Raw genomic sequence first — 55,521 nt, 5'->3', positions numbered from 1 at the left:
GGCGGAACTGCTCGGTCGAGATTTCGGTGCTGCCGATCTTGGCGAGGGTCGAGCGGCCGAAACCGCGGAACACGTCGGCGATGCCCCAGACTCCGAAGCTGACGATCAGGACGCCCATCACGATGGTCATGATGGTCTTGCCAATCCAGTTGGATGAGGCTTTGCGCATTCCTCGGAGCATGGAGTCACTTTTTGTCAGGAGGGAACCGGTCGCGCTCGCTGGGCGCGGGTGCGCAAATTAGCGTCGTCGGCTTGAAAATCCATCCTAAAGTGGCGCCTTGGGCGTCGCAACCGCAGCCGATGTCGCGGCAGGCGCAGATGCCATCCCGTTGCAGGCGGGCGGTGCTGCGGATCGCCGCAGCGGTGGTGTTCACGTCTCCTTGAGTCTCGCAATCGGCTCTGCTAGCGGAACGCCTCAACCCATTATTGCGAGAGTGCTCATGCCGGTCCCCGCCGTTCGTCCTCTGATTGCTGGAAACTGGAAGATGAACGGCCTGAAGGACTCGGTCGCCGAGCTCGACGCCATGATCGCGGGTGCCGGGCAATTGCCGCAGGGCATCGATCTGCTGGTGTGTCCGCCGGCGACCTTGGTGGCCAGCTTCGCCGCGCGGGTCGCGGACGCGGCGGCCGGCAAGGGGCTGCCGTTTGCGATCGGCGGCCAGGATTGCCACGCCAACGCGTCGGGCGCCCATACCGGTGACATCGCGGCCGAGATGCTTGCCGATGCCGGAGCTGCGGCGATCATCGTCGGCCATTCCGAGCGCCGCGCCGATCATGCCGAGACCGATGCGATCGTCCGCGCCAAGGCGCAGGCGGTGTGGCGTGCCGGGCTGGTGGCGATCGTCTGCGTCGGCGAGACTCAGGGGGAGCGCGACGCCGGCCATACGCTCGACGTCGTGGCCGGGATGCTGGCCGGCTCGCTGCCGGACGGCGCCACCGCGGCGAATCTGGTGGTGGCCTATGAGCCGGTCTGGGCGATCGGGACCGGCCGCACCCCGACGACGGCCGATGTCGAGGAAGTTCATGGCGTTATCCGCAAGACTTTGAGCGATCGGTTCGGTGCGGCGGGCGAGGCGATGCGGATCCTGTACGGCGGCTCGGTGAAACCCTCGAATGCCCGTGAATTGCTGGCGGTGCCGCACGTCAACGGCGCATTGATCGGCGGGGCCAGCCTGAAGGCATCCGATTTCCTTGCGATTGCGGCGGGCTGCCCCTAACTAAACCGCGCCGAGCGGCGTTGCTGCGGCGTTTCCGGCGCCGCGCGGGGGTGACAAATCCCCGCGCGATCGTGTAGACACCGCGCGACTTCATTTATCCCGCAAGCCTGTCGAGCAGCCGCCCGCCGGCGCCTATCGGCCGTTTGGCGGCATTGGCTTGCGATGGAAGGGTACGATGCAGACTGTCATTATCGTCATTCACCTGATGTTCGTGCTGGGCCTGATCGGCGTGGTGCTTCTGCAGAAGTCCGAAGGCGGCGGCCTGGGCGTCGGCGGTGGTGGCGGTTTCATGTCGAGTCGCGGCACCGCCAACCTGCTGACCCGCACCACCGCGATTCTCGCGGTCGGGTTCTTCGCCACCAGCCTGCTGCTCACCTGGCTGGCGAGCTACAACCGTAAGCCGACGACGATCCTGCCGACTGCCGCGCCTGTTGAACAGCAGGCACCGGGCCAGCCGGCGCCCCCGCTGTCGCAGGGTGGCGGTCTGCTCGACACGCTAAAGCAGGCCGATCAGAAGCAGAACCAGCAGCCGGCGGCACCGGCCGCGCCTGCAGCGCCGACCCCGCCGCAGTCGCAATAAGCATTGCCGATATGCGCCGAAGGGGCCTCGCGTCGTGCTTGAGGCCCCTTCAGCAATTCTCTGAAATAGCTGAGTTTTCAGCGTCACCCACAGGCATTCGTCAAACTGCCCGAGGGGTTGCGAATCGCTTTGGCGAATCGGACCGACGGCATTAAAGGTAAAGTCCCATGGCGCGGTATATCTTCATCACCGGCGGCGTGGTCTCCTCGCTCGGCAAGGGTCTGGCATCAGCGGCACTCGGTGCGCTGCTGCAGGCGCGTGGCTACAAAGTCCGCCTTCGCAAGCTCGATCCCTATCTCAACCTCGATCCCGGAACGATGTCGCCGTATCAGCACGGCGAAGTGTTCGTGACCGACGACGGTGCCGAGACCGACCTCGATCTCGGCCATTACGAGCGGTTCACCGGGCGGCCTGCGACCAAGCAGGACAACATCACGACGGGGCGGATCTATCAGGACATCCTGACCAAGGAGCGCCGCGGCGACTATCTCGGCGCCACCATCCAGGTGGTCCCGCACGTCACCAACGCGATCAAGGACTTCATCGTCAGCGACAATGACGGTTACGACTTCGTGCTGGTGGAGATCGGCGGCACCGTCGGCGATATCGAGGGCCTGCCGTTCTTCGAGGCGATCCGCCAGATCAAGAACGATCTGCCGCGCGGCGACGTGATCTACATCCACCTGACGCTGCTGCCTTACATCCCGAGCGCGGGCGAGCTGAAGACCAAGCCGACCCAGCATTCGGTCAAGGAGCTGCGCTCGATCGGCATCCAGCCGGACATCCTGCTGTGCCGCACCGACCGGCCGATTCCGAAGGAGGAGCGGCGCAAGCTCGGGCTGTTCTGCAACGTCCGCGAAAGCGCGGTGATCGAGGCGCGCGACGCCGACAGCATCTACGCGGTGCCGGAGGCGTATCACGCCGCCGGGCTCGACGACGAAGTGCTGGCGGCGTTCGCGATCGCCGCCAAGGAGCCGCCGCAGCTGGCGCGCTGGCACGAGATCAACGAGCGTATCCGCAATCCCGAAGGCGCGGTGACGATCGCGATCGTCGGCAAGTACACCGGCATGAAGGATGCCTATAAGTCGCTGATCGAGGCGCTTTCTCACGGCGGCATTGCCAACAAGGTCCAGGTCAAGCTCGACTGGATCGAGAGCGAGGTGTTCGAGAACGAAGACCCGGCGCCGTTCCTCGAGCACGTCAACGGCATCCTGGTGCCCGGCGGCTTCGGCCAGCGCGGCGCCGAGGGCAAGATCGAGGCGGCGCGTTTCGCCCGCGAGCGCAACGTGCCGTATTTCGGCATCTGCTTCGGCATGCAGATGGCGGTGATCGAGGCGGCGCGGAATCTCGCCGGCATCGAGCAGGCCAACTCGACCGAATTCGGTCCGACGCCGGAGCCGCTGGTCGGCCTGATGACCGAATGGGTCCGCGGCAACGAGCTGGAGAAGCGCAGCCAGGCCGGCGATCTCGGCGGCACGATGCGGCTCGGCGCGTATCCGGCGGCGCTCAAGCGCGGCAGCCGGGTCAGCCAGGTCTATGGCGGCGCCACCGAGATCTCGGAGCGCCACCGCCACCGCTACGAGGTCAACACCGCCTACAAGGACCGGCTCGAACAGCATGGCCTGAAGTTCTCCGGCATGTCGCCGGACGGCGTGCTGCCGGAGATCGTCGAATACGAGGATCACCCGTGGTTCATCGGCGTCCAGTTCCACCCCGAACTGAAGTCGCGCCCGTTCGACCCGCACCCGCTGTTCGCCTCGTTCGTCGAAGCGGCACTGGTACAGAGCCGGCTAGTTTAGCCCCGGACGCGATCATGAAGCGGCCCGGCTCGCGTTTCGACTTGCCGGTTTGGTTCTACGCTTTCGTCATGGCCGGGCTTGTCCCGGCCATCCACGCCGTTTCAGCGTCTCCGTCCGCAAGGCGTGGATGCCCGGCACAAGGCCGGCCATGACGGTGTTTGTGGGGCTGGCACCAACCCCCACGCCTGATCAGTTCTCGAACAGCACGAACGCCGCCCAGACCGACGGATCTTCGGCGGCCTTGATCTTGCCGTGGATCGCCTCGATGCGGACTTTGCGCAGTGCCGAGGCGTAGTCGAGGTTGTCGTCGGCGAGCACCTGATACAGCCGGGCCATGAAATTGGCAGTGCCGGCGTCGCTGACTTCCCACAGCGTCAGCAACGAGCGCCGTGCGCCGGCGATAGCGAGCGCGGTCGGCAGGCCGCGGACGCTGCCGATCCGGCTCGGATCGCCGAGCGCAGTCTGACAGGCCGACAGCACGACGAGCTCGGCGGCCGACAGATTCCAGTCCATCAATTCGCGGGCGTAGATCACGCCATCGTCGCCGTCGCGCCGCGGCGGGCGGTCGAGCAGGGGGCGGGCGGCGACGATGCCGCTCCGCCACAGCGCATCGGTGCGATCGGTCGCCGCCTTGTAGAAGCCGTGGGTGGCGAGATGGAGCAGCGCCGCGCCCTCGGCCTTATCGTGGATCGCGGTCTCGCCGCTGTCGCCGGTCAACATCACGCGCGCGATATCCCGACGCTGCAGATCGGGCGCGATGCGATCGATCTCAGTCTTGGTCGAAGGGAGCTGGCTGGCCGCGCCGGCATAGTCCAGCCCGCCGACCAGCACCGCCTTGCTGCCCGCGATCAGCCTGTCGTCCTGCTCGGCGAACACGATCGCGTCGGCGCGGGTCAGGATGCGGGTGTCGTAGATCTCGTCGAGGTAGCGGCCGTTGCCGTCCTGCAGCATCGCAAACGGCAGGCTGTAAAGGTCGGCGTCCGGCACCAGAAACAGCCGCGTGACGCCCGCGAGCTGTGGCTTCAGCGGGCCGATCAGCGTGGCGTACAACCGGCGGAACGGCTGCGCACGATCGGCCTCGACGACGCTCGGCGCAGTGAAGCCGTCGAGCGGGCCGAGATCGATCACCTGCGGCGGCTTGCCGTGGCGCCGCACCACCGCCTGCAGCCGCGCCGCCGGCTTCGGCTCGGTCGGCTTGACGCGGCTGCCGCGGTCGCTGACGAAGAAGTCGATCAGGGCATCGGTTTCAGTGAGCTTGTCCTCGACCGAGGGCAGTTGGACGTCGGCCGGCGGCTTCGCGCCGACGCGCGCAGCAAGCTGCTGCCGCGCCTCCTGCAATCGCTTCAGCACGTCGCGCGCATCGTCGTCGAGCTTGCCTGAAGACAGCATTTCCTGCTGCTGGCCGGACAGCCGCAGCACCGTGCGGGCCAGTTCGCGCGTCGGCTCGTCGGGCAGCCGGTCGAGCGTCAGCCGCAGCAGCGTGCGCTCGCCGTCCTCCATGGTCTTCCAGCGCGACACCGCGTCCGCATAGGCGACCGCCGCTGCCGGATCGATCAGCGCATAGCGGCCGTATTCGTACAGGATGTCGTCGGCGAGCTTGCGCATCGTCTCGGCGACGTAGCGGTTACCAGCCGTGCCGACCTCGCGCAGCATCCAGCGGAACGATTGCTGCTCGACGTCCTTGAATGTCGCCAGCGCGTCGGCATCGCCGCGCTTCATCCGCGTTACGGCGACGCCGAGGAGGGCATCGAAGGTGATCGGATGCTGGCGCGCGATCGTCTCCTGCGCGCGGTGATACGCATCGATCCGCAGTGCCAGGGCGCGCTCCGTGTCGCCGCGGCGCTCGTACTGATCGGCGGCAAGCTGCGCCGATTTGATCCGCAGCAGGTCCGGCGCGCCGTTCCAGTCCTTGACCCGCGCCATTGCCTCCAGCTCGGGCGCGGGGAGCGTGCGCTCGGGATGAAAATACGCCTTGGCGTAAGCGATCCAGGTGTCGGCCTGGGCGACGTGTTCGGAGGTGGGATCGGCGAGTTCGGTGGCGCAGCGCTTCTGCAGCGCGAGCGCCTGCATGGTCTCGGCCTCGTTGCCCATCGCCAGATGATCGAGCGCGAGGTTGCTGGCGCTGACCAGCGCCTGAATGCTGCCGACACCGTAATGCGCGATCCGCTTCTTCAGGAGCGGTGCATCGATCTTGGCGGCGAGGTCCGGATGGCCGACCATGCGCAGCGCTTCGGCGTAGTTGTTTTCGGTGCGCCAGGTCAGCGGCTCCTTGTCGCCGAGCGCCTTGCGCGCGCCGAGATAGGTCTCTTCCGACAGGTTGAGTCCGGCCGCCACCGCGCCGTTGTCGGTGAGCAGCGTCGCGAGGATGTCGCGGCCGGCGATGTCCTGCGCGCTGTTCGGTCCATAGACCGCACGCATCCGTTTGCTGGCCTCGACCGCGACCGGAATGCCGCGCTCGTACTGGACGGTGCGTTCCAGGAAGCGGGCGTATTCGAACCACAACGTCGTTGCGTCAGGGCTGCTGTCGCGTGCGGCGCGGGTGTTCGCTGCCTCCGCGAACAGTTCCGATGCGGTCGTGGTATCGCGTCGGCGCTCGAAGAAAGTGACGGCGCTGAGATAAGCCCGGATCGTGAGCGCATCGTAGTTGCTGTCGCGCACGGCGCGCAGCGCGTCGGTGAGCCGCAGGCGACCTCCATCGCGATCGCCGGCCTGCAGCGAGCGAAAGGCGTCGTTGATCTTCGCCACCAGCTCGCGTTCCGTCGGCGCCCGGCGCTGCTGTGCTCGCGCTTCGGTGGTGAGGGTCGGCAGCAGCGGCGGAATGGCGAGCGCGGCGAGCAACAGACGTGCGGCGAAACGGGCGCCGACGGCTTGCCGCGGCGTTGACGGGACTGACATGTCGGACCGGGTGACCTTGTTACTTGCAGTTCGTGGTGGAGTCGCCCGTGCGTGCCACCGGTTTGCCGTTGATGAACACGCCCGAGCCGCTGCCGACCACCACGCCACCGCAGCCGGTGCGGCTGCCACCGATTGCGGCCGGCTTGCCGTTGATGAAGACGTTTTTGGACCCTTCCACGATTGCGCCGTCGGTTGTGACGTCACCGGCGCGGGCTGCCGGCCTGCCGCCCACCATCACATCCTGACTACCGCCGGTGACGACGCCCGGGGCGCCGCTGGCGGGGGCCTGGGCGAGCGCAGGTGCGCTTCCGAGCGCCAGAACGACGGCCAGCAGGCAGCGCGCCTGACATATGCGCCGCTCGGCATTGAAACGGTGAGCGGACGTCGTCGATGGCGGGAAGGTCATACTCAGCTCCTTTCGGGGATTGGCAAATTCCGTGAATGGCCGCGACTTGCGCGTGGACATTCTCAGGCCGGTAGATGATGCTCCCGGCACAACCGTAACGTGTCGCGAGACTTCTTCTTTTGGGGGAATGGATTGGGGGGAAATGGAAATGACACCTTCGGTCAGCCTCTATGCCTGGGCGGTTCCGGCCTGGTCGTCCGAGTCTCCGGTCGACCACACCTGGGTGACCAGCTACGACAATCAGGTTCATCCCTATAACGCGATTGCAGATGTCGTCGTTGCAGGCCAGTCGTTCTGGTTTTGCTGGGGCGCGTTTCATCCGCAAGGTGGAACCCCGGTCAATCCGACCGGCGCGCTTGGCCAGCAGGCCGGCAATCTCAAGCTGGCGCAATGTGTGGTGCAGCCGAACGCCGATTCCAACACCGCGCCCGGCGCTCGTGGCACGATCTACAGCTATGGCGTCGACGGCGTGTGCCACCAATTGGCCAATCAGGTGCTGTACGCGACGTCGGATGGCGGCCTGCCACCGCTGACGGTGAGTAAAGCGCGCGGCTATCCGTTATCGAGCTTCATCTACGGCACCTACGGGCTGCAGCAAACCGCCTGGGCCGCCAAGGTGTCGACCTGCAGCGGCGCACAACTGACGGCCCGGGCGCGGCCGGGCGGCCTGATGGTGTCGATCGGCGGTGAGGGCATTGCGATGGACGAATTCGAGAGGCGAGCGACCGAACTGCTGGTGACCGAGCCGGCGAAGCTCGCCAGCCTGCTGCGGCTGCGCGGTGAGGTGCAGCGGTTTGCAGCGCAGCCATGGCCGGGCACCGGCCAGCCCAGCGCCGAAGCGCTGAATGCACGTAACCAGCACCTGATCGACGAAGCTGCCAAGCTACTTGGGCCTGAGCATTTCCGGCGGTTGTTCGGTGCCGAGCCGGGCGCCAAGGTCACCCTGGTCGATCCGCAGATCGCAGCGGCTGCAGGCGAACTTCCGCCGAAGCCACGGTGACGCGGCCTCGGACGAAGATGGACGTGGTGCGGACCACCTAGCCAGTCTTCAGCTTCGCGGCCTTGCGTAGCGTATCGTCGATCCGCGACTGCCAGCCGGGCCCGGTCGCCTTGTAGTGCGCCACCACGTCGGCGCTGAGCCGGATCGACACCGGCACCTTGGTCGGCGCCTTCTGGGGACCACGGGTGTTCTTAAACTGGGCCAGAATTGCTGGCGGCAAGACTTCCTCCGGCGGTCGCGCCGTAGCAAAGTCCTCTTCAGTCCATTCCGGGTTGTCGTCGTCGAACACCGGTTCTTTCGATCTAGGTGACATGACGCCGGATCTCCTTCATGTGGGCACGACGGAGACTTATGGGTCGGACCTTTCCGTTGCGGTCGGCAAACACTAGGCAGTAGGGTAGGCCGTCGATGTAACCGTAGGCGCGATAGCGGTCTTCGCCATAGTCGCGGCGTTTATCCTTGAACGTGACCTGAATATCGATGTCCACCCAACGCGCCAGCGAAATGCCGTGCTTGGCGAGGTTGATCGCATCCTTGGCCGGGTCGAAGTCCGACATTGTATATACAATCTGTTCGGCGCATGCGCAACTCTGCTCCCTGCGCGTGACGCAAGACAACCCCCGTGGCTTACCGCTATAAGCTCGCCGAGCATGGGGAGAGCTGATGATCTACGAGACCCGAGTCTATCGCTGCGTGCCGGGCAAACTGCCGGCAGTGCTGAAGCGGTTCGAGACCATCACGCTCAAGCTGTTCGACAAGCACGGCATCCGCCAGGCCGGGTTCTTCACCACGCTGGTCGGCGCCTCCAATCAGGAACTGACCTATCTGCTGGCCTGGGAAAGCCTGGCCGACCGGGAGCAGAAATGGACCGCCTTCGCCACCGATCCGGAATGGCTGGCCGCCAAGGCCGAGACAGAGAAGGACGGCCAGATCGTCGAGCGCATCACCAATCAGTTGCTGGTGCCGACCTCGTTCTCGGCGCTCAAGTAATTCGGATGAGTATCAGTTTCGATCTTGATTGCGCGCGAAGCGCGGCAATCCAGCGCCGGGCACGAGGCTGGATGGCTTCGTCGCTGCGCTCCTGGCGATGACGGTCTTGCTCATGACCAACGGTCTCGACCATATCGTTCATGCGGTGCGCGATCTCGACGCGGCCGCGGATCTGTATCAGCGGCTCGGCTTCACCGTCGGCGCGCGCAATGTTCATCCCTGGGGGACGCACAACCGCATCGTCCAGTTCGATCGCTTCTTCATCGAGCTGCTGACGATCGGCGAACCCGACAAGATCCCGCCGCCGCGCGACGGTGTCGTGTCGTTCGGAGCGCTTCAGCGTGATTACTTGGCTGTGCGCGAAGGGCTGTCGATGCTGCTGCTCGCCAGTGACGACGCGGCCGCCGACCTGCGCCGGTTCACCGCCGCGGGCATCGCGGCTGGTGATCTGTTCAGCTTCGGCCGGGAGGGACGGCGCCCCGACGGCAGCGTCGTGAAGCTGCAATTCTCGCTGGCGTTCGCGCGCGATCCATTGTCGCCGCAGACCGGTTTCGCCGCTTGCCAGCACCATTATCCAGAGAACTTCTGGAATCCGGAGTTTCAGACCCACGTCAACGGCGCCCGCGCCGTGACCGCGGTGGTGATGGTCGCCGACAATCCGACCGATCATCACATCTTCCTTGGAGCCTTCACCGGATCGCGCGATCTGCGGTCGTCGTCGATCGGTGTCACTGCGGGCACTGGCCGCGGTGACATCGATATCGTCGAACCGGTGTCGTTGCGCGACCAATACGGCGTCACGGTTCCGTCGGTGGGCGAGGGTGCGAGCTTGGTCGGATTACGGATTGCCGCGGACGATCTCGCCGTGGTTGAACGGCGGCTGCGAGACCATAAGGTCCCGGCGGCGCGCCATGTCGGCCGCCTGATTGTGCCGGATGTCTGCGGCGCGACTCTGATCTTCGAACAAGGAACAGTGCGGTGAACAAGAGCATTGCGCCCGCGACCAGCGTCGTGGCGGGCAACGTCAAATTCGGCAATTCGTTGCCGCTGTCGGTGATCGCCGGCCCGTGCCAGCTCGAAAGCCGCGGTCACGCCCTCGAAGTCGCCTCGGCGCTGAAGGAGATCGCCACGCGCCTCGGCATCGGGCTGGTCTATAAGACCTCGTTCGACAAGGCTAACCGCACCAGCGCGGCCAGCGCCCGTGGTCTCGGCCTCGAGGCTGCGCTGCCGATCTTCGCCGAAATCCGCGAAAGCCTCGGCCTGCCGGTGCTGACCGACGTGCACGAGAGCGAGCAATGCGCGCGCGCCGCCGAAGCCGTGGACATTCTGCAGATTCCGGCGTTCCTGTGCCGGCAGACCGACCTGCTGCTGTCAGCGGCGGCGACCGGCAAGGTCGTCAACGTCAAGAAGGGCCAGTTCCTGGCGCCGTGGGACATGGGCAACGTCGTGTCCAAGATTACCCACGCCGGCAACTCGAAGGTGCTGGTGACTGAGCGCGGCGTGTCGTTCGGCTACAACACGCTGGTGTCGGACATGCGCGCGCTGTCGATCATGGCCAAGACCACCGGCGCGCCGGTGATCTTCGACGCCACCCATTCGGTGCAGCAGCCCGGCGGCAAGGGGACTTCGTCGGGCGGTGAGCGCGAGTATGTTCCGGTGCTGGCGCGCGCGGCGGTCGCGGTCGGAGTCGCCGGTGTGTTCATCGAGACCCATCCCGATCCGGACCACGCGCCCTCCGACGGGCCGAATATGGTGCCGCTGCGCGAATTCGAAGCGCTGATGAAGACGCTGATGGAATTCGACGCGCTGACCAAGAAGCGATCCGCGGTCGGGAGCGTTTGATGCCGCCAGCCGGCAGTGCCGCTTCGTCCTCGCGGCTGCCGCCGGCGCTTAATATCATCGCTCTATCGAGCTTCGCGGCCTCGCTGTCGACGCGCGCGCTCGATCCGGTTCTGCCGCGGATCGCCGACGATTTCTCCGTCACGATCACCACCGCGGCCGGGCTCGCGGCGGTCACCGCCTTCACCTTCGCGGTGGTGCAGCCTGCGATCGGCGCGCTCGGCGATCTGTTCGGCAAAGCGCGGTTGATGATCATCTGCCTGGCGCTGCTCGGCTTCGCCAATCTGCTCGGCGCGCTGTCGTCGTCATTCGCGGTGCTGTTCGTCTGCCGTATCCTCGCGGGCATCGGCGCCGGCGGCGTGTTTCCGGTGGCGCTCGGCCTTGCGGCCGATCTGGTCACGGTGGATCGGCGGCAGATCGCGATCGGTCGCGTGCTCGGCGGCTCGATGGCCGGCAATCTGCTCGGCGCTTCGGCGTCGGGCGTGATCGGCGATTTTCTCGGCTGGCGCGGCGTGCTGGCGATCCTCGGGCTGCTGGTGATCGCCGCGGCGATCGCGGTGGGGTTTGCCGCGCGCGGCGCGGACATGCCGCCGCGTCGTGCCGAGATGGACCTGCCGGCACTGCGACGCGGTTATCGCACCATCTTCTCAAATCCCAACGCGGCGATTTGCTTCAGCGCGGTGTTCATCGAAGGCACCTGCGTGATGGGGGTGTTTCCTTACGTCGCGGCGTTTCTGCACGAGCAGGGCGAACAGCGGCTGTCGATTGCCGGCGTCGTGATCGCGGGGTTTGCGATCGGCGGCCTGATCTACACGCTGACGGTCTCGCAGTTGCTGCCGCGGCTCGGCACCACCGGCATGATGATCGGCGGCGGTCTGTTGGTCGCGCTGCAGCTCGCCGCGATCATGCTCGGCCCGCACTGGCAGGCGCAGATGTTCGCCTTCATCCTGATGGGGATGGGGTTCTACATGCTGCACGGCTGCATCCAGGTGTTCGCCTCCGAGCTCACCGAAACCGCGCGCGGCACCGCGATGTCGCTGCACTCGTTCTTTTTCTTCATCGGCCAGACCACCGGCCCAATCGCCTACGGCTTCGGCCTGTCCCACCTCGGCAAGTCGGCGACGCTGATGCTGACCGCGCTGACGATGGCGATGCTCGGCTTGACACTGGCGCGCATCCTCAAGCCGCGCCCGCCGGCGGATGCGGTAATGCAGGTGGAAGTCGGAAACTAACCCCGTCCGCGATACGGCTGCACGCCCTGGTCGGGCACCCAGACGTCCTTCGGCAATTTGCCGGTCTGCCAGAACACGTCGATCGGGATGCCGCCGCGCGGATACCAATAGCCGCCGATGCGCAGCCATTTCGGTTTGATTTCGGTCGCGATCCGCTTGCCGATCGCCACGGTGCAGTCCTCGTGGAAGGCGCCGTGGTTGCGGAACGAGGCGAGGTACAGCTTCAGCGACTTCGACTCCAGGAGCCACGGGCCCGGAACATAATCGATCACCAGATGCGCGAAATCCGGCTGGCCGGTCACCGGGCACAGCGAGGTGAATTCCGGCGCGGTGAAGCGGGCCAGGAAATTGGTGTCCTTTTGCGGGTTCGGCACCCGGTCGAGCTTGGCGGCTTCCGGCCGGTCGGGCCATTCGACCGCCTGGCCGAGCTGCAGGGACGGGGAGGAGGCGGACTTGCGGGGTGTTTTCGACATGGCTTGAACTTGTGGTCTCCGTTACCGCCGTCCTAGAGCATTTTCCGGAGCAGGGGAATCCGTTGCAAAAACGGTGCGTTCGCCGTTCGTCTGGCCTCATGGAGCGGGCGAGCGGCCTTTTCGTGCCCGGAGCCATGCTGTAGAAGCGGCGCAACTCCATTCCCTCCATCCGATCAAGAGGCATTCATGACCGCCATCGTCGACATCATCGGCCGCGAAATTCTCGACAGCCGCGGCAATCCGACCGTCGAAGTCGACGTGGTGCTCGAGGACGGCTCGGTCGGCCGCGCCGCCGTTCCGTCGGGCGCCTCCACCGGCGCCCATGAGGCGGTCGAGCTGCGCGACGGCGATAAGGCTCGCTATCTCGGCAAGGGCGTGCAGAAGGCGGTCGAGGCGGTCAACGGCGAGCTGTTCGACGCGCTCGGCGGCATGGACGCCGAACAGCAGGTGCAGATCGATCAGACCATGATCGAGCTCGACGGCACCCCGAACAAGGGCCGGATCGGCGCCAACGCCATTCTCGGCGTCTCGCTGGCAGCAGCGAAGGCGGCGGCGGCGTCCTACGACATGCCGCTGTATCGCTATGTCGGCGGCACCTCGGCCCGCACCCTGCCGGTGCCGATGATGAACATCGTCAACGGCGGCGTGCACGCCGACAATCCGATCGACTTCCAGGAATTCATGATCATGCCGGTCGGCGCGCCGACCTTTGCCGACGCGCTGCGCTGCGGCTCGGAGATCTTCCACACCCTCAAGGGCGAACTGAAGAAGGCCGGCCACAACACCAATGTCGGCGACGAAGGCGGCTTCGCGCCGAACCTGCCGTCGGCCGATGCGGCGCTCGACTTCGTCATGGCTGCGATCGGCAAGGCCGGCTACAAGGCCGGCGACGACGTGATGCTGGCGCTGGACTGCGCCGCCACCGAGTTCTTCAAGGATGGCTCCTACGTTTATGGCGGCGAGAACAAGACCCGCTCGCGCTCGGAGCAGGCCAAGTACCTCGCCGATCTCGTCGCGCGCTATCCGATCGTGTCGATCGAAGACGGCATGAGCGAAGACGATATGGACGGCTGGAAGGAGCTGACCGATCTGATCGGCAGCAAGTGCCAGCTGGTTGGCGACGATCTGTTCGTCACGAACGTCACCCGGCTCGCGGACGGCATCAAGAACGGCCGCGCCAATTCGATCCTGATCAAGGTCAACCAGATCGGTACGCTGACCGAGACGCTCGCCGCCGTCGAGATGGCCCACAAGGCCGGCTACACCGCGGTGATGTCGCATCGCTCGGGCGAGACCGAGGACTCGACCATCGCCGACCTCGCCGTCGCCACCAATTGCGGGCAGATCAAGACCGGCTCGTTGGCGCGCGCCGACCGCACGTCGAAGTACAACCAGTTGCTGCGCATCGAGCAGGAGCTCGGCGCTCACGCGCACTACGCCGGCAAGGCGGCGCTGAAGGCGTTCCGCTGAACTCGAACCGCGTCATTGCGAGCGAAGCGAAGCAATTCAGAGGCAGGATGTCGGAACTGGATTGCTTCGTCGCTTCGCTCCTCGCAATGACGGATAGGTTATCAACGCGGTCTTGAACCCTGCGCGCGGCTGTCCCAAGGTGCGGCCGCGCTGACAACAAGCAGGGAGACGACGCGTGAGTGACACCACCGGACTGCAACTGCGCTCGCTGATCAAGGCGAGCGGCGATCTCGAAGTTTCGCTGGTGCCGGTGAGCATTCCCGAGCCCGGCCCCGACGAGGTCGTGGTCCGGGTCGAAGCCACCCCGATCAATCCCTCCGATCTCGGCCTGCTGTTCGGCGCCGCCGACATGTCGACGGCGAAAGCGTCCGGCACGCCCGATGCGCCGGTGATCACTGCCAAAGTGCCCGAAGCCGCCATGAAGGCGATGGCGGGCCGGCTCGACGAGTCGATGCCGGTCGGCAACGAGGGCGCCGGCACCGTGATCAAGGCCGGCAGTTCGGACGCGGCACAGGCGCTGCTCGGCAAGACCGTCGCGATGATCGGCGGCGCGATGTACGCGGAGTATCGCCTGATCAAGGCGGCCGATTGCCTGAAGCTGGCCGACGGCACCACCGCGGCCGAAGGCGCGTCATGCTTCGTCAATCCGCTGACGTCGCTCGGCATGACCGAGACGATGAAGCGGGAAGGTCACAAGGCGCTTGTGCACACGGCCGCCGCCTCAAACCTCGGCCAGATGCTGAACCGGATCTGTCTCAAGGACGGCATCGATCTGGTCAACATCGTCCGCAGCGAGGCGCAGGCCAAGATGCTGCGCGAGATCGGCGCCAAATACGTGGTCGACTCCACGGCGCCGACTTTCCTCGATGATCTCACCGAGGCACTGGTCAAGACGGGCGCCACCATTGCGTTCGACGCGATCGGCGGCGGCCGGCTCGCCGGCCAAATCCTGAGCTGCATGGAAGCCGCGATCGGCAAGACCGCCACTGGCCCCTACAGCCGCTACGGTTCGAACGTGATGAAGCAGGTGTACATCTACGGCAGCCTCGATACCAAGCCGACCGAGATCGTGCGCAATTTCGGCTTCGCCTGGGCGGCCGGCGGCTGGCTGCTGTTCCCGTTCCTGCAGAAGATCGGCGCCGCAGATGCCGCCAAGCTCCGCGCTCGTGTCGCCGCCGAGATCAAAACCACCTTCGCCAGCCACTACACGCGGACGGTGTCGCTGAAGGAGGCGCTGAGCCTCGATGCCGTCGCGGTCTACAACAAACGCGCGACCGGGGAGAAATTCCTGATCACCCCCAACGCATAGCTGCCATCGGGGGAACGAAATCCGCTGGTGCTGATCGTAGTTGCTAGCTAGTCTCAACAAGACGAAGCAGCCCAGCGGAGATTTCATGGATCAGATGGCCGAACGGCGTCCGTCGGAGTTGGCGGAAGCGACCGCAGCGTTGATCAACCACATCGTCGGGGCGATCGAGTCCGCCGCGGTGGTGATGGAGCCGTTCTATCACCTCGAATTCGTCGGGATCTTTCCCGCGCTGGTGTACGCGGCGATGCTTCAGGCGCTGCCGCGCAACACCGACTACCGACCGATGCACGGCCGCAGCAAGGGCAATGATCTTGCCGACGGCACCCACACCCGAGTCAAGATCGATCTGTTTCCGGAGTACATCCGACACCTGCCGCCGGAGAAGCGCTCGGTCTGGCGCATGGTCGGCGACGCGCTGTGCTCGGAGCCGGTGAAGGACGCGTTTCGCCGCAAGCTGGCGCCGGCGCTGGAGAAGCGATTTGGGCCGGACGCGCAGCATGTCGGGATGTTTCCGATTCCGATCCTGACGCGCGACGTTCCAGGCTACAAGATTACGCCGCACACCGACACGCATTGGAAGGGCATCACCGTGCAGCTCTATCTGCCGCGCGACGAAGCCCATACCGATATCGGTACGATCTTCCATGATGTCTTGCCGGACGGCTCGATGCCGAAGGCGCGGCAGATGAAGTTCGCGCCGAATTCCGGCTACGCGTTTGCTGTCGACAAGCAGAGCTGGCATTCGGCCGACACCGTCCCGGCGGGCGTCGAAACGCGTGACAGCATTCTGCTGACTTACTTCGTCGACCAGGGCCCGCTCAAGGTGCTGCGCAATCGCGGCAAGCGGCTCGGTAACTTCCTGCTCAACGAGATCCGCGCGCGGACCTGACTGACGCCCTTAATTAGCGAAGGTGATATCCTTCGTCATGGCCGGGACGAGCCCGGCCATGACGGCGGTGAGACGATCAGCTTAATAACAGGCGTCACCGCTCCGCCGTCGCCAGCTTGGCGCCGAGTGCTACGAAGGCGGCGGCGAAGCTGCGGCGGAGCCAGGTCATCACTTGCGGGCGGGTGATGACGTGGTCGCGCAGCCAGGCGGCGAACAGGCCGTAGATCACGAACACCACGAATGTCATCAGCATGAAGATGCCGCTGAGCTCGATCATGCGGCCGAGCGGATGGTCATCGTCGGTGGAGACGAATTGCGGCAGGAAGGCGAGGAAGAAGATCGACAGCTTCGGATTGAGGATGTTGATCAGGACGCCCGTCACCGTCATCTGCAGCGCCGAGGGAGCACCGACGTCGGTCTCGACGCTGAGTGGCCCGCGCTCACCGAGCGTCTTCCACGCCATGTAGAGCAGATACGCGACGCCGAGATACTTGAAGGTCTGGAACGCTATTGCGCTGGTGTGGAGCAGGGCGGCGAGACCGAGGATCGCGGCGGCCATATGCGGCACGATGCCGATGGTCGAGCCGAACGCCGCGATCGCGCTGGCGCGAGGCCCGCGCGACAGCCCGGTGGCCACGGTGTAGAGCACCCCGGTTCCGGGAGAGGCGACGACGATCAGCGAGGTAATGAGAAATTCGGCAGTCACCATTGTGTGCTCCGCTTCTGCTAGACACTTGCAATTTGCCTCGCGCCGCTGAAACAGTGCGCGCCAAGAAACCTAACACGAAATCGGAGACCGCAATGGGTGGACCGCTCGCCGGCATCAAAGTGATCGAGATCGCGCAGGCGATCGCCGGGCCGATGGCCGGGATGATCCTCGGCGACATGGGCGCCGAGGTGATCAAGATCGAAAAACACGACGGCGGCGACGATGCCCGGCATTGGGGCCCGCCCTTCGTCGACGGCGACTCGCTGCTGTTTCACACCTACAACCGCAACAAACGCTCGGTGACGCTCGATATCAAGACCCCCGACGACGTCGTGCGGCTGAAGGAGCTGGTCAAGGACGCCGATATCCTGATCCAGAACCTGCGCTCCGGTGTCGTCGCTTCGTGCGGGATCGGTCCGGAGGTGCTGTGTGCAGTCAACCCGCGGCTGATCTATTGCTCGGTGTGGGCGTTCGGCAAGACCGGTCCGCTGAGCAAGGAGCCGGGCTTCGATCCACTGCTGCAGGCCTATGGTGGTGTGATGTCGCTGACCGGTAGTCCCGAGCATCCGCCGATATTCTGTGCGCCGCCGATCAACGATCGCGCCACCGCGCAGTGGTGCGTGATCGGCGCGCTGGCGGCGCTGCAGCAGCGCCACGTCACCGGCAAAGGTTGCGTGATCGACACCTCGCTGTTCGACACCGCGGTCGGCTGGGTCGACATGTCGCTGAGCGGCTATCTGCTCGACGGCGAGGCGCCGGTGCGCCACGGCACCGCCAGCGGCACGCTGGCGCCGTATCAGGTGTTCGAGACCGCCGATCGTCCGATCGTGATCGCCGCCGGCAACGACCGGCTGTTCGCGCGCTGTGCCGACGTGCTGGGCCATCCGGAGTGGAGCAGCGACGAGCGCTTCGCGCGGGTGCGCGATCGCGCCGCGCATCGGGCCGAGCTGGTCATGATGATGCAGGAGGTGCTGAAGAGCCGTGGCGCCGCGGCTTGGCTCGCGGCCCTCAAGAGAGCCGGGGTGCCGGTGAGTCCGGTCAACGACATTCCCGAGCTTGCCGCCACCGAACAGCTCGCCGCGGTCGATCTGCTGCGCACGATGCCGGATACCGGCCTCAAGGTCGCCGGTCTGCCGATTGTGTTCGACGGCGAACGGCCGCATCCCGAGCTCGCCACGCCGAAGCTCGGCGCGCACAACCATGAGGTGCTGGGCAACCGCGCGGCGGCCGAATAGGGCGGCAGAGGCGAGCGGGGCTGCCGGCACAGTCGGATGCCGGCGCGGCCGGTCATCAAAACCGCGTCATCACGGTGACCTTATCGCGTCTGGCGCTTTCTCCGTCATCGCGGCGGGCTACGCTCGCCGCGAGCATGTTTCCATTTCTGCACTGGAGGAATTCTCTATGGCTCCACCCTATCGAGTCGCCGCCGTCGTCGGCAGTCTGCGCAAACAGGCATATTCGCTGCGCACCGCGCAGGCGCTCGCCAAGCTGGCGCCGGACTCATTGAAGCTCGACATCGTCACGTTGCACGGCTTGTCGATGTACAACCAGGACCTCGAGACCGACGCGCCGCCGGCCGATTGGACCGCGTTCCGGGACAGCATCAAGGTGTCCGATGCGGTGCTGTTCGTGACGCCGGAATACAACCGCTCGATTCCCGGCGTCCTGAAAAATGCGATCGACGTCGGCTCGCGCCCCTATGGCAAGAGCTGCTTCGACAAGAAGCCCGCTGGCGTGTTGTCGAATTCGCCGGGCGCGATCGGCGGCTTCGGCGCCAATCATCATCTGCGGCAGTGCCTGGTGTTCCTGAACATGCCGACGCTGCAACAGCCGGAGGCCTATGTCGGCGGCATCGCCGATGCGTTCGCCGAGGACGGCACGCTGGTGAAGGACTCGCTGCGCGAGTTCCTGCAGAAATACATCGACGCCTTCGCCGGCTTCGTCGCCCAGCAGCACAAGTAATGGCTGTTGCACAGCGTCCCGCCGGTTGCAAAGCGGGCGGGACGAGCGCGGCGTTAGCCGTGCGTTAACCGCGCTGTCCGATGGTGCGGCATGGTCACCCGCAGTCGTCTCAAATCGATCCTCGCCGGCATCGCGCTGTACGCGATCGCCGCCGCCGTGATCGGCTATTTCGGCGTCAACGCCTACACCGGTCGCTTCGGCCTGACGGCGCAGCAGGAGCTCGACCAGGAGATCACCGCGCTCACCGCCGAACTGGTGCAACTGCGCCAGCAGCGTACCGAGGCCGAACAGCGCGTCTCGTTGCTGCGTTCGGACCGGATCGATCCCGATATGCTCGACGAACGCGTGCGCTATCAGCTCGATTTCGCCAATCCGGCTGACCTGGTGCGGATGCTGCCCGAGCGCTGAGTGCGCAAATTCCAAAAATCTGGACGAACGATGTCGAAAGTTTCGCGTCGCTGCACTGCGGCATATTGATTTGCGCGCAGCGACATAGCGATCCTTTCAAGGCGCTATAAGTTACGATAGAGAGGCTCATCTCATCTCTCATCGGAATCGCCATGGCTGCACCCAAGAAGAGCGCCGCGAAGGAAATAGCACAGGACAAGGCTGGAGGAGCGTCACCGTCGAACGTGCCGCCTTTCACCAAGGAACAGGAGCTCGGCGCTTTTCGTGAGATGCTGCTGATCCGCCGCTTCGAAGAGAAGGCGGGGCAACTCTACGGCATGGGTGCGATCGGCGGCTTCTGCCATCTCTACATCGGCCAGGAGGCCGTCGTCGTCGGCATGCAGATGGCGCTGCGCGACGGCGATCAAGTGATCACCGGTTATCGCGATCACGGCCACATGCTCGCCTGCGGCATGGAGGCCAACGGCGTGATGGCGGAGCTGACGGGACGTCGCGGCGGCTACTCCAAGGGCAAGGGCGGCTCGATGCACATGTTCAGCCTGGAGAAGAATTTCTTCGGCGGACACGGCATCGTCGGCGCGCAGGTTTCGCTCGGCACCGGCATCGCCTTCGCCAACCGCTATCGTGGCGATGGCCGCGTGTGCCTGGCTTATTTCGGCGACGGCGCTTCCAACCAGGGCCAGGTGTACGAGAGCTTCAACATGGCGGAGCTGTGGAAGCTCCCCGTGATCTATGTGATCGAGAACAATCGCTACGCGATGGGAACTTCGGTGACCCGTTCATCGGCGCAGACCGATTTTTCGAAGCGGGGCGTGTCGTTCAACATTCCGGGCGAGCAGGTCGACGGCATGGACGTGCGTGCCGTGAAGGCTGCGGGCGACAAGGCGGTGGCGCATTGCCGTGCCGGCAACGGTCCCTTCATTCTCGAAATGCAGACCTACCGCTATCGCGGCCATTCGATGTCGGACCCGGCGAAGTATCGCTCACGCGAAGAAGTCGACAAGGTCCGCAACGACCAGGATCCGATCGAGCAGGTCCGCAAGCGGCTGCTCGCGCTCGACATGACCGAGGACGATCTCAAGTCGATCGATGCCGAGGTCCGCAAGATCGTCAACGAGTCCGCTGACTTCGCGCAGCACGATCCCGAGCCCGATCCGTCCGAGCTGTACACCGATGTGTATCGCTGATCCCCGCCTTGCCGTGTCGCGGCTGCGTCCCGCCTGATTGAATGACTGCGGAGCCCCAATGCCAATCCAAGTTCTGATGCCCGCGCTGTCGCCGACCATGGAGAAGGGCAACCTGTCGAAATGGCTGAAGAAGGAAGGCGACCAGGTCAAAAGCGGTGACGTCATCGCCGAGATCGAAACCGACAAGGCGACGATGGAAGTCGAAGCCGCCGACGAAGGCACGCTCGGCAAGATCCTGATCCCCGAAGGCACCAACGACGTCGCGGTGAATACCCCGATCGCCACCATCCTCGGCGACGGTGAAACTGCCGCCGATGCCGACAAGGCGGCCGAACCGGCGGCGCAGAACAAGAGTTCGCAATCGGCGCCACCGGCCGCAGCTCCGGAAGCCGCAGAGGCGAAGTCCGCACCTGCGCCGGCGCAGCATGCGCCCGAAGCGCCCACCGTTTCGGCCGCTGCCGACCCTGACATTCCGTCCGGCACCGAGATGGCGACCATCACGATCCGCGAAGCGCTGCGCGACGCGATGGCCGAGGAAATGCGCCGCGATCCGGACGTGTTCGTGATGGGCGAAGAGGTTGCCGAGTATCAAGGCGCCTACAAGGTCACCCAAGGGCTGCTGCAGGAATTCGGCGACCGCCGGGTGATCGATACGCCGATCACCGAGCACGGCTTTGCCGGCGTCGGCGTCGGTGCGGCGATGGCCGGACTGAAGCCGATCGTCGAGTTCATGACCTTCAACTTCGCCATGCAGGCAATCGATCAGATCATCAACTCGGCTGCGAAGACGCTGTACATGTCCGGCGGCCAGCTCGGCTGCTCGATCGTGTTCCGCGGCCCGAACGGTGCCGCCGCGCGCGTCGCCGCGCAGCACAGCCAGGACTACTCGGCGTGGTATTCTCAGATCCCCGGCCTCAAGGTCGTTGCGCCGTATTCGGCCGCCGACGCCAAGGGGCTGCTCAAGGCGGCGATCCGCGACCCCAATCCGGTGATCTTCCTCGAGCACGAAATGCTGTACGGGCAGTCCGGCGAAGTGCCGAAGCTCGACGACTACGTGATTCCGATCGGCAAGGCGCGGATCGTCCGCGAAGGCAGCGACGTCACCCTGATCTCGTGGTCGCACGGCATGACCTACACGCTGAAGGCCGCCGACGAACTGGCCAAGGACGGGATCAAGGCCGAAGTGATCGATCTGCGCACGCTGCGTCCGCTCGACACCGAAACCATCATCGCCTCGGTGAAGAAGACCGGCCGCGCGGTGACGGTCGAGGAGGGCTGGCAGCAGAACGGCGTCGGCGCCGAACTCTCCGCCCGGATCATGGAGCACGCGTTCGATTATCTGGATGCGCCGGTGACGCGGGTGTCGGGCAAGGACGTGCCGATGCCGTATGCCGCCAATCTCGAAAAGCTGGCGCTGCCCAGCGTCGCCGAGGTGGTCGAGGCCGCCAAGGCCGTCTGCTATCGGTGAGCCCATGACCGGACCCAAGCAACAGCCGCTGCCGCCCGACGTCGAAAACCGCGAAGACGCGATCGAGGTGCTGCGCGCCTTCGTGCTCGACGGCGGTCTGTCGATCGCCTTCATGCGCGCGTTCGAAGATCCGGAGATGTGGGGATTGCTGCTGGTCGACATCGCCCGCCACGCCGCGCGCGCCTATGCGCGGGAGAGCGAATACACCGAAGACGAGGCGCTTGAGCGCATCGTCGATATGTTCGACGCCGAGCTTTCGCGCCCGACCGACACCGGCGCGACCACCGAACGGACGCAGTAAGGTTCTGCCCTCATGCCGATCAATATTCTGATGCCCGCGCTGTCGCCGACCATGGAGAAGGGCAACCTTGCGAAGTGGCTGAAGAAGGAGGGCGACAAGGTCAAGAGCGGCGACGTCATCGCCGAGATCGAGACCGACAAGGCGACGATGGAAGTCGAGGCCGCCGACGAGGGCACGCTGGCGAAGATCCTGGTGCCCGAAGGCACCCAGGACGTTCCGGTCAACGACGTGATCGCGGTGCTCGCCGAGGACGGCGAGGACGTGAAAGCTGCGGGGGCAGGGGCCGGCAAGGCGGAGGCGTCGAAGGCAGACGCCAAGCCTGCTGATGCGAAGCCCGCATCATCCTTCGAGACGCCCGCTGCGCGGGCTCCTCAGGATGAGGGCAGTGCGGCCGGCAAGACAGCGGCTCCGACAAAGCCAACAACAAACCCAGCTCCTCGTCCTGAGGAGGGCGCGAAAGCGCCCGTCTCGAAGGACGCTGGCACGAGCAACGGCGCCCGCGTGTTCGCCTCGCCGTTGGCGCGGCGGCTGGCCAAGGATAGCGGCATCGATCTGTCGCGCGTCACCGGTACCGGCCCGCATGGCCGAGTCATTGCCCGCGACGTCGAGAAGGCCAAGTCTGGCGGTGGCCTGAAGGCGCCCGCTGCTGCAGCTGCGGCCGGTCCTGCGATCGCGCCGGCGATGTCCGATCAGCAGATCCGTGCGCTGTATCCGGAAGGCTCCTACGAAGTCGTGCCGCACGATGGCATGCGCCGCACGATTGCGCAGCGGCTGACTCAGTCGACCCAGACCATCCCGCATTTCTATCTGACGATCGACTGCAATCTCGATCGCCTGATGGCCGCGCGCGAGGACATCAATGCCGCCGCGCCGAAGGACAAGGACGGCAAGCCGGCCTACAAGCTGTCGGTCAACGACTTCATCATCAAGGCGATGGCGATTGCCCTGCAGCGGATTCCCGACGCCAACGTGTCGTGGACTGAGGCGGGGATGCTCAAGCACAAGCATTCCGACATCGGCGTTGCGGTGGCGATGCCGGGCGGGCTGATTACCCCGATCATCCGCAGCGCGGAGACGGCGTCGCTGTCGTCGATCTCGGCGCAGATGAAGGACTTCGCCGCGCGCGCGCGGGCCCGCAAGCTGAAGCCCGAAGAGTATCAGGGCGGCACCACGGCGGTGTCCAACCTTGGGATGTTCGGCATCAAGGACTTCACCGCGGTGATCAACCCGCCGCACGCGACCATCCTGGCGGTCGGCACCGGCGAGCAGCGCGCCGTCGTCAAGGACGGCAAGATCGAGATCGCCACCATGATGAGCGTGACGCTGTCTTGCGATCACCGCGCCGTCGACGGTGCGCTCGGCGCCGAACTGATCGGCGCCTTCAAGACGCTGATCGAAAATCCCGTGATGATGATGGTGTGACTTTCTTACCCTCTCCCCTTGTGGGAGAGGGTGCCCGAGCGAAGCGAGGGCGGGTGAGGGGGCATGATCCAGCGCGTACCGCATCAGCAGAGACAGTTCGCCAAGAGCCTTCGCGTTCACGCGACCGATGCCGAGCGTGCGCTTTGGCGGCTGCTGAGATCGCGGCGGCTTGCCCATTTCAAATTTCGTCGTCAGGTGCCGATCGGGCCTTGGATTGTCGACTTCGTCTGTTTCGAGCAACGTTTGATCGTGGAAGCGGACGGCAGCCAGCACGCCGACAGCGAACGAGACCAAGTTCGCGACCACGACCTTTTCGAGCGTGGATTCCGTGTTTTGCGGTTTTGGAACAACGACATTCTGATACGCTCGCAGTCGGTGATCGAAGTCATCGCAGCAGCCGCATCGCCGTCCCCCTCACCCGTCTGCGCGCCTGACGGCGCGCATCCACCCTCTCCCACAAGGGGAGAGGGGAAGAAGAGCGATTAGCATGGTTCAAAACTCCGACACCTCCTTCGACGTCATCATCATCGGCTCCGGACCCGGCGGCTATGTCGCGGCGATCCGGGCGGCGCAGCTCGGGTTCAAGACCGCGATCGTCGAGAAGTCGTATCTCGGCGGCATCTGTTTGAACTGGGGCTGCATTCCGACCAAGGCGCTGCTGCGCTCGGCGGAAATCTATCACTACATGCAGCACGCCAAGGATTACGGGCTGTCGGCGGACAACATCTCGTTCGATCCGAAGGCGATCGTGCAACGCTCGCGCGGGGTGTCGAAGCGGCTGAACGACGGCGTCGGCTTCCTGATGAAGAAGAACAAGATCTCGATCATTTGGGGCGCGGCGACGATCGATGCGCCGGGCAAGCTGACGGTCACTGCCTCCAAGACCGAGGCGCCGAAGGGGGCGCTGCCGCCGGGCAGCTATCAGGCCAAGCACATTATCGTCGCCACCGGGGCGCGGCCGCGGGTGCTGCCGGGGCTCGAGCCGGACAAGAAGCTGGTCTGGACCTATTTCGAGGCGATGGTGCCGGAAGTGATGCCGAAGTCGCTGCTGGTGGTCGGCTCCGGCGCGATCGGCATCGAGTTCGCCTCGTTCTTCCACACCATGGGCGCCAAGGTCACCGTGGTCGAGGTGCTGCCGCAGATCCTGCCGGTCGAGGATTCCGAGATCGCCGCGCTCGCCCGCAAGCGGTTCGAGAAGCAGGGCATCAAGATCCTGACCGGCGCCAAGGTCACCAAGCTCGACAAGAAGGCTGATAGCGTCGTTGCCACCATCGATCCGGGCACCGGCAAGACCGAGACGCAGGAATTCGACCGTGTCATCTCGGCGGTCGGCGTGGTCGGCAATGTCGAGAATCTCGGGCTGGAGAAGCTCGGGGTGAAGCTCGACCGCGGCACCATTGTCACCGACGGGCTCGGCAAGACCAGCGTGCCCGGCATCTACGCGATCGGCGACGTCGCCGGTCCGCCGATGCTGGCGCACAAGGCCGAGCACGAGGGGGTGATCTGTGTCGAGGCCATCAAGGGCCTGCATCCGCACTCGCTCGACAAGAGCCTGATTCCCGGCTGCACCTACTGCCAGCCCCAGATCGCCTCCGTGGGCCTCACAGAGGCCAAGGCGAAGGAGCAGGGACGGGAGATCCGGGTCGGCCGCTTCCCGTTCACCGCCAACGGCAAGGCGATTGCGCTCGGCGAGGACCAGGGCCTGGTCAAGGTGATCTTCGACAAGAAGACGGGACAGCTCCTCGGCGCGCATATGATCGGCGCCGAAGTGACCGAGCTGATCCAGGGCTACGTCGTGGCGATGAACCTCGAAACCACCGAGGAAGAGCTGATGCACACCGTCTTCCCGCATCCGACCCTGTCGGAAATGATGAAGGAAGCCGTGCTCGACGCCTACGGCAAGGTGCTCAACGCCTGACCTTCCCGGCAACTAAGCGAACCAGAAAGGGTGTCCGCCAGGACACTCTTGTTGCTATGCCGCAACAGTTCCGCATCATTTAACCGTCTTTGACGGTCGCTCTTGCACACGCCGCTTTTTGGCCACACCGGTCAATGAGATCATCTGACCTAAGCCGAGCGCAGGTCGATGGTCTTACCGGAAGGTCCGGGAGCCCGACGGCGAGGCGGCCGGAAAGACGAGTTCGCGATGTTCGCCACGACGCCGATCAGGTCGATGCCGACGAGCCGCCAGAGCACTGGCGGCATCGCGAGCCTGTCGGGTGTCGGCGCCCCCATCGATGTCTTCAAAAAGTCACCGTCTGCCGCGGATTTGCGGCGGCTCGGCCGTCATCTCGCCAAACAGCAAGGCGATGCTGACCATGCCCAGCTCCCGGCGACGATCTTGTGCAGTCACGACTATTCAAACCGCGAAAACCTGACCGTCGAACAGACGATGGCCGGTCGCGGCCGTGACAGAAATTTGACCGCCGCAGCGTCGGCCATCGACCCGTCCGAAACGGGTGTGGCCGCGACAGAGGAGAGGGCGGGAGTGTGTTGGATGGAGAGCCGGCCGGTCGTTGCGACCGCACCGGGGGTGACCCGCGAGATGTGCGATGCGGAATTTTAGGCGTAGCGTTTTTGCCGCGTTGGTGATCGGCGCTGGAGCGAGCGCCTTTCCGGCGGTCGCGTTCGAAGGCACCCCGGTCAGCCCGGAGGACACCGCGATCCCGGTCGCCAGCAATCAGCCGGCTACGGCGCCGGCGCTGAAGAAGGCGTTGCCGGCCGCGCCGACGACGACCTCGCTCACCGCCCTGCAATACGCCGCCGAGGGCGGCCACCCGATCGCGCAGTGGCGGCTCGGCCGGATGTATGCCGACGGCAACGGCGTGGCCCAGGACGATCTTCGCGCATTCGACTATTTCAGCAAGATCGCCAACGCTCACGCCGAAGACAGCCCGTCGGCGCCGCAGGCCGCGATCGTCGCCAACGCGTTCGTCGCGCTCGGCCGCTACTACCTCGACGGCATCCCGAATTCGAAGATCAAGCGCGACCCGGAGCGTGCGCGGGAGATGCTGTCCTACGCCGCCTCGTATTTCGGCAATGCCGACGCCCAATACGATCTGGCCCGGCTGTATATCGACGGCGTCGGCGTGCCGCGCGATTTCCGCTACGGCGCGCGCTGGCTCGGCCTCGCCGCCCAGAAGGGGCAGCATCAGGCCCAGGCCATGCTCGGTCAGCTTCTGTTCAATGGCGACAAGCTGCCCCGCCAGGCCGCCCGTGGCCTGATGTGGCTGACCCTGGCGCGCGACGCCGCAACGCCCGAAGAGGCTTGGATCAAGGACAGCTACAACCGGGCGGTCGCCAAGGCCTCCGACGACGACCGGGTGATGGCGCTGCAGATGCTCGAGCACTGGGTCCAGGGCCGGCGGGACTGAGGCCGCCGCAAACGCCGTCTGCAGCAGCGACCATCCATCTGATCAGCAAGCGCGATGGCTTCCTGACAGGCCGATCGTGCTTCAAGCAGGGCTCGGCTTAGGCCGCTTCCAGATCGAGATCCGCCCACACCGGGACGTGGTCGGACGGCTTTTCCCAATTGCGCACATAGCTGTCGATGCCGACATGGCACAGCCGGTCGGCGGCCTGCGGCGACAGCAGCAGGTGATCGATGCGGATGCCCCAGTTCTTCTGCCAGGCGCCGGCCTGATAGTCCCAGAAAGTGTACTGGCCGGGGGCGTCGGTGGTGGCGCGTAGCGCATCGGTGAGGCCGAGCCCGAGCAGGGTCTGGAAGCTCTCACGGGTCTCGGGCAGGAACAGTGCATCCTCGGTCCAGACGGCAGGATTATAGGCATCCGCTGGCTGCGGGATGACGTTGAAGTCGCCAGCCAGAATCAGCGGCTCCTCGGTCTTCAGCCGCTGTTTCGCGTAGTCGCGCAGCCGTGCCATCCAGCTCAGCTTGTAGGGGTACTTTTCGCTGCCGACCGGGTTGCCGTTGGGCAGATACAGGCAGGCGACGCGCACCACGCCGTGCTTCAACGACACCACGCCTTCGAGAAACCGCGCATGGACGTCGCCGTCGTCACCGGCAAGTCCCGGATTGGCCTCTTCGAGCGGATATTTCGACAGCAGCGCCACGCCGTTGAAGGTCTTCTGGCCGTGGGTGACGACGTTGTAGCCGAGCGCCTCGATCGGCTCGCGCGGAAACGCCTCGTCGACGCATTTGATCTCCTGCAGGCAGACGACGTCGGGCTGGCAGTCCTGCAGCCAGGTCAGGAGATGATCCAGCCGCTGCCGGACCGAGTTGACGTTCCATGTCGCAATCCGCATCGCGCCGTCCGTTGCCCGGGATGATTTGCGCCGCGGCAGATCGTGCCGTGCATCGCTGTGATAGAGCAATCCGCGTCGGAGGCAAATCCGGCGCGGCGATCGGGAGCGATCGGCCGAGGCGGCGTCCGCGGCAGCGCGAACGCCCGAACGCGGAGCATCGAGCATGTCGAGTCGCGGCTCACGGATGATCGAAGCGATGCAGCTCCGGGGCATGACCAAGCAGCACGCCTTGGCTCATGCGATGGGTGTCAACGAGAGCACGATCACGCGCTGGAAGAACAACGGGCCGATCTCGGTCGATCACGCGGTGCTGCTGTGCAACACGCTCGACGTCTCGCTCGATTGGTTCTTGGCCGGGCGCGGGCGGATCGACGCCCACAAGCCGGTAGCGACCAGCGATTCGGTCGAAACCTCGCTGCTGAACTGTGTGCGGCATGCGGAAGCTCGCATGTCGGATCGCTCCAAGGCGCTGTTGGTCGCCTTCATTTCCTCGTTGTATCCCGAGGTCACCGGTCTCTGAACGGAGCTGATTGCGGGGCGCGCAAGCGGCGCGGGCGAATCTTGCGCGATATGCAATCAGAAGTTGCGTCGCTTTCCGCGAGCGAGGCTAGGTTTACACAACCTTCGGTTGTATTTGTTCCGAAGGTGCAACCCGAGACCCCGCAACTTGCAGGAGATCATCATGGCCACGACGATCACGATCAACGTCACCAACAAGAGCACCACGCTTCAGAACTTCTTCTTCTTCCAGCAGCCGGCGCAGTATTCCGGCGGCGCCCAGGTCTACACCAACAGCCTCTACAGCCAGGCGCTGCTGCCCTACGACCAGTCGGGCGCGGTCCTGAGCTTCTCGATGGTGCTGCAGTACTATGCGGGTGTCCAGCAGCAGGTGGCGCCGCCGCAGGTCGGTCAGCCCTCCGGACAGCTCGCCGCGAGTCAGCCGATCGATCTGACTCCGGCCGCCGGCGGTCAGCCGACCAACAATACGACCACCATGACGGTCTCGCCGTCGCTGGGCCTGTCGGTGCCGGTTTCGACGACGGGGCCGCAGGCCGGCTCGTTCCGGATCATCACGCCGGTGTTCAATCCGGTGCTGACTGCCTACAACGCCGGTTCGGCGGTGCAGACACTGGCCGGCGGCGTCACGCTGTCGAACTTCGTCTCTGCTCAGCCGAACTCCAATCTCGACTGTCAGCCGATCATCAAGTTCTACGTCCAGACCGGCACCTACACCGCCGGAACGGTGATGAACTTCACCTCGTCGTCGCAGGGGTCGGCGATCTGTGACGCGACCCCCGGCTTCACCACCTTCAATGTCACCTACAATATCGATGGCACCTGGACGGTGAAGAACATGGTCTCGACGACGCTGGCGGATGGTAGCCGTGGTCTGGTCGAGAAGTCGGTCTATACCACCGGGCTGATCGGACCGGCGGCGGCACGGGCCGAAATCCTCAACGAGGCTGGTACCGCCGTCGTTTCCACCGGTAACGCGGCGAACTTCCTGAAGCCGATCGCCGTGACCAATCTCAGCGCGCCGGGCAATATCGCTGTGACGCGCGAGTATCAGGTCGGCCCCACCGGTGGACCGTACCAGGGCGTGATGTGCACCAACTTGGCCGGCACCACCGCGGTGTTCGATTAGTAACTGCTGCGCCGCCGATGCAAAGAAGATTGATCGGACGGCGTGGCAGCGACTGCGGCCGGAGGCCTGGACGGCTTCCGGCCGTTGGCGTTTAATTGGCGTGGCTGGCGGAGCAATGGCACGGATCCGATGACCACCGTCACCATCAATCTTCAGAACAACAGTACGGCGCTGCAGAATTTCTGCTTCTTCCAGCAGCCGGGGCAGTATTCGAGCGGCGGGCAGGTGTATGCCAGCAGCCTGCTGGGCCAGCCGCTGCTGACCTACGATTCATCGGGCGCGATCCTGAGCTTCATGATCACGCTGCAGACCTATGCGGGGGTACAGCAGCAGATTGCCCCGCCGCAGCCGGGACAGCCGGTCGGGCAGGCCGGAGCGATCCGGGCGATCGAACCGACCCCGGCGCAGGGCACCCCGACAGGTAACACCACGACGATGACGGTGACGCCGGCGCTCGGCCTGTCTCCGACGACGGTCACGGCCGGACTGCAGACAGGCGCGTTCCGGATCATGACCGCCGCGTTCAATCCTGTGCTGGTCGCCTACAATGCGGGAGTCGCGATGCAAACGCTGGCCGGCGGAATCCTGCTGTCGAATTTCGTCACGGCGCCGCCGAACGTCGCCCTGGACTGCACGCCGTCGCTCAAGTTTTACGTGCAGATCGGTTCGTACACCGCAGGAACCGCGATCGATTTCCTGACAATGTCGGCAACCGCCGCGGTCTGCGACGCGACCACGGGATTCACCGCCTTCAATGTCAGCTACAACATCGACGGCACCTGGACGGTCAAGAACATGGTCAGCGCCCGGTCGCGCAGCGGCGAGCCGGAGCTGATCACGGTGTCCGAATACACCACCGCTGCGACCAGGGTGCCGCCGTGACGGCGCAACGACCGGCTGCTATCCCGGTAGTCCCCGCAGCACCAGCGCGAGGCAGACGATCACCATGATCGACGGTAGCGCCCAGCGGCAGTGCGAACGCAGACCCATGGCGAGGACGTGGTAACGTGAGGCCGGATCGCTGCGCGGTTTCCAGAGCAGCGCGTCGATCAGCACCACCACCACGAGATAGAAATAACCGAGCGAAATGATCTTCGCGATCGGTGTGTTCAGCGAGATCGAGCCGGGGAAGCTCGCCTCGTAGGTGAAGCTGATCGCTGCCAGCGCCAGCAGGGCGGAGAACACCAGGCTGCCGTGATCCTTGGGCGCGGTGCCGGGGATCCACAGCACGAACAGCGACACCGCCAGCGTCGAGACGATCGGGATGAACAGCCGCAGCAGATAGCGCTCCGACAACCGCTCGATCCCGACGGTGGCGTTGAGCCGCGAATAGGCGCGTGCATTCCAGCCGGCGGCTTCGTCGTAGAAGAACGTCAGGTCGAGCGGGCGCCAATCGATCACCGAAAGTTTCGGTTCGATCCGCGAGAATAGCCGGTCGGTCTCGGTGGTCACCAGCATCGCGTCCTGTTTGGCGTAGCGCGGCAGCGAGAACGACAGCGACAGCCGCTGACGGTCGAATGGAAACGCCGCCATATCCACGCCGACGCGGAAATCGGCCTCGTAACGTTCGACCAGCACGACGCTGCCGTCGCTATAGACCGAGACGGCATCGGCCTTGGCGCGCGGCTCGCCGAGCTGATTGTCGATCGCCAGACCAGGCGTCCAGATCCCGGCGATGTACTGGCGTGCTTCGGCCCCGACGCGGTCGATCCGCGAGGTGCCGGCGTCGAGCGGGTCGAACCGCCGGCGCGGATCGGTCCAGCGCTGAGTGACTTCGATGTACAGCCGCGCGCGGCCGATTACCTCGCGGATCTCGGTGATATCGAGTACGCGCAGGCCGATGCGGACCTTGACTGGCAGTTCGACGCCTTCAGGTAGCCCTTCCGGCGGCGAGCCCGCGGCGGACGCGGGTGCGCCGCACAGCCCAACAACAACGATCAGCAGCGCCGCAAGCAGTGACCTCATGCCTGCGCCTCGTCGCGCGGCTTCAGCATCCGCGCCAGCACCGAGAAGGCGACAAAGGCCAGCACGGTGCCGATCAACCCCGCCGCGATCAGTTCGATCCTGGTCCGCTGCAATGCTGCGCCATGCGAAGGAAAGCTCTTCACCGCCGCGATGTTGCCGATCATCCGGCCGGAGAAATCGATCAACGGCTGCACCAGGATCGCGCCGGTCTCGCCGCCGATCCGATACGGGCTGATCTCGCGGGTGCGGGCGAGGCGGATCGCACCGTCGCGCAACAGGCCGGTGAACAGCGGGGTGTCGGTCGAGGCGAGCGCGATCAGGTCGCCGAATTGTTCGCCCTTGTCGCCGGGCCTGCGCGGCGGTAACTCGGCCAGCGATTGGCTGAGCACCACCGCGATGTCGGCATTGGTCAGAGTCTTCACCTGTTCGAGGATCGGCTCGAGATTGAGGCCGGCCTCGACGGTGCCGACGAAGCGGTCGCCGTCGTTGATCACCGCGATGCCGCGCACGAAGGTGCCGGCGACGCCGATCTCAAGGCCGACCTGCGAGCGCCGCGTCTTGTTGGCGGCGAGCACCATCTGCCGAAACTTGGTCAGGTCGTCGCCGAACTTATCCGGCAGATGCAGCCGCAGCAGATAGGTCATGTCGGCGGCGTGAAAGCCGAACACCGGAACGCCCTGGCTTTTCAGATACGCATAAGGGGCGGCCGTGAGCTCCGTCAGCGCGGCGCGGTCACCGGCGGCAAGGGCACGAGCTACAGCCCGCTGCCGCGCCGTGGTCTCCGCCTGGGTCAGCGCGAACCGTCCGGCTTCGTCGAGCGCGGCGGTGATCGCCTGGCTGACCGCCGCCATCTGGTGATCGCGGTCGCGCGCGATCACGTCGTTCTGCATCGAGAAGGTGAGGGAGAGCATGGCGCCGAAGCTCAGCGCCAGCACCAGCGCGGTGATCAGGCCGGCATGGACGCTGGAGACGCGCAGAGGCGGACGGGGAACGCGGGGAGGCACCGACATCGAGGTTTCCGGGGGCTGTTGACCCATCCTCGACCTGGCCGCGCAACGCGCGGGGCATCGCGCGCTGCCAAAGGGCCGTTCGGAGGGTTCTTTGGCCGCGCCTTAGCGGACCTGGGAACCGGAACCAAGAGCAGATGGTACGGCAGGCGACGTTTGTCTTGACCTGGCGTCTCAAAGCCAACGGCTGCGGGGGCCGCCCGGCCGCCGCAACCGTGCCGTCGATCAGAACGTCAGATCGAGAAACTGGTGCCGCAGCCGCAGGAGGCGGTGGCGTTCGGGTTGTTGACCCGGAACGAGGCGCCGATCAGGTCGTCGACGAAATCGACTTCGGAGCCGGCGAGGAACGGCACAGAGGCGGAATCGACCAGCACCACCGCGCCCTCTCTGGCGATCACCAGATCGTCGTCGGTCTTGGTGCGGTCGACGTCGAATTTGTACTGAAAGCCGGAGCAGCCGCCGCCTTCGACGCTGATCCGCAGCATCGCGCCTTGGCCTTCGCCTTGGAGGATTTCGCCGATCCGGCGCGCCGCGCGTTCGCTGATGGTGACGCTCGATTCCGTCATCTCGCCGCTCCGTGTCGACGGGCAGGGCCCGTCATTGGATTTCTCTGCCAACAATAGTTAAGTGCGCCGCACCGCAGAATCAAACGCTGAAGGACGAGTCGCGCGCGTGTCGGTCGGTATGGCAGCCCCCCGTGCAGCTTTTGGCTGCGATCCGGACCACAGCCGAGGCCGGCAGTTTCACGAGCCGCCGAGCCGGACCCGCAGCGCGTTTCGCCGCGATTGTGACCGCGTCATCCACTCCAACGCGTTTCGCCGGCTGAAGCACAAGACCCAGGTCTTCGTGTTTCATGAAGGCGATCACTACCGCACCCGGCTGACCCATAGCCTGGAAGTGGCGCAGATCGCCCGCGCGCTGGCGCGTCAGCTTGGGCTCGATGAAGATCTCACCGAAACCCTCGCGCTCGCCCACGACCTCGGCCATCCGCCGTTCGGCCACGCCGGCGAGCGGGCGCTCGATGCCTGCCTGAAGGATGCCGGCGGCTTCGACCACAATGCCCAGACGCTGCGGGTGCTGACGGCACTCGAGCACCGCTATCCCGAGTTCGACGGGCTCAACCTGACCTGGGAAACGCTCGAAGGCGTGGTCAAGCACAACGGCCCGCTGACCGACCGGGCCGGCGCGCCGTTGCCGCGCTATGCCGAGCACGGCGTGCCGCGCGGCATCACCGAGTTCAACGAGCGCTTCGATCTGCAGCTGTGGAGCTTCGCCTCGCTCGAGGCCCAGGTGGCGGCGATTGCCGACGACATCGCCTATGACGCTCACGACATCGACGACGGCCTGCGCGCCGGGCTGTTCGGGATCGACGATCTGGTCGAGGTGCCGCTGGTGGCCCGGATCATTGCGGCGATCGACCGGCGCTATCAGGGACTCGACGACACGCGGCGCGGCGCCGAGCTGGTGCGCGAGCTGATCTCGCATTTCATCGGCGCGGTTGCGGCCGAGGCTGAGCGGCGGATCGCCGAGGCGCAGCCGGCCACGGCCGATGACGTTCGTCGCGCCGAACGGGCGCTGGTGGCGTTTCCGGCCGCGACTGCGAAAGCCGAAGCCGAGATCAAATCCTTCCTCTGGACCCGGATGTACCGCGCCGAGCGGGTGATGAAGGTGATGCGCGACGCCGAAGCGATCGTCGCCGAGTTGTTTCAGCGCTATTGCGACCATCCGGAGGATCTGCCGCCGGACTGGCTGCCGGCCAACGGCCCGGTCGCCGAGTGCGAAGCCGACCGGCTGCTGCGGATTCGCAATTTCATCGCCGGGATGACCGACCGCTATGCGCTCGCCGAGCACCAGCGGCTTTTTGACTCGACCCCGGATTTGCGTTAGGCGGCGCGCTGACCGGCCCGAAACGGCCGCTCCCATTTTTCCTTGTCAGATATGGCCGAGCTCCCGATGTCCACGCATCTTTTCGCCCGTCTCCTGTCGCGCGTGCACGCGGTGTGCGCTGCGCTGATCGAAGAGGGCGCGCTGCCCGCCGGGATCGACCTGTCGCGTATCGTGGTCGAGCCGCCGAAGGATGCCTCCCACGGCGACATGGCGACCAATGCCGCGATGGTGCTGGCCAAGGAGGCCAAGGCAAAGCCGCGCGACCTCGCCGACAAGATCGCTGACAAGCTGCGCGCCGAGGAACTGATCGACCAGGTCGCGATCGCCGGGCCGGGCTTCATCAATCTCACGCTCAAGCCGGCGGTATGGGCCGACGCGCTGCGCGCCGTGCTCGACGCCGGCGCTGATTACGGCCGCAGCAGCATCGGCGGTGCCGAGAAGGTCAATGTCGAATACGTCTCGGCCAATCCGACCGGGCCGATGCATGTCGGCCATTGCCGCGGCGCGGTGTTCGGCGATGCGCTGGCGAACCTGCTCGATGTTGCGGGCTACGCGGTCACCCGCGAGTACTACATCAACGACGCTGGCGCCCAGGTCGATGTGCTGGCACGGTCGGCATTCCTGCGTTACCGCGAAGCGCTCGGCGAGGACATCGGTGCAATCCCCGAGGGGCTGTATCCGGGCGATTACCTCAAGCCCGTCGGCGAAGCGCTGAAGGCCGAGCACGGCGCGGCGCTCAAAGACATGACTGAGGCGCAGTGGCTGCCGACGGTTCGGGCCACGGCGATCGCGATGATGATGGAGGCGATCAAGGGCGACCTCGCCGCGCTGAACATCACCCACGAGGTATTCTTCTCGGAACGCTCGCTGATCGAAGGCGGCCGCAACCGCGTCGCCGAGACCATCGAATTCCTGCGCGCCAAGGGCGACGTGTATCAGGGCCGGCTGCCGCCGCCGAAGGGCGCGCCGGTGGAGGACTACGAGGACCGCGAACAGACCCTGTTCCGTGCCACCGCCTATGGCGACGACGTCGATCGGCCGCTGCTGAAGTCGGACGGCTCCTACACCTATTTTGCGTCCGACATCGCTTATCACAAGGTGAAGTTCGACGCCGGCTTCGCCAACATGGTCGACGTCTGGGGCGCCGATCACGGCGGCTACATCAAGCGGATGCAGGCGGCGATCCAGGCGGTGACGGCCGGCAAGGGCGCGCTCGACGTCAAGATTGTCCAGCTCGTCCGGCTGCTGCGCAACGGCGAGCCGGTGAAAATGTCGAAGCGGGCAGGCGACTTCGTGACCCTGCGCGAAGTCGTCGACGAAGTCGGTTCCGACGCCGTCCGCTTCATGATGCTGTTCCGCAAGAACGATGCGGTGCTCGATTTCGACCTCGCCAAGGTGATCGAGCAGTCGAAAGACAATCCGGTGTTCTACGTCCAGTATGGCCATGCGCGTGGCCATTCGATCTTCCGCAACGCCCGGGAGGTGGTTCCGGATCTTCCCGAGGATTCGAAGGCGCGGGCCGCGATGCTGCGGCAGGCGCCGCTGGAGCGGTTGAACGATCCGGCCGAGCTCGAACTATTGAAGCGACTTGCGCTCTATCCGCGCATCGTCGAGGCCGCCGCCCAGGCCCACGAGCCGCACCGAATTGCGTTTTATCTCAATGAGCTCGCGAGCGAATTTCATGCGCTTTGGACGCATGGCCGCGATTTGCCTCATTTACGCTTCATTATCAATAATGATGCAGACATTACCCGAGCGCGCTTGGCGATGGTCCAAGCCGTCGTCTCGGTTTTGGCCTCGGGGCTCGCCATTCTCGGCGTCACTGCGCCGGACGAGATGCGATAGGGGATCGGCCGTCAGATGGGGATCTGTAGCGGCTTGTGAGAGCGGCCGTGACGTCTGCGAAGGCGCCTTTGGCTGCTTTCCCGAATGGGACGCGACATCACGATGACGGATCGATATCAGAATCGACCTTTTCCGGCGGATGACGATGACCGTCTTCCTCCCTCCCATTATCCGCAGAAGCCGGAGAACGATCCGCTCGCCGAGCTTGCCCGGCTGATTGGTCAGACCGACCCGTTCGGCCAGACCGCTCCCCGGACAGAGCCGGCGCCGCCGATCGCGCCGCAAAGCCGCGCCACCGACTTCCGCGCCAGCAGGGATTTGCGGTCGGCTGACGACGATCTCGTGCCGCCGCCGACGCCGTCGTGGATGCAGCATCGCCAGTCGCCGCGCGTAGCTGAGCCGCAGCGGGCACCCGAACCGGTGCTGCCGCCGGAGCCGGATTTCAGCCGGCCGCCGTCCTTCATCAACGCCGCGCCGCCTGCGCCGCGGCGCGCCGACCTCACCAGCTACGAGCGGACGCCTGCGATGCAGTCGCCGGTCGAGCCACGCTCGCTGGATATGCGCTCGTTCGATCCAGGACTGATCCCTCCGCGTGCACCGGAGCCGAGGTTCGAGCCGGCGCCGATCGAGCAGCGCCAGCTCGATCTGGTGCAGCCGGACCGGGTGCCTTACGAGCCGGACTACGATCCGCTGCCGGCGAGTGCCGCGCCGCTCGATCCGGCACGCTACGACGATGCGCTCTACGGCCAACTGCCTGCCGATCCGGCGCCGATCGGCGGATATCAGGATCCGGCTTACGGCTATGGCGACGGCTACGACGAGCTGTCTGAAGATCAGGCGGTCAAGCCGCGCCGCAATACCATGCTGACCGTGTTCGCGATCCTGGCGCTTGCGGTGGTCGGCACCGGCGGCGCTCTGGCTTATCGCAACTTTGCTGGCGTCACGCGCAGTGGCGAGCCGCCGGTGATCAAGGCCGACACCACTCCGACCAAGATTCCGGGGCCGTCGAACGATAACGCCGGCAAGCCGATCCAGGACCGGCTGGCCTCCGGCAACGGTGTCGAGGCACTGGTTTCGCGCGAAGAGCAGCCGGCGGCCGACCCGTCGCGGATGCCGGGATCGGGTCCGCGCGTCGTGCTGCCGCAGCTCAATCAAAACCCCAATCCGCCGACGGTGGCCAGCGTCGCGCCGGGCGCCAAGCCGAACCTGACGCCGCCGCCGAACAACGGCACCCTGGCGGGAGACGAGCCGCGCAGGATCAAGACATTCAGCATTCGGCCGGATCAGGCAGAGCAATCTGGTCAGCCGGGCGCTGCGTCCCGGCAGGCCAGCCGCACTGCACCGCCCCCGGCGGCTCGCGCACCGGCAAGGAGCGTCGAGGACGCCAATGCCTCGGCTGGTGCCGCACCCTTGTCGCTGTCGCCGGGAGCCAGCGAGACTCCGGCGCCGCGTGCGCAGCGCGTTGCGTCGTTGCCGGCCGCCGAACCGGTCACCTCCGGCGGTTACGTCGTGCAGGTGTCGTCGCAGCGCAGCGAGGCCGACGCCAAGTCGTCGTATCGCACGCTGCAGGGCAAGTTCTCTTCGGTGCTCGCCTCGCAGCCGCACATGATCAAAAAGGTCGATCTCGGCAGCAAGGGCGTCTACTACCGCGCTATGGTCGGCCCGTTCGCCTCGGCCGAACAGGCACAGCAGGTCTGCGGGAACCTAAAAAGTGCCGGCGGACAGTGCTTCGTCCAGAGGAATTAACGGCGGTTTCCTTGACCCTGGAGGCGCGTGCGGGCTAAGCGCGCTGTATGCCACCGCGCGCCTTCATTTCCGGCCTGGCCGGCCTCAGCCTCAGCGACGACGAACGCGGATTTTTCCGTGATTCGCGCCCGTGGGGTTTCATTCTGTTCAAGCGGAACGTCGACAATCCGGCGCAAGTCAAAGCGCTGGTTGAAGAATTGCGCGAATCTGTCGGTTCCCCGGATGCGCCGGTCCTGATCGACCAGGAAGGCGGTCGGGTGCAGCGGCTCGGGCCGCCGCATTGGCCGGTCTATCCGCCCGGCGCGGTGTTCTCGTCGCTGTACCAGATCGACCCGGAGGCAGGGCTGACTGCGGCGCGACTGAGCGCGCGGCTGATCGCCGACGATCTGCTCACACTGGGGATTACCGTCGACTGCCTGCCGCTTGCCGACGTTCCGGTCGCCGGCGCCGATGCGGTGATCGGCGACCGTGCTTACGGCAACACGCCGGACAAGGTCGCGGCGATCGCCCGCGCGGTCACTGAGGGGCTGGCGCAGGGCGGCGTGCTGCCCGTGCTCAAGCATATTCCCGGTCATGGCCGGGCCACCGCCGACAGCCATCATCGTCTGCCGACGGTCGACACCGCACCCGCGGAACTCGATCGGACCGACTTCGCCGCGTTCCGGCCGCTCGCCGACCTGCCGATGGCGATGACTGCACATGTTGTGTTTAGCGCGCTGGACCCCGCCCAACCCGCGACCACTTCTGCGACAATCATCGACCGGGTGATTCGCGAGTCGATCGGGTTCCAAGGATTGCTGATGAGCGACGACGTTTCGATGAACGCGCTGGCCGGCAGCATCGCCGAACGCACCCGCGCGATCGTCGCGGCGGGCTGCGACGTCGTTCTGCATTGCAACGGCAAGCTCGACGAAATGCGTCAGGTCGCGACCGACACGCCGGAGCTGCAGGGCAGGGCATTGGCCAGGGCCGAAGCTGCGCTGGCGGCGCGCCGGCCTCCGCAGCCGCTCGACCGCGCTGCGGCGCGATCCGAACTCGAAGCCTTGATCGGCCGCGCAAGGGTGGGCGCATGACCGCTGAAATTCTGCAATTCGAAACCGGCCGGCCCGTCGAACAGGTCGAGCAGGATGAAGCGCTCGTCATCGACGTCGAGGGCTATGAAGGTCCGCTCGACCTTCTGCTCACGCTGGCGCGGCAGCAAAAGGTCGATCTGCACAAGATCTCGATTCTGGCGCTTGCCGACCAGTATCTGCTGTTCATCGAAGAAGCGCGGAAGATCCGGCTCGAACTCGCCGCCGACTATCTGGTGATGGCGGCGTGGCTCGCTTTCCTGAAGTCGCGCCTGCTGCTGCCGGAGCCGCCGGCCCAGGAAGGGCCGAGCGCCGAAGAGATGGCCAATGCGCTGGCCAACCGGCTGCGCAAGCTCGAGGCGATCCGCGAGGCGGCGAACCGGCTGATGACGCGGCCCCAGCTCAATCGCGACATTTTCCCGCGCGGGCAGGCCGAAGAAATCGCCGAGATCAAGCATCCGAAGTTCACAGCAACGCTGTACGATCTGCTCAGCGCCTACGCATCGCAGCGGCAGTCGCGCGTGCTCACCACCGTTCATCTCGCCAAGCGCACGGTGTGGTCGCTGAGCGAAGCGCGCGCGTCGCTGGAGCGGCTGGTCGGGCTCGCCGAGGACTGGAGCCGGCTCGACGAATATCTGCTGCGCTACATGCCCGACCCGACCCAGCGCGCCACCGTGCTGGCGTCGAGCTTCGCGGCCGCGCTGGAACTGGTGCGCGAGGGCGAGGTCGAGCTGCATCAGTCGGGCCCCTTGGCGCCTTTGTATTTTCGTAAGCGTCCGCCGTCTCCAGCGATGGAAGCGGCAGCCTTGCCGGATACTCCGGTCGGGTAGTGGAAGAAGGAGACCGAGCCATGGCAAGTCTGGCGGAGAAGCGCATCGTGGAGTTCGAACAACCGGTCGAACATCTCGCCGATGACAGCGCCGAACAGCAGCCGCAGTCCCGGCCCGAGGAGCTGCGCCTGCTCGAAGCCCTGCTGTTCGCGTCCCCCGAGCCGCTGGAGCAGTCCGCGCTCGCCAAGCGCATGCCGGAAGGCGTCGACATCAAGGCGGCGCTGAAGCAGTTGCAGGACGACTACGCAGGCCGTGGCGTCAATCTGGTCCGCATCGCCAGCAAATGGACGTTCCGCACCGCGGGCGATCTCGCTTGGCTGATGACCCGCGAGTCGACCGAGACCCGCAAGCTGTCGCGCGCCGCGATCGAGATGCTGGCGATCATCGCCTATCACCAGCCGATCACCCGCGTTGAAATCGAAGAGATCCGCGGCGTGGCGACCTCGAAGGGCACGCTCGACGTGCTGCTGGAGACCGGCTGGATCAAGCCGCGCGGGCGCCGCAAGACCCCGGGCCGTCCGCTGACCTTCGGCACCACCGAAGCGTTCCTGTCGCAGTTCAGCCTGGAGTCGCTCACCGACCTGCCGGGCCTCGAAGAACTCAAGGGCACCGGCCTGCTCGACACCCGCCTGCCGACCGGATTCAGTGTGCCGACGCCGTCGGATGATCCGGAGCTGCGCGAGGACGAGGATCCGCTCGAGCCCGGCGATCTCGATTTGTCGGTTGCGCCGCAGCCCGAACTGGATCTGGAGGGCGACGCCGCGGAGACCGCTGCCGCTGCGCCGGAGACGGCCGAAGCGACCGGAGCGGCGCAGGCTGGCGATGCAGAGTTCGGCGCGGCGGAAGCGGCCGAGCTGGATGCCGATGCGGCCGAGGCCGGCGTGATCGAGACGACCGACGCGGGGAGCGAAGAGGCCGCGGCCGAAACCGGCTTCGTCGAGCTCGAACAGACAGGCGACGTTGAAGGCGAGGAGACCGATCAGGTCGGCGAGGTCGAGCTGGAGGCCGAACTGGCGGATGGCGACGAGCTGACCTCTGAGGACGAGGTGGCTGCCGAGTTCGAGACCGCTGAGGCGGAGCTGATCGAATCGGATGTTGTCGAGGATACCGTCGCGGAGAACGAAGAAGCCTCGATCGGCGAAGCCGACAGCGATCTCGATACCGTTGCCGAGGATCTCGATACCTCTGAACCGGACGGCTCCGAGGACGAGGCCGGCGACGACGTGCCTGAGCGGGACGATGGGCAGCAGTGAGCCTGTGACTGAGCCTCAAAAGGAACCCGATGGACGCTGATCAACTCACCGTTGCGCCGGCATAAATCCTTGTTTTGGGCGGCTCTTTCACCTAGCTTCGCTGGAGAATAGGGCTGGCGTGCCGGTCGAGTTTCGGGAGAAGGCAGGATGGGTTCACTCAGTATCTGGCACTGGATCGTCGTTATCGCGGTCGTCCTGCTGCTGTTCGGTCGGGGCAAGATTTCCGACCTGATGGGCGACGTCGCCCAGGGCATCAAGTCCTTCAAGAAGGGCTTGCAGGACGATGAAAAGACGGCGGAAACGTCCGAGCCGGTTAAGTCGATCGACCACTCCGCGACGCCCGGTGCAGCCAACCGCACCGACGTCGGCAGCAAGGCGGTCTGAGCGCGCAGGCGCGAAAGCCGCGCCGTTGTTTCGGGAGCGCGGCGTTGCCGAATCGACGTGATGTGATCCGGCGGCGCCCCACGCCGCCGGCATCTTCGGAACGGCGCTACGCGCGGGCTGCGAGCTTGCCCGCACGCGGATCGTGAGCTCGCGGGCGCATTGAGGCATAGTCGGCCGTTTCATGTTCGACATCGGGTGGAGTGAACTGATGGTGATTGGGGTGGTCGCGCTGATCGCGATCGGCCCCAAGGAACTGCCGGGCGTGTTGCGCACGGTCGGGCAATGGATGGGCAAAGCGCGAAGGCTTGCCAGCGAATTCCAAGGGCAGTTCCAGGAAGCCATGCGCGAGGCCGAGATGGCCGACCTCAAGAAGTCGTTCGACGAGGTCAAGGAAGCGGCCAGCGGCCTGTCGACCCACAACATGCTGACCAAGCTGTCGGGCGAGGTCAACGACGCGATCGCTCTCGATAAGCCCGCCACGTCGAGCACCTCCGATGCTCCGGCGGAGCCGACCACGCCGGCGCAACCCACGGCCGAGACCTTGATCGAAGCGACCCAGCACGACTCGGCCGTTTCCGAGCCGCTTGCGATCGTGCGCGAGGTGCAGGTCTCCGAGCCGGCGAATCTGCCGGTCGCGGCCGAGAGCCACGCGCTCGCCACGCCGGACGCGGCGCCGCCGGATCTCGCGCACCCCGAAACAATCAGCTCCGAACTGCCGAAGGACGCCAAAGCGTCATGAGTGCCGACGACATCGAGGCCTCAAAGGCGCCGTTGATGGACCACCTGATCGAGCTGCGCTCGCGGCTGATCAAGGCGCTGCTCGGCTTCGGCATCGCGTTCATCTTCTGCTTCTTCTTCGCCAAGCAGATCTACAACGTTCTGGTCTGGCCGTTCGTCTGGGTCGCCGGGCCGGAGAACTCGAAGTTCATCTACACCGCGCTGCTCGAATACTTTCTCACCCAGCTCAAGCTGGCGATGTTCGGCGCCGGCTTCATATCGTTCCCGATCATCGCCACGCAGATCTACAAGTTCGTGGCGCCCGGTCTGTATAAGCACGAGAAGAACGCTTTCCTGCCGTATCTGATCGCCACGCCGGGCTTCTTCGTGCTCGGCTCGCTGGTGGTGTACTTCGTGGTGCTGCCGATGCTGGTGCGGTTCTCGCTCGGCATGCAGCAGGTCGGCGGCACCGAGACCGCGCAGATCCAGCTTCTGCCCAAGGTCGGCGAATATCTGTCGCTGATGATGTCGCTGATCTTCGCGTTCGGCCTGGCGTTCCAGCTGCCGGTGATCCTGACCCTGCTCGGGCGGATCGGCGTGCTCACCGCCAAGCAGCTCAAGGAAAAACGCCGCTACTTCATTGTCGGCGCCTTCGTGATCGCTGCGGTACTGACTCCGCCCGACGTCATTAGCCAGGCCTCGCTCGCGATCCCGCTGCTGCTGCTGTACGAGGGCTCGATCATCGCGGTGTCGATCGTCGAAAAGAAGCGTGCCGCAGAGGCGGCGACCGGAGCTGCCGACGCAGAATCGAAGCCGGCGGAGTAGGCGTTAGACGACGAAGGCTTGCATCCCACCACGATCCGTACCTATCTTAGGTTGTATCGATCGGGGCGGGGGAAGGTCGATGGCGTTCGCTTTCGATACTTTGGGTTATGCTAAGCGTTTGCGAAACTCCGGTGTCTCCAATGAGCAGGCAGAAGCCCATGCCGAGGCTGCGCGCGAGTTCATCATGACGGAATTGGTGACCAAGACGGATTTGCAGCTAGCGATGGAAACGCTGACGCTGCGGCTGACCGTGCGGCTCGGCGGCATCGTTGCGGCGGGCTTTGGAATTCTCGCCGCTATGGTGGGCGTGCTCGCCTTGGTCTTACGATCGCATTGATCGCGCCACCAGTCGTTTCGGAAGATTGGCTGTAGGAGTGTGCGGGGGCATCCTTTGAGGCTCGCAGTGCTCAAGCCTTATGATGAAGCTCAGAGGACGGCGTCGTCGCGGGCGATGACGGGAGAGAGCGCGGCGCGTGCCTTTCAAATTCGGGCCATTCAGGGTACTCCAGCCGTTCTGGCCGACATGCCCTCAGGACGAATTCCCATGCACGACATCAAAGCGATCCGCGACAATCCGCAGGCCTTCGACGCGGCGTTCACGAGGCGCGGTCTGGCGCCGATCGCGGACAGCCTGATCAAGCTCGACGAAGCCCGCCGCGCCGCGGTGCAGGCCGCCGAGCAGGCGCAGGCGCGGCGCAATGCGGCGTCGAAGGAGATCGGCGATGCCAAGAAGGCCAAGGACAATGCCCGCGCCGAGGCGCTGATGGCCGAGGTCACTGAACTGAAGACCACGATGCCGGCGCTCGACGCCGCGGTGAAGGAAGCCGACGAGGCGCTGAAAAAGGCGCTGTCGGAGATCCCGAACCTGCCGCTCGCCGAGGTCCCGGAAGGCGCGGATGAGCACGGCAACGTCGAACATCATCGCTTCGGCGAAAAGCCGAGCTACACGTTCACGCCGAAGCCGCATTACGACCTCGGCGAAGCGCTCGGCATGATGGACTTCGAAGCCGCCGCGAAGATGAGCGGCGCGCGCTTCACCGTGCTGAAGAAGGGCCTTGCGCGCCTGGAGCGCGCGATCGGGCAGTTCTTCCTCGACGTCCACACCGGCGACCACGGCTACACCGAAGTCAATCCGCCGCTGCTGGTGAAGGACGATGCGATGTTCGGCACGGCGCAGTTGCCGAAGTTCGAGGACGATCAGTTCTTCGCAAGCAACGGCTACAACATCCGTCAGTTGCAACAGCAAATGCGGGCATTCATTGCCTCGAAGGAGGCGGGCAAACTAAGCGATTTTTATGCCACCCAGTCAGCTTTCGAAAAGCTGATTGAGGCTTATACCAAGTTAGAAACGGAACAGATCGCGATGGAGATGGGGCGTCGTTGGCTCATCCCCACCGCCGAAGTCTCGCTCACCAACCTCGTCCGCGAGTCAATCCTCGACGAGAAAGAGCTGCCGATGCGGCTCACCGCGTTGACGCCATGCTTCCGTGCCGAGGCGGGTGCCGCAGGTCGTGATACCCGTGGCATGATCCGGCAGCATCAGTTCACCAAGGTCGAGCTGGTGTCGATCACCACTCCCGAACAATCCAAGGACGAGCACGAGCGGATGCTGAGCTGCGCCGAGGAAGTGCTGCGCCGCTTGGGTCTGCATTATCGCGTGATGACGCTGTGCACCGGCGACATGGGCTTTGCCTCGCAGAAGACCTACGACATCGAAGTCTGGATGCCGGGGCAGGGTGAGGGCGGCGCGTACCGCGAAATCTCCTCGTGCTCGGTGTGCGGCGACTTCCAGGCCCGCCGCATGGACGCGCGCTCGCGCGGTCCGGACGGCAAGCCGCGCTTCGTCCACACGCTGAACGGCTCCGGCACCGCCGTCGGCCGTGCGCTGATCGCGGTGATCGAGAATTATCAGCAGGAAGACGGCTCGATCGCCGTCCCCGACGTGCTGCAGCCCTACATGGGCGGGTTGAAGGTGATCGCGAAGGCTTAAGCGCCATGTTTCTCTCCGTCATTGCGAGGAGCAAAGCGACGAAGCAATCCAGCCCTGTGCACCGGGCGCTGGATTGCTTCGCTGCGCTCGCAATGACGCTGATACTTGCGGTGACCTTCTTCGTTTCAGTTTCTGCGCTGCCCGCCTTCGCCGCTGGACCTGCCGAGATGATCTCCGCTTTCCGCGCCAAGAATGGCCAGGGCAGGGTGGTGATGGACGCGGCGCTGAATGCGATCGCGCAGCGGCAGGCGGCCGCGATGGCGTCGAAGGATGTGCTCAGCCACGAGGTCGGCGGCTCGTTCACCTCGCGGGTGGCGCCGGCCAAGGTGTCGCGCGCCGCCGAGAACATCGCCTACGGTTATCCGGATTTTCCGAACACGCTGAAGCAGTGGATCAACTCGCCCGGTCATCGCGCCAATCTGCTGCTGAAAGGCGCCTCCAAAGTCGGTGTCGCCAGCGTCCGGTCGAGCGCGAGCGGAAGGACCTATTGGGCGATGGTGATCGCCGGGGGCGACGAGAAACCGAAGCCGAAGGCAAAGCCGCCGGCTAAATCCTCGGGCAAGCAACCGGCGAAATCGACCGCCAGCTCCAAGGCCGCGGCCGAGCCGCCGGCCACTTGGAGCAAGCAGCTGCCGAAACCTTCCGCCGCACGGGATTGCACAGTGCGGATGCTCGGCCTCTGTCTCTAAAACTGATTGCAAAGCGTATCGTGCGCTACTTTCCGAACCGTTCGGCAACGCGCCGCATCCGGAAATAATTAGAATAGTTCGAACAGTACGCGGCGCCAAGCGTCTACGCGCCTGCTATGGCCAATTATCGCGGATTTTCCAAGTAATGCGTGTTGACGTCGCTGTCCTGTTTGGACCCATTCAAATTGTTCCAGACCGCCTCGCCCGCCATAAGCCGTTTCCAGTTGTTACAGCTGGGGACTTGGAATGCCGGGTTGGGAAATATCGCGAAAGGTTGCGCTCGCGAGCTGCAGTTTGTTGATCGGGGATGCCGGCTGGAGTGTCGAGGGCCATGCCCAGACATCGCTGCCTTCGGTCACGGTCGATGCGCCGAAGCCGGCGCAGCCGCGGAGCGTGCGCGCCGATCGCCGCTCGACGGCGACACAGCCGCGCCGAACGGCGCTGCGCCCAACACCGGCTCAGCCTCCGGCCGCGGCCGTGCCGGCATCCGCGACGACGCTGTCGAGCGCGACCGGGCCGGTCAATGGTTTCGTTGCGTCCGGCAGTGCGACCGGCACCAAGACCAACACGCCGCTGATCGAAAGCTCGCAATCGGTCTCGGTCGTGACCCAGGATCAGGTCCGCGACACCGGCGCCCGCACGGTCGGCGAAGCGTTGGCCTATACGGCCGGCGTACAGACGCAGCCGTTCGGCTACGACGCGCGCTACGATCAATTCATGATCCGCGGCTTCTCGAGCACGCAGTTCGGCAATTATCGCGACGGTCTGCGGCAGGGGAACGGTCTCTACGTCTATTTCCGCAACGAGCCTTATGGCGCCGAGCGCATCGAGGTGCTGCGCGGACCGTCTTCGGTGCTGTACGGCGCCAACGACGCCGGCGGCCTGGTGAACTACGTCAGCAAGATGCCGCTGCCGTATCGCCTCAACGAAGCCGGCTTCGACGTCGGCAATTTCAACCGCTACCAGGGGCGGTTCGATTTCAGCGGGCCGGTGCCCGGCCACGAGGATCTGTTGTATCGCTTCACCGGCCTGGTGCGCGACAGCGGCACGCAGATTCCCGGCACCTGGGACGACCGCGTCTACCTCGCGCCGAGCGTCACTGCGAAGCTGGGCGAGGACACGACCCTGACCATCCTGTCCGAGTACACGCGCAGCATGGCCTCGATGTGGCCGTATTACATGCAGAACCCGACTACCGGGCTGGCCACCAATATCCGCCTCGGCGATCCCGCGTTCGACGTGCTGAAGCTATCGCAGGCCTCGATCGGCTACCGGCTGGAGCACCGCTTCGATCCAGCGCTGACGTTCCGGCAGAACGTGCGGATCGGCCACGCCCGGCTCGACGGCGACATGATCGACGGGCTCGGCCTGTCGGCCGATGGGCGCACGCTCAACCGTTACGCATCCAACTTCAAGGAGACGCTGAACACCTTCGCCATCGACAGCCAGATCGAGGCGAAGCTGGCGACCGGGCCGATCCGGCACACCGTGCTGGCGGGCCTCGACTATTTCAGGCAGGCGACGAAGTTCGGCTATTCGGTCGGGTCGGCGCCGCCGCTCGATCTGACCAATCCAGTCTTCGGCGTCGCGTTTCCGACCTCCGAGCTTTCGCTGCTCGCTGCTAACCGGCAGTCGCTCGGACAGCTTGGCCTCTATGTGCAGGACCAACTCGCGCTCGGCGGATGGCGGCTGACGGTCGGCGGCCGGCAGGATTTCTCCGAGCTGTCGCAGTACAACGAACTGTCGGGGACGACGACCTCCAGCACGCCTGACCGCTTCACCGGGCGCGCCGGGCTGCTGTATCTGTTCGACAGCGGCGTCGCCCCTTACGTCAACTACGCGACGTCGTTCCTGCCGCAGGCCGGCACCACGGCGCCGGGGCGGGGGGCATCGCCGTTCGCGCCGACCACCGGCGAGTCGTTCGAGGCCGGCGTCAAGTATCAGCCGCGCGGCTGGAACAGCTACTTCACGGCGACCTGGTTCAACCTGACCAAGGACAACGTGCTGACGGTCGATCCGGTGTTCGGCGCGATGTATTCGGTGCAGACGGGGCAGATCCGGTCGCGCGGGACGGAATTGGAGGCGGTGCTGTCGCTCGCTGAGGGTCTGAAAGGCATCGCCTCGTACAGCTACACTGAGGCCGAGGTGACGCGCAGCAACGATGCAGATCTCGGCAAGGTGCCGATCGGCGTTCCGACCCAGCAGGCGGCGGTGTTCATGGACTACACTTGGCAGACCGGCACGCTCGCCGGGTTCGGTCTCGGCGCGGGCGTGCGCTGGATCGATCAGACTTGGGCGGACGCGGCCAATACCGTGCGCAATCCGGCGAGCACGGCGTTCGACGCCGGCGTGCACTACGATTTCCGCGGCATGCGGTTCGCCGTCAACGCGCGCAATCTTGGCGATCAGCGCATCGGCATCTGCAACGGCGGCAACTGCACCTTCACGCAGGGCCGCACGGTGCTCGGCAGCGTCACCGCTCGCTGGTGACGTTCGGGCGCCTCCTGGGCACCATTGCCCCTGGGGGCGCCGCACGATTCCGGTCGGCTTGGGCCGAATTTGCCTCTCGCGGCTGAGCCGGATATGACGACGGCCCAAGAAAGACCTTCAGAGAGGCGGCCCTGCGACATGCGGATTCTGTGCACCAACGACGACGGCATTCATGCGCCCGGCCTCAAGACGGTCGAACAGATCGCCCGTGCGATCTCCGACGACGTCTGGGTGGTGGCGCCCGAGCTCGACCAGTCCGGAGTGTCGCATTCGCTGTCGCTGAACGATCCCTTGCGCCTGCGTGAAGTCGGCCCGCGGCACTTCGCGGTGCGCGGGACGCCGACCGACTGCGTGATCATGGGCTCGCGCTTCATCCTCAAGGACAAGGCGCCGGATCTGGTGCTGTCCGGCGTCAATCGCGGCCGTAACGTCGCCGAGGACGTGGTCTATTCCGGCACCATCGCCGGCGCGCTGGAAGGCACCATCCTGGGGCTGCCGTCGTTCGCGCTGTCGCAGGAATTCACGATCGAGACCCGCAACGCGCCGCTGTGGGAGACCGCGCGGACTCACGCGCCCGACATCATCCGCAAGGTGATGGCCGCCGGCGTGCCGAAGAACACTGTGGTCAACATCAACTTCCCGGCCTGTACGCCGGACCAGGTCAAGGGCGTGGTGGTGACGCGGCAGGGCAAGCGCAATCCCGGCTTCCTGCGCATCGACGAGCGCCATGACGGCCGCGGCAATCCGTATTACTGGATCGGTTTCGAGCGGATCAAAGTCGAAGACATGCCCGCGGAAGGCACTGATCTGGCCGCGCTCGCCGCCAATTTCGTGTCGGTGACGCCGCTCAAGCTCGACCGCACCGACGAAACATTCTCGGCGGCGCTGACCAAAACGCTGGCCTGAGACCGAGCGCGTAGGATGGGTTGAGCGCAGCGAAACCCATCAAGCGGGGCGCCCCGAGGTCAATGATACGGGACGGGGCGTTCAATGTCGCAGGGGCAAAGACGGTCGCGCGGCGAAGCGGCGAGGATCGCGCACGGATGCCGTCGCATGTCGATGCGTCGGACGCTAGGCGTGGCGCTAAGCGCCTTTCTCTACCCTGCGGTCAATGCACATGCCCATTCCTGATCGGTTCCAGATTGCCGCGGATCATCACCACGCCCGTGATGCCGCGGAGCGTCTGTTTGCGGCTGTCCAGCAGCAGCTTGTCGCCGTTCTGCCCAAGACATGCGAACTCCTGCACATTGGCGCGACCTCAGTGCCAGGGTGTCTCACCAAGGGCGACCTCGACATCGTCGTCCGGGTGCAGCGCGAAGACTTCCAGGCCGCGGAGGCCGCGCTCGCCGCCCGCTACGCACGCAATTCAGGCTCGGTGCGGACCAACGAGTTCGCCGCCTTCGAGGACGAGACCTGCACGCCCCATCTCGGCATCCAGCTCACCGTCAAGGGTGGAGGGTTCGACGTTTTTCACCAGTTCGCCGCCGCGCTACGCGCCGATCCGGCTCTGGTGAAACGCTACAATGAGCTTAAGCTGGCCCATGACGGGCAGCCAATGGATCGTTACAGGGCCGCGAAGGATGCCTTCGTCACGGACGCGCTGCGCCTTGGCTCGGCTGAACGCGGGGACGATCGCACGGAGTGACGCAGCAGCTACGCGGCGCCGCGCAACGTGGCGTCGAGCGCCTGCTTCAGCGATTCGATCTGGAACGGTTTCTGCAGCGCCGGGCGGTCGCGATAATCTTCCGGCACGCCCTGGGTGCCATAGCCGGTGGCGAAGATGAAGGGGCGGTTGCGCGCCTTGAGCAGGTCGGCAACCGGCGAGATCACCTTGCCGTTGACGTTGACGTCGAGGATCGCGATATCGAACTCGGTCGCTTCGGCGAGCTGCAGCGCTTCGTTGATTTCGCCGGTCTCGGCGGCGACCGAGAACCCCAGCTCTTCGAGCATGTCGGCCACCATCATGCGGATCATCGCTTCGTCCTCGACCAGGAAGACGGAGCCGCCGGTCGGACTCGGTGTCGTCATCGGATGATGTCCTCGAGAATGTGCTGTTGCGCCGCCGATCTGCATCGCGCGCGCTTCGTCGATCACCGTCGCAAATAAGCGGCGGGATGGCAAATGCAAGCATCATTTGGCGCATTGCGTCACGCTCCGCACTTGCAAGGCATCGGTCGGCACGCCAACACTCTGCCGAGAATCGCGCCATCCGGAACCGGACAGCAAGGCGCGTCGACCGATCGCGAGACCCGACATGCCGAGCCCCGCGGCCCCGCCGCCCGAAAAGATGATGTTCCAGCTCAGCTTGCGGCGGCGCGGAATCAGCGATCAGGCAGTTCTGCGGACAATGGAGGCGGTGCCGCGCGACCGTTTCGTCGATCCCAATTATCGCGACGGGGCCTGGCGCGACACTGCGCTGCCGATCGCCTGCGGCCAGACCATCAGCCAGCCGTTCGTGGTGGCGTTCATGACCGAGCAGCTGGAATTGCGGCCGCGCGACCGCGTGCTCGAGATCGGCACCGGGTCCGGCTACCACGCCGCGGTGCTGTCGCGGCTAGCCGCCGATGTGCTCAGCTTCGAGCGCTTCAAGACGCTGGCCGACCGTGCACGGCACCGGCTTGCCGACCTCGGCTGCAGCAATGTCGAGGTGGTGTTCGGCGACGGGTTCGATCTGCCGGAGACCGCCGGCACCTTCGATCGCATCCTGGTCACGGCGGCGGTGCCGGAGTTGCCCGAGCGACTGCTCGAGCGGCTCGATCCCGGCGGCGTGCTGATCGCGCCGGTCGGGCCACCGAACGGACGACAGAGCTTGGTGCGCATGCGCCGCAGTACGACTGGCGACGAGCGCAAGGTGCTTGGCGAGGTCCGTTTCGTGCCGGCGCTGCGCGGCACTGCACGCGAGCTCTGACACCGCTGAGGTTTTGATTTTCTCAGCGTCAACAAGCGGTTTCCGCGCAAGGTTAAACGGTTGTTTACTGGCGCAGTGTTTACTCAATTTACCAATCGTATTGCGTAAGAGTGAGTAACCATGTCCCGCGTCGCCGCGTTGCTTTGCTCGCGCCGCGCTCCGCAAGTTGCGGTGCTGGCGTTGATGTCCGTCGGTTTCAGTGCGTGCAGCGCCGACATGCAGACACGCTTTCAGCAGGCTCCGTTCGGGCCTGTCGAAACCACCGGGTCGGTGGCCCAGCCTCCACGCCGCGAACTGCCGCAATATGCGCGGCCCCAGTATCAGCCGCAGCCGCAACCTCAGTATCAATCCCAGGCCTTGCCGCCGCTGTCGTCGCCCTCGTCCTATCCGGTCGCGAATGGGGGCGGGGGCTACTCCGGCGGTGGGCGCGGGGTGGCGTCCTACGAGCCGCCGCCGCGTGCGCCGATCGAGCCGACCGGCACTGTGCCGGCACCGCGGTCGGTCGCTGCCGCTCAGCCGGTCCAGGCCGCGGCTCCGGTTCACAGCGCCGGGACGAAGATCATCGTCGGCACCAGCGATACGCTGGAGATCCTGGCGCAGCGCTACCACGTCTCGACCGCCGAGATCCTCCGCGCCAATGGCTACAAGGGACCGCGCCGGCTGCAGCCGGGCCAGCAGCTCGTCATCCCGAGCCGCAATGCCGCGGTCGCTCAGGCGGCGCCGGTCGCCGCGCCGGTATCGGCTCCGCCGGCTCCCCGTCCGGTCGCAACCGCCGCGCCCGGACCGGCGCGGGTGCACTACGTCAACAACGGCGACACGCTGATCAACATTGCGCGGCGCAACAACATCCCGCTCGGTGAGCTCGCCCGCTACAACAACCTCTCCACCACGACCAAGCTGAAGCCGGGCATGAAGATCAATGTGCCCGGCGCCCAGGTTGCGGGTCTCGCGCCGGCACAGCCCCCGATCCAGACGCCGGCCGCCGCGCCGATGGCGGCTGCGCCGGTGCGAATGGCGAACGTCGCCCCGACGGCTCCGGCCGAGCCGCCGCAGAAGGCACGGATGGTTGCGCCGACTGAAACGCCCGAAGCCGCCGCGCCCGCTGAAGCTGCACCGGTCAAGGCTGCCGAAGCGACCGGCGCGCTGCCGAGCTTCCGCTGGCCGGCCCGCGGTCGTGTGATTGCTGCCTACGGTGCCAAGACCAACGGCAAGTCCAACGACGGTATCAACCTGGCGGTGCCGGAAGGCACGCCGGTGAAGGCTGCCGAAGATGGCGTCGTCGCCTATGCCGGTAACGAGCTGAAGGGCTACGGCAATCTGGTTCTGATCCGCCACTCCAACGGCTACGTCTCGGCCTACGCCCACGCCAGCGAATTGATGGTCAAGCGCGGCGAGACCATCAAGCGCGGCCAGGTGATCGCCAAGTCGGGCCAGAGCGGCGAGGTGTCCTCACCGCAGCTGCACTTCGAAATCCGCAAGGGATCGACCCCGGTCGACCCGCTGAAGTTCCTCAACGGCGCCTGAGCAACGCGGTTGAGCGATACCGGCGAAGACAAGATGCCCGGCCCCAAAAGGCCGGGCATTTTTGTTTGTGGGTAGGGTGTGCGCCGATGTGGTCGCTTTTTCCACTTTGACGGACTTGCTCCTTGCTAACAGCAAACAGCGTTCATCCGGAGAGCTGGGCTTAAAATCGGCCCAGGTTCTGCGGCGGCTCCGAACTCTCAGACGTGCAGTTCCGATCCCATCAGAACCTGAACCACTCGAGTTAGCCTCAGTGAACGTCGAATTTGTAGGACGCCTGCACGAAGGTGCCGTAGCGCTCGACGCGGATCGGGAGCAATTGGGTCGGCACCGGGCTGCCAAAGCCCGCGGTGTCGACGTCGGTCGCCCACATCGCCCAGTAGCGGCCACCGACACCGACGTTGAACCTTGAGGTGATGTCGTAAGTCAGAATGGCTTCGAGCTGGACACCGCGGCCGGTGCCCCAGGCCGGCGAATTCTTGTCGGCGACGTCGGTTCTGTTGTGATGAATGTCGAGCGCTGAAATATGCGTGTAGGGCAGATAGGCGGCGTCGACGATCAGCTTGGTGTTCGGCGCGACGGCCAGAGTGCCGTTTGCGCCGATCCGCAGCGAGTGCCAATCCTCGTACTGGCTGATCGAGATTCCATCGGACGATCCGCAGAATGCCGTCGGAATAGCGAGCGCGATCTGGCGGCAATTGAACGCGTCCTTGCGGTCGCGATAGAAATTGTAGCCGGCGAACACGCCGAGTTTGCCGAACGTGTCGCTGAACAGATCGATGCCGGCGTCGAGCGTCGCATACCCGATCGTGCCGGTGACCTTGTTGTGGTCCGTGTTGGAATACGCCGTGGCGTTTTGCTGATCGGTGGGGAACCAGTCTTCGTCGTTCATCTTGCCGGCTACCAACCCGCCGCCGCCGGCAAATCCCTTCAGAAACAGCTTCTGCGGACCATCGATCCGCCAGAACACCTCGCCGGAATGACCCTCGCTCTCGTAGGTGAGGCGCGACACCAGATGCTCCTGGAGCGCGCTGTTAGTGCTCAGCGTCAGATCGTTCTGATAACGGCCGTGGCTGTACCAGTAGCGCGCACCGACCTCGAACTGCCAGGCCGACCAGCGATCGGCAGCAGGCGCTTTCACGGGCAGTAGCGGTCCCTGACCGAAACCGCCGTCGCCGCGGCCGAAGTAATAGGTCAGCCCGAGCTTGATCAGGTGCATGTCCTGATGCACCTGGGTCGGTGCACCGGCGGTGTTGACCAGGGAGTTCGGGTCAAACTGCGTTTGCAGAAAGCCGCCGCCGGGCGTATCGAGTCCGCGGTGACCGAAATTGGCGTAGTCGTATTCGGCGCGCACTGCCCAGCGCGGCGACAGCGCGTACTCGATCCCGGCGCCGACGGTCCAGCCCCACCGCGTGCTGTCGAGCTCCGCCGCTGGCTGATTGAGATAGTCGGAGGCGTTGGTCGTCATCCGGAAGTCGCCGACGAGAACCGCGCCGCCGCCTTTGACGTACATCAGCGAGCGACCGTCGGGGCCGAAGGTGTGGCCGAGCCGGCCGGTGAGGGTGCCCAGCATATGTTCGCGCACGCGGCAGGTCGCCGAGACGAACTGACCGGAGTAGGCAAGGCAGGTGTCGGTACCATCGGCGTCGATCGCCGAGGCATCGGCCTCGACACCGAGCACCCAGGCCGAGCCCGGCAGTTGCCAGTTGTAGCCGGCCTGCAGGCCGGCCAGAGCTTTGGGCGCGCGCACGGTGTCGCCGTAGATCGACGGTCCAAACGGGTTGTCGACCTTCGCCGTGCCGAACCCGGCGCCGACATGGCCGCCAAGATAGAAGCCGGTCCAGTTCCATGCCGTGGCCGGCGGCGCGGCGGAGCGTCGCGCCAGATCGGCGGCCTGCGCCGTGGCACAGGACAGGGCCATCAAAGCAGAAACAGCGATGAACGAGTTGCGCACGATTTTGTCCCCCGAATCTAGACTTCAGTCTATGGGCGAAGGCCGGCGTTGCGAACTCGAAAAAGCCCCAGTCGTTCGAATCGATTCGGCGGCGCGGCGATTACCTGTCGCCGAGCCGAACCTCGAGCCGGCCGGCGAGATCCTGCACGAACTGCCAGGCGACGCGACCGGAGCGGGAGCCGCGCGTCGTCGACCATTCCAGCGCTTCGCGCTGCAGCTGGTCGTCGTCGATCGCAATTCCGAAGTGCGCGCAGTAGCCACGCACCATCGCCAGGAATTCGTCTTGGCTGCATTTGTGGAACCCGAGCCACAGCCCGAACCGATCCGACAGCGACACCTTCTCCTCGACCGCTTCGCCGGGATTGATCGCGGTCGAGCGCTCGTTTTCGACCATTTCGCGCGCGAGAAGGTGCCGGCGATTGGAGGTCGCGTACAGAATCACGTTGTCGGGCCGGCCCTCGATTCCGCCTTCGAGCACCGCCTTGAGCGATTTGTAGGAGGCGTCGTTACCGTCGAACGACAGGTCGTCGCAGAACACGATGAAGCGGTAGTCCGAGGCGCGCAGCAGCGTCATCAGCGCCGGGAGGCTCTCGATGTCCTCGCGGTGGATCTCGATCAGCTTGAGGCGGCCCTCGACGCCCGGCCGGGCGTTGATCGCGGCGTGCGCGGCTTTGACCAGCGACGACTTGCCCATGCCGCGCGCGCCCCACAGCAGGGCGTTGTTGGCGGGCAGGCCGGTGGCGAAGCGCTCGGTGTTCTGCATCAAGGTGTCGCGCATCCGATCGACGCCCTGCAGCAGTTCCATCTCGACCCGGCTGACCTTGGCGACCGGCGCCAGCCGGCCTTCGGGTTGCCAGATGAAGGCCTCGGCGCGGTCGAGAATATCGTCCGCGGGCTCGGCAGCGGGGGCGGCCATCCGGCCGGCGATCGCCTCGAGTGCTACCGCGATCCGTGCCAGCACGTCGGCATCTGAGGT

The 55,521-nt window shown here is 65.4% G+C and carries 56 protein-coding genes (1 of these 56 only partly in view); 42 read left to right on the top strand and 14 right to left on the bottom strand.

Annotated elements, in window-relative coordinates; all coding sequences use genetic code 11:
• A protein-coding gene (locus DY468_RS11650; protein WP_164604974.1) for a peptidyl-prolyl cis-trans isomerase crosses the window boundary here: on the bottom strand, positions 1-181 show its beginning. 1,721 nt of this gene lie to the left of the window's left edge; only the first 181 of its 1,902 coding nucleotides appear in the window; the start codon lies at positions 179-181; its stop codon lies beyond the left edge, outside the window.
• Between the two features lie 259 nt (positions 182-440).
• Here DY468_RS11650 and tpiA point away from each other — a divergent pair, with 259 nt between their 5' ends.
• From tpiA to pyrG, 3 genes are all read left to right on the top strand, one after another.
• Entirely contained in the window at positions 441-1,217 is a 777-nt protein-coding gene (gene tpiA, locus DY468_RS11645) for a triose-phosphate isomerase (protein WP_164604973.1), read from the top strand.
• Between the two features lie 175 nt (positions 1,218-1,392).
• Entirely contained in the window at positions 1,393-1,797 is a 405-nt protein-coding gene (gene secG, locus DY468_RS11640) for a preprotein translocase subunit SecG (RefSeq protein WP_164604972.1), read from the top strand.
• A gap of 167 nt (positions 1,798-1,964) precedes the next feature.
• Positions 1,965-3,596, top strand: coding sequence for a CTP synthase (pyrG, locus tag DY468_RS11635; protein WP_164604971.1), 1,632 nt, complete (start codon positions 1,965-1,967; stop codon positions 3,594-3,596).
• Between the two features lie 189 nt (positions 3,597-3,785).
• Here pyrG and DY468_RS11630 read toward each other — a convergent pair whose 3' ends face one another.
• Complete coding sequence (locus tag DY468_RS11630; protein ID WP_164604970.1) at positions 3,786-6,491, bottom strand: CHAT domain-containing protein; 2,706 nt, start codon at positions 6,489-6,491, stop codon at positions 3,786-3,788.
• Between the two features lie 19 nt (positions 6,492-6,510).
• Positions 6,511-6,810, bottom strand: a complete 300-nt coding sequence (locus DY468_RS11625) for a PAAR domain-containing protein (RefSeq protein WP_246700953.1) — start codon at positions 6,808-6,810, stop codon at positions 6,511-6,513.
• A 235-nt stretch (positions 6,811-7,045) separates the two neighbouring features.
• Here DY468_RS11625 and DY468_RS11620 point away from each other — a divergent pair, with 235 nt between their 5' ends.
• A complete protein-coding gene (locus tag DY468_RS11620; protein ID WP_164604981.1) occupies positions 7,046-7,897 on the top strand; it encodes a hypothetical protein in 852 nt (283 codons plus the stop codon).
• 37 nt (positions 7,898-7,934) lie between these two features.
• Here DY468_RS11620 and DY468_RS11615 read toward each other — a convergent pair whose 3' ends face one another.
• Entirely contained in the window at positions 7,935-8,210 is a 276-nt protein-coding gene (locus DY468_RS11615; RefSeq protein WP_164604968.1) for a BrnA antitoxin family protein, read from the bottom strand.
• Positions 8,200-8,454: a BrnT family toxin gene (locus tag DY468_RS11610; RefSeq protein WP_164604967.1), complete on the bottom strand. Its 255-nt coding sequence runs from the start codon at positions 8,452-8,454 to the stop codon at positions 8,200-8,202. Before DY468_RS11610 ends, DY468_RS11615 begins: the two co-directional genes overlap by 11 nt.
• A gap of 106 nt (positions 8,455-8,560) precedes the next feature.
• Here DY468_RS11610 and DY468_RS11605 point away from each other — a divergent pair, with 106 nt between their 5' ends.
• The 4 genes from DY468_RS11605 (at position 8,561) to DY468_RS11590 (ending at position 11,958) form a co-directional block, all read left to right on the top strand.
• Positions 8,561-8,887, top strand: coding sequence for an NIPSNAP family protein (locus DY468_RS11605; RefSeq protein ID WP_164604966.1), 327 nt, complete (start codon positions 8,561-8,563; stop codon positions 8,885-8,887).
• A 112-nt stretch (positions 8,888-8,999) separates the two neighbouring features.
• On the top strand, positions 9,000-9,869 hold the full coding sequence (locus DY468_RS11600; RefSeq protein WP_164604965.1) for a VOC family protein: 870 nt from the start codon (positions 9,000-9,002) through the stop codon (positions 9,867-9,869).
• Entirely contained in the window at positions 9,866-10,729 is an 864-nt protein-coding gene (kdsA, locus tag DY468_RS11595) for a 3-deoxy-8-phosphooctulonate synthase (protein WP_164604964.1), read from the top strand. Before DY468_RS11600 ends, kdsA begins: the two co-directional genes overlap by 4 nt.
• On the top strand, positions 10,729-11,958 hold the full coding sequence (locus tag DY468_RS11590; protein WP_164604963.1) for an MFS transporter: 1,230 nt from the start codon (positions 10,729-10,731) through the stop codon (positions 11,956-11,958). The genes kdsA and DY468_RS11590 overlap by 1 nt, the downstream gene beginning before the upstream one ends.
• Here DY468_RS11590 and queF read toward each other — a convergent pair.
• A complete protein-coding gene (queF, locus tag DY468_RS11585) occupies positions 11,955-12,431 on the bottom strand; it encodes a preQ(1) synthase (RefSeq protein WP_164604962.1) in 477 nt (158 codons plus the stop codon). The genes DY468_RS11590 and queF overlap by 4 nt on opposite strands.
• 186 nt (positions 12,432-12,617) lie before the next feature.
• Between queF and eno the strand changes: the two genes are divergently transcribed.
• The 3 genes from eno to DY468_RS11570 all read left to right on the top strand — a co-directional run bounded on the left by eno (position 12,618) and on the right by DY468_RS11570 (position 16,099).
• On the top strand, positions 12,618-13,901 hold the full coding sequence (gene eno / locus DY468_RS11580; RefSeq protein WP_164604961.1) for a phosphopyruvate hydratase: 1,284 nt from the start codon (positions 12,618-12,620) through the stop codon (positions 13,899-13,901).
• 175 nt (positions 13,902-14,076) lie between these two features.
• Complete coding sequence (locus DY468_RS11575) at positions 14,077-15,210, top strand: zinc-binding dehydrogenase (RefSeq protein WP_164604960.1); 1,134 nt, start codon at positions 14,077-14,079, stop codon at positions 15,208-15,210.
• 85 nt (positions 15,211-15,295) lie between these two features.
• Positions 15,296-16,099, top strand: coding sequence for a hypothetical protein (locus DY468_RS11570; protein ID WP_164604959.1), 804 nt, complete (start codon positions 15,296-15,298; stop codon positions 16,097-16,099).
• Between the two features lie 94 nt (positions 16,100-16,193).
• On the opposite strand, the gene DY468_RS11565 is transcribed toward DY468_RS11570, so the two are convergent.
• A complete protein-coding gene (locus DY468_RS11565; RefSeq protein ID WP_164604958.1) occupies positions 16,194-16,808 on the bottom strand; it encodes a LysE family translocator in 615 nt (204 codons plus the stop codon).
• Positions 16,809-16,900: 92 nt separating this feature from the next.
• On the opposite strand from DY468_RS11565, the gene DY468_RS11560 reads away from it, so the two are divergent.
• The 11 genes from DY468_RS11560 (at position 16,901) to DY468_RS11510 (ending at position 26,930) form a co-directional block, all read left to right on the top strand.
• Positions 16,901-18,043, top strand: a complete 1,143-nt coding sequence (locus tag DY468_RS11560; RefSeq protein ID WP_164604957.1) for a CaiB/BaiF CoA transferase family protein — start codon at positions 16,901-16,903, stop codon at positions 18,041-18,043.
• 166 nt (positions 18,044-18,209) lie between these two features.
• On the top strand, positions 18,210-18,770 hold the full coding sequence (locus tag DY468_RS11555) for an NADPH-dependent FMN reductase (RefSeq protein WP_164604956.1): 561 nt from the start codon (positions 18,210-18,212) through the stop codon (positions 18,768-18,770).
• A 90-nt stretch (positions 18,771-18,860) separates the two neighbouring features.
• Positions 18,861-19,178: an FtsB family cell division protein gene (locus DY468_RS11550; protein ID WP_164604955.1), complete on the top strand. Its 318-nt coding sequence runs from the start codon at positions 18,861-18,863 to the stop codon at positions 19,176-19,178.
• Positions 19,179-19,330: 152 nt separating this feature from the next.
• A complete protein-coding gene (pdhA, locus tag DY468_RS11545; protein ID WP_164604954.1) occupies positions 19,331-20,365 on the top strand; it encodes a pyruvate dehydrogenase (acetyl-transferring) E1 component subunit alpha in 1,035 nt (344 codons plus the stop codon).
• A 58-nt stretch (positions 20,366-20,423) separates the two neighbouring features.
• Complete coding sequence (locus tag DY468_RS11540) at positions 20,424-21,833, top strand: pyruvate dehydrogenase complex E1 component subunit beta (protein ID WP_164604953.1); 1,410 nt, start codon at positions 20,424-20,426, stop codon at positions 21,831-21,833.
• A 4-nt stretch (positions 21,834-21,837) separates the two neighbouring features.
• Positions 21,838-22,134 (top strand): DUF5076 domain-containing protein, encoded by a 297-nt coding sequence (locus tag DY468_RS11535; protein WP_164604952.1) that lies wholly within the window; start codon positions 21,838-21,840, stop codon positions 22,132-22,134.
• Positions 22,135-22,146: 12 nt separating this feature from the next.
• Complete coding sequence (locus DY468_RS11530; protein WP_164604951.1) at positions 22,147-23,556, top strand: pyruvate dehydrogenase complex dihydrolipoamide acetyltransferase; 1,410 nt, start codon at positions 22,147-22,149, stop codon at positions 23,554-23,556.
• Between the two features lie 63 nt (positions 23,557-23,619).
• Positions 23,620-24,042 carry an endonuclease domain-containing protein gene (locus tag DY468_RS11525; RefSeq protein WP_164604950.1) on the top strand — a complete coding sequence of 141 codons (423 nt, stop codon included), beginning with the start codon at positions 23,620-23,622 and terminating at the stop codon, positions 24,040-24,042.
• Position 24,043: 1 nt separating this feature from the next.
• Positions 24,044-25,474 carry a dihydrolipoyl dehydrogenase gene (gene lpdA / locus DY468_RS11520; protein WP_164604949.1) on the top strand — a complete coding sequence of 477 codons (1,431 nt, stop codon included), beginning with the start codon at positions 24,044-24,046 and terminating at the stop codon, positions 25,472-25,474.
• A 228-nt stretch (positions 25,475-25,702) separates the two neighbouring features.
• Positions 25,703-26,122, top strand: a complete 420-nt coding sequence (locus tag DY468_RS11515) for a hypothetical protein (RefSeq protein ID WP_164604948.1) — start codon at positions 25,703-25,705, stop codon at positions 26,120-26,122.
• Positions 26,109-26,930 carry a tetratricopeptide repeat protein gene (locus tag DY468_RS11510; RefSeq protein WP_164604947.1) on the top strand — a complete coding sequence of 274 codons (822 nt, stop codon included), beginning with the start codon at positions 26,109-26,111 and terminating at the stop codon, positions 26,928-26,930. The genes DY468_RS11515 and DY468_RS11510 overlap by 14 nt, the downstream gene beginning before the upstream one ends.
• Positions 26,931-27,027: 97 nt before the next feature.
• Here DY468_RS11510 and xth read toward each other — a convergent pair whose 3' ends face one another.
• Positions 27,028-27,819 (bottom strand): exodeoxyribonuclease III, encoded by a 792-nt coding sequence (xth, locus tag DY468_RS11505; RefSeq protein ID WP_164604946.1) that lies wholly within the window; start codon positions 27,817-27,819, stop codon positions 27,028-27,030.
• Between the two features lie 163 nt (positions 27,820-27,982).
• Between xth and DY468_RS11500 the strand changes: the two genes are divergently transcribed.
• The 3 genes from DY468_RS11500 to DY468_RS11490 all read left to right on the top strand — a co-directional run bounded on the left by DY468_RS11500 (position 27,983) and on the right by DY468_RS11490 (position 30,346).
• Positions 27,983-28,339 carry a helix-turn-helix domain-containing protein gene (locus tag DY468_RS11500; RefSeq protein ID WP_164604945.1) on the top strand — a complete coding sequence of 119 codons (357 nt, stop codon included), beginning with the start codon at positions 27,983-27,985 and terminating at the stop codon, positions 28,337-28,339.
• Positions 28,340-28,501: 162 nt separating this feature from the next.
• The gene (locus DY468_RS11495; protein ID WP_164604944.1) at positions 28,502-29,464 is read left to right on the top strand and encodes a hypothetical protein; all 963 of its coding nucleotides are present in this window, start codon (positions 28,502-28,504) and stop codon (positions 29,462-29,464) included.
• A 129-nt stretch (positions 29,465-29,593) separates the two neighbouring features.
• Positions 29,594-30,346, top strand: coding sequence for a hypothetical protein (locus DY468_RS11490; protein WP_164604943.1), 753 nt, complete (start codon positions 29,594-29,596; stop codon positions 30,344-30,346).
• A gap of 18 nt (positions 30,347-30,364) precedes the next feature.
• On the opposite strand, the gene DY468_RS11485 is transcribed toward DY468_RS11490, so the two are convergent.
• From DY468_RS11485 to erpA, 3 genes are all read right to left on the bottom strand, one after another.
• On the bottom strand, positions 30,365-31,429 hold the full coding sequence (locus DY468_RS11485) for a ligand-gated ion channel (protein WP_164604942.1): 1,065 nt from the start codon (positions 31,427-31,429) through the stop codon (positions 30,365-30,367).
• Positions 31,426-32,439 carry a cache domain-containing protein gene (locus DY468_RS11480; RefSeq protein ID WP_164604941.1) on the bottom strand — a complete coding sequence of 338 codons (1,014 nt, stop codon included), beginning with the start codon at positions 32,437-32,439 and terminating at the stop codon, positions 31,426-31,428. The genes DY468_RS11485 and DY468_RS11480 overlap by 4 nt, the downstream gene beginning before the upstream one ends.
• Before the next feature lie 230 nt (positions 32,440-32,669).
• On the bottom strand, positions 32,670-33,002 hold the full coding sequence (gene erpA / locus DY468_RS11475; protein WP_164604940.1) for an iron-sulfur cluster insertion protein ErpA: 333 nt from the start codon (positions 33,000-33,002) through the stop codon (positions 32,670-32,672).
• Between the two features lie 106 nt (positions 33,003-33,108).
• On the opposite strand from erpA, the gene DY468_RS11470 reads away from it, so the two are divergent.
• From DY468_RS11470 to DY468_RS11400, 15 genes are all read left to right on the top strand, one after another.
• Positions 33,109-34,323: a deoxyguanosinetriphosphate triphosphohydrolase gene (locus DY468_RS11470; protein WP_164604939.1), complete on the top strand. Its 1,215-nt coding sequence runs from the start codon at positions 33,109-33,111 to the stop codon at positions 34,321-34,323.
• Positions 34,324-34,374: 51 nt separating this feature from the next.
• On the top strand, positions 34,375-36,168 hold the full coding sequence (argS, locus tag DY468_RS11465) for an arginine--tRNA ligase (RefSeq protein WP_164604938.1): 1,794 nt from the start codon (positions 34,375-34,377) through the stop codon (positions 36,166-36,168).
• 102 nt (positions 36,169-36,270) lie between these two features.
• Complete coding sequence (locus DY468_RS11460) at positions 36,271-37,914, top strand: SPOR domain-containing protein (protein ID WP_164604937.1); 1,644 nt, start codon at positions 36,271-36,273, stop codon at positions 37,912-37,914.
• Positions 37,915-37,961: 47 nt separating this feature from the next.
• Positions 37,962-38,987, top strand: coding sequence for a beta-N-acetylhexosaminidase (gene nagZ / locus DY468_RS11455; RefSeq protein ID WP_164604936.1), 1,026 nt, complete (start codon positions 37,962-37,964; stop codon positions 38,985-38,987).
• Positions 38,984-39,814, top strand: coding sequence for a segregation and condensation protein A (locus DY468_RS11450; RefSeq protein WP_164604935.1), 831 nt, complete (start codon positions 38,984-38,986; stop codon positions 39,812-39,814). The genes nagZ and DY468_RS11450 overlap by 4 nt, the downstream gene beginning before the upstream one ends.
• A 20-nt stretch (positions 39,815-39,834) precedes the next feature.
• Entirely contained in the window at positions 39,835-41,067 is a 1,233-nt protein-coding gene (gene scpB / locus DY468_RS11445; RefSeq protein WP_164604934.1) for an SMC-Scp complex subunit ScpB, read from the top strand.
• A gap of 147 nt (positions 41,068-41,214) precedes the next feature.
• Positions 41,215-41,451 carry a twin-arginine translocase TatA/TatE family subunit gene (locus DY468_RS11440; RefSeq protein ID WP_164604933.1) on the top strand — a complete coding sequence of 79 codons (237 nt, stop codon included), beginning with the start codon at positions 41,215-41,217 and terminating at the stop codon, positions 41,449-41,451.
• Between the two features lie 181 nt (positions 41,452-41,632).
• Entirely contained in the window at positions 41,633-42,190 is a 558-nt protein-coding gene (tatB, locus tag DY468_RS11435; protein WP_164604932.1) for a Sec-independent protein translocase protein TatB, read from the top strand.
• Entirely contained in the window at positions 42,187-42,993 is an 807-nt protein-coding gene (tatC, locus tag DY468_RS11430; RefSeq protein WP_164604931.1) for a twin-arginine translocase subunit TatC, read from the top strand. The genes tatB and tatC overlap by 4 nt, the downstream gene beginning before the upstream one ends.
• Positions 42,994-43,072: 79 nt before the next feature.
• Entirely contained in the window at positions 43,073-43,330 is a 258-nt protein-coding gene (locus tag DY468_RS11425; protein ID WP_164604930.1) for a hypothetical protein, read from the top strand.
• A gap of 207 nt (positions 43,331-43,537) precedes the next feature.
• Positions 43,538-44,983, top strand: coding sequence for a serine--tRNA ligase (gene serS, locus DY468_RS11420; RefSeq protein ID WP_164604929.1), 1,446 nt, complete (start codon positions 43,538-43,540; stop codon positions 44,981-44,983).
• A gap of 92 nt (positions 44,984-45,075) precedes the next feature.
• Complete coding sequence (locus DY468_RS11415; RefSeq protein ID WP_349644268.1) at positions 45,076-45,672, top strand: CAP domain-containing protein; 597 nt, start codon at positions 45,076-45,078, stop codon at positions 45,670-45,672.
• Between the two features lie 294 nt (positions 45,673-45,966).
• Positions 45,967-48,162, top strand: a complete 2,196-nt coding sequence (locus DY468_RS11410; protein ID WP_164604927.1) for a TonB-dependent siderophore receptor — start codon at positions 45,967-45,969, stop codon at positions 48,160-48,162.
• Positions 48,163-48,300: 138 nt separating this feature from the next.
• Positions 48,301-49,068, top strand: coding sequence for a 5'/3'-nucleotidase SurE (gene surE / locus DY468_RS11405; protein WP_164604926.1), 768 nt, complete (start codon positions 48,301-48,303; stop codon positions 49,066-49,068).
• Positions 49,069-49,279: 211 nt separating this feature from the next.
• Positions 49,280-49,807: a GrpB family protein gene (locus DY468_RS11400; RefSeq protein WP_164604925.1), complete on the top strand. Its 528-nt coding sequence runs from the start codon at positions 49,280-49,282 to the stop codon at positions 49,805-49,807.
• Positions 49,808-49,815: 8 nt separating this feature from the next.
• Here DY468_RS11400 and DY468_RS11395 read toward each other — a convergent pair whose 3' ends face one another.
• The gene (locus tag DY468_RS11395) at positions 49,816-50,190 is read right to left on the bottom strand and encodes a response regulator (protein ID WP_164604924.1); all 375 of its coding nucleotides are present in this window, start codon (positions 50,188-50,190) and stop codon (positions 49,816-49,818) included.
• A 226-nt stretch (positions 50,191-50,416) separates the two neighbouring features.
• Between DY468_RS11395 and DY468_RS11390 the strand changes: the two genes are divergently transcribed.
• Together DY468_RS11390 and DY468_RS11385 are read left to right on the top strand one after the other, a co-directional pair.
• The gene (locus tag DY468_RS11390; protein WP_164604923.1) at positions 50,417-51,070 is read left to right on the top strand and encodes a protein-L-isoaspartate(D-aspartate) O-methyltransferase; all 654 of its coding nucleotides are present in this window, start codon (positions 50,417-50,419) and stop codon (positions 51,068-51,070) included.
• A 120-nt stretch (positions 51,071-51,190) separates the two neighbouring features.
• Positions 51,191-52,594 carry a peptidoglycan DD-metalloendopeptidase family protein gene (locus tag DY468_RS11385; protein WP_164604922.1) on the top strand — a complete coding sequence of 468 codons (1,404 nt, stop codon included), beginning with the start codon at positions 51,191-51,193 and terminating at the stop codon, positions 52,592-52,594.
• A 247-nt stretch (positions 52,595-52,841) separates the two neighbouring features.
• Here the strand turns inward: DY468_RS11385 and DY468_RS11380 are convergent, their stop codons facing one another.
• Complete coding sequence (locus DY468_RS11380; protein ID WP_164604921.1) at positions 52,842-54,545, bottom strand: outer membrane protein; 1,704 nt, start codon at positions 54,543-54,545, stop codon at positions 52,842-52,844.
• 100 nt (positions 54,546-54,645) lie between these two features.
• Positions 54,646-55,506, bottom strand: a complete 861-nt coding sequence (locus DY468_RS11375; RefSeq protein WP_349644269.1) for an ATP-binding protein — start codon at positions 55,504-55,506, stop codon at positions 54,646-54,648.
• Between the last annotated feature and the right edge of the window lie 15 nt (positions 55,507-55,521).

It is taken from the genome of Rhodopseudomonas sp. BR0M22 (genome assembly GCF_010907035.1).
GTDB lineage: Bacteria > Pseudomonadota > Alphaproteobacteria > Rhizobiales > Xanthobacteraceae > Rhodopseudomonas.
The sequence above is the reverse complement of the archived record's forward strand: the minus strand, read 5'-3'. Positions and strand labels throughout refer to the sequence as shown.

What these genes read in the sequence shown, in the direction of transcription:
- DY468_RS11600 (WP_164604965.1), top strand. Translation starts at nt 9,000, where the DNA reads ATGACCAACGGTCTCGACCATATCGTTCATGCGGTGCGCGATCTCGAC.
- DY468_RS11530 (WP_164604951.1), top strand. Translation starts at nt 22,147, where the DNA reads ATGCCGATCAATATTCTGATGCCCGCGCTGTCGCCGACCATGGAGAAG.
- serS (WP_164604929.1), top strand. Translation starts at nt 43,538, where the DNA reads ATGCACGACATCAAAGCGATCCGCGACAATCCGCAGGCCTTCGACGCG.
- DY468_RS11570 (WP_164604959.1), top strand. Translation starts at nt 15,296, where the DNA reads ATGGATCAGATGGCCGAACGGCGTCCGTCGGAGTTGGCGGAAGCGACC.
- DY468_RS11450 (WP_164604935.1), top strand. Translation starts at nt 38,984, where the DNA reads ATGACCGCTGAAATTCTGCAATTCGAAACCGGCCGGCCCGTCGAACAG.
- erpA (WP_164604940.1), bottom strand. Translation starts at nt 33,002, where the DNA reads ATGACGGAATCGAGCGTCACCATCAGCGAACGCGCGGCGCGCCGGATC.
- surE (WP_164604926.1), top strand. Translation starts at nt 48,301, where the DNA reads ATGCGGATTCTGTGCACCAACGACGACGGCATTCATGCGCCCGGCCTC.
- DY468_RS11550 (WP_164604955.1), top strand. Translation starts at nt 18,861, where the DNA reads ATGGTCACCCGCAGTCGTCTCAAATCGATCCTCGCCGGCATCGCGCTG.
- DY468_RS11615 (WP_164604968.1), bottom strand. Translation starts at nt 8,210, where the DNA reads ATGTCACCTAGATCGAAAGAACCGGTGTTCGACGACGACAACCCGGAA.
- DY468_RS11495 (WP_164604944.1), top strand. Translation starts at nt 28,502, where the DNA reads ATGGCCACGACGATCACGATCAACGTCACCAACAAGAGCACCACGCTT.
- nagZ (WP_164604936.1), top strand. Translation starts at nt 37,962, where the DNA reads ATGCCACCGCGCGCCTTCATTTCCGGCCTGGCCGGCCTCAGCCTCAGC.
- DY468_RS11525 (WP_164604950.1), top strand. Translation starts at nt 23,620, where the DNA reads ATGATCCAGCGCGTACCGCATCAGCAGAGACAGTTCGCCAAGAGCCTT.
- DY468_RS11440 (WP_164604933.1), top strand. Translation starts at nt 41,215, where the DNA reads ATGGGTTCACTCAGTATCTGGCACTGGATCGTCGTTATCGCGGTCGTC.
- pdhA (WP_164604954.1), top strand. Translation starts at nt 19,331, where the DNA reads ATGGCTGCACCCAAGAAGAGCGCCGCGAAGGAAATAGCACAGGACAAG.
- scpB (WP_164604934.1), top strand. Translation starts at nt 39,835, where the DNA reads ATGGCAAGTCTGGCGGAGAAGCGCATCGTGGAGTTCGAACAACCGGTC.
- DY468_RS11555 (WP_164604956.1), top strand. Translation starts at nt 18,210, where the DNA reads ATGGCTCCACCCTATCGAGTCGCCGCCGTCGTCGGCAGTCTGCGCAAA.
- secG (WP_164604972.1), top strand. Translation starts at nt 1,393, where the DNA reads ATGCAGACTGTCATTATCGTCATTCACCTGATGTTCGTGCTGGGCCTG.
- DY468_RS11415 (WP_349644268.1), top strand. Translation starts at nt 45,076, where the DNA reads ATGACGCTGATACTTGCGGTGACCTTCTTCGTTTCAGTTTCTGCGCTG.
- DY468_RS11425 (WP_164604930.1), top strand. Translation starts at nt 43,073, where the DNA reads ATGGCGTTCGCTTTCGATACTTTGGGTTATGCTAAGCGTTTGCGAAAC.
- DY468_RS11390 (WP_164604923.1), top strand. Translation starts at nt 50,417, where the DNA reads ATGCCGAGCCCCGCGGCCCCGCCGCCCGAAAAGATGATGTTCCAGCTC.
- DY468_RS11590 (WP_164604963.1), top strand. Translation starts at nt 10,729, where the DNA reads ATGCCGCCAGCCGGCAGTGCCGCTTCGTCCTCGCGGCTGCCGCCGGCG.
- DY468_RS11535 (WP_164604952.1), top strand. Translation starts at nt 21,838, where the DNA reads ATGACCGGACCCAAGCAACAGCCGCTGCCGCCCGACGTCGAAAACCGC.
- DY468_RS11485 (WP_164604942.1), bottom strand. Translation starts at nt 31,429, where the DNA reads ATGAGGTCACTGCTTGCGGCGCTGCTGATCGTTGTTGTTGGGCTGTGC.
- tatC (WP_164604931.1), top strand. Translation starts at nt 42,187, where the DNA reads ATGAGTGCCGACGACATCGAGGCCTCAAAGGCGCCGTTGATGGACCAC.
- DY468_RS11620 (WP_164604981.1), top strand. Translation starts at nt 7,046, where the DNA reads ATGACACCTTCGGTCAGCCTCTATGCCTGGGCGGTTCCGGCCTGGTCG.
- DY468_RS11565 (WP_164604958.1), bottom strand. Translation starts at nt 16,808, where the DNA reads ATGGTGACTGCCGAATTTCTCATTACCTCGCTGATCGTCGTCGCCTCT.
- DY468_RS11560 (WP_164604957.1), top strand. Translation starts at nt 16,901, where the DNA reads ATGGGTGGACCGCTCGCCGGCATCAAAGTGATCGAGATCGCGCAGGCG.
- DY468_RS11605 (WP_164604966.1), top strand. Translation starts at nt 8,561, where the DNA reads ATGATCTACGAGACCCGAGTCTATCGCTGCGTGCCGGGCAAACTGCCG.
- tatB (WP_164604932.1), top strand. Translation starts at nt 41,633, where the DNA reads ATGTTCGACATCGGGTGGAGTGAACTGATGGTGATTGGGGTGGTCGCG.
- lpdA (WP_164604949.1), top strand. Translation starts at nt 24,044, where the DNA reads ATGGTTCAAAACTCCGACACCTCCTTCGACGTCATCATCATCGGCTCC.
- DY468_RS11385 (WP_164604922.1), top strand. Translation starts at nt 51,191, where the DNA reads ATGTCCCGCGTCGCCGCGTTGCTTTGCTCGCGCCGCGCTCCGCAAGTT.
- DY468_RS11510 (WP_164604947.1), top strand. Translation starts at nt 26,109, where the DNA reads ATGCGGAATTTTAGGCGTAGCGTTTTTGCCGCGTTGGTGATCGGCGCT.
- DY468_RS11630 (WP_164604970.1), bottom strand. Translation starts at nt 6,491, where the DNA reads ATGTCAGTCCCGTCAACGCCGCGGCAAGCCGTCGGCGCCCGTTTCGCC.
- DY468_RS11500 (WP_164604945.1), top strand. Translation starts at nt 27,983, where the DNA reads ATGTCGAGTCGCGGCTCACGGATGATCGAAGCGATGCAGCTCCGGGGC.
- DY468_RS11395 (WP_164604924.1), bottom strand. Translation starts at nt 50,190, where the DNA reads ATGACGACACCGAGTCCGACCGGCGGCTCCGTCTTCCTGGTCGAGGAC.
- DY468_RS11540 (WP_164604953.1), top strand. Translation starts at nt 20,424, where the DNA reads ATGCCAATCCAAGTTCTGATGCCCGCGCTGTCGCCGACCATGGAGAAG.
- eno (WP_164604961.1), top strand. Translation starts at nt 12,618, where the DNA reads ATGACCGCCATCGTCGACATCATCGGCCGCGAAATTCTCGACAGCCGC.
- DY468_RS11610 (WP_164604967.1), bottom strand. Translation starts at nt 8,454, where the DNA reads ATGTCGGACTTCGACCCGGCCAAGGATGCGATCAACCTCGCCAAGCAC.
- DY468_RS11460 (WP_164604937.1), top strand. Translation starts at nt 36,271, where the DNA reads ATGACGGATCGATATCAGAATCGACCTTTTCCGGCGGATGACGATGAC.
- argS (WP_164604938.1), top strand. Translation starts at nt 34,375, where the DNA reads ATGGCCGAGCTCCCGATGTCCACGCATCTTTTCGCCCGTCTCCTGTCG.
- DY468_RS11480 (WP_164604941.1), bottom strand. Translation starts at nt 32,439, where the DNA reads ATGTCGGTGCCTCCCCGCGTTCCCCGTCCGCCTCTGCGCGTCTCCAGC.
- DY468_RS11515 (WP_164604948.1), top strand. Translation starts at nt 25,703, where the DNA reads ATGTTCGCCACGACGCCGATCAGGTCGATGCCGACGAGCCGCCAGAGC.
- xth (WP_164604946.1), bottom strand. Translation starts at nt 27,819, where the DNA reads ATGCGGATTGCGACATGGAACGTCAACTCGGTCCGGCAGCGGCTGGAT.
- pyrG (WP_164604971.1), top strand. Translation starts at nt 1,965, where the DNA reads ATGGCGCGGTATATCTTCATCACCGGCGGCGTGGTCTCCTCGCTCGGC.
- queF (WP_164604962.1), bottom strand. Translation starts at nt 12,431, where the DNA reads ATGTCGAAAACACCCCGCAAGTCCGCCTCCTCCCCGTCCCTGCAGCTC.
- DY468_RS11490 (WP_164604943.1), top strand. Translation starts at nt 29,594, where the DNA reads ATGACCACCGTCACCATCAATCTTCAGAACAACAGTACGGCGCTGCAG.
- DY468_RS11400 (WP_164604925.1), top strand. Translation starts at nt 49,280, where the DNA reads ATGCCCATTCCTGATCGGTTCCAGATTGCCGCGGATCATCACCACGCC.
- tpiA (WP_164604973.1), top strand. Translation starts at nt 441, where the DNA reads ATGCCGGTCCCCGCCGTTCGTCCTCTGATTGCTGGAAACTGGAAGATG.